The organism is Photorhabdus sp. RW14-46 (genome assembly GCF_963887965.1).
GTDB lineage: Bacteria > Pseudomonadota > Gammaproteobacteria > Enterobacterales > Enterobacteriaceae > Photorhabdus > Photorhabdus laumondii.
This window is the reverse complement of the sequence record NZ_CAWPHH010000005.1, coordinates 115,343-173,013: the sequence shown is the minus strand read 5'-3', so window position 1 is coordinate 173,013 and position 57,671 is coordinate 115,343. Positions and strand designations below refer to the sequence as shown.

52 protein-coding genes (2 of these 52 running past the window's edge) are annotated in these 57,671 nt (G+C 40.5%); 19 read left to right on the top strand and 33 right to left on the bottom strand.

What is annotated here, in order from left to right; genetic code table 11:
- The 3 genes from mnmA to rluE form a co-directional block, all read right to left on the bottom strand.
- Nucleotides 1–117 carry the start of a tRNA 2-thiouridine(34) synthase MnmA gene (gene mnmA, locus AACQ38_RS06565; RefSeq protein WP_165577714.1) on the bottom strand. Its footprint begins 987 nt before the window's first position, so 117 of the gene's 1,104 nt are visible here — the first part of the coding sequence; the start codon lies at nt 115–117; its stop codon lies beyond the left edge, outside the window.
- A gap of 84 nt (nt 118–201) precedes the next feature.
- Complete coding sequence (locus AACQ38_RS06560; protein WP_011147023.1) at nt 202–651, bottom strand: NUDIX domain-containing protein; 450 nt, start codon at nt 649–651, stop codon at nt 202–204.
- A complete protein-coding gene (gene rluE / locus AACQ38_RS06555; protein ID WP_165577713.1) occupies nt 644–1,273 on the bottom strand; it encodes a 23S rRNA pseudouridine(2457) synthase RluE in 630 nt (209 codons plus the stop codon). Before rluE ends, AACQ38_RS06560 begins: the two co-directional genes overlap by 8 nt.
- A 139-nt stretch (nt 1,274–1,412) precedes the next feature.
- Between rluE and icd the strand changes: the two genes are divergently transcribed.
- Nucleotides 1,413–2,666 carry an NADP-dependent isocitrate dehydrogenase gene (gene icd / locus AACQ38_RS06550; protein WP_011147021.1) on the top strand — a complete coding sequence of 418 codons (1,254 nt, stop codon included), beginning with the start codon at nt 1,413–1,415 and terminating at the stop codon, nt 2,664–2,666.
- 119 nt (nt 2,667–2,785) lie between these two features.
- Nucleotides 2,786–3,160: a hypothetical protein gene (locus tag AACQ38_RS06545; RefSeq protein WP_165577712.1), complete on the top strand. Its 375-nt coding sequence runs from the start codon at nt 2,786–2,788 to the stop codon at nt 3,158–3,160.
- Between the two features lie 239 nt (nt 3,161–3,399).
- On the opposite strand, the gene folK is transcribed toward AACQ38_RS06545, so the two are convergent.
- From folK to folE, 7 genes are all read right to left on the bottom strand, one after another.
- Nucleotides 3,400–3,942: a 2-amino-4-hydroxy-6-hydroxymethyldihydropteridine diphosphokinase gene (folK, locus tag AACQ38_RS06540; protein ID WP_011147019.1), complete on the bottom strand. Its 543-nt coding sequence runs from the start codon at nt 3,940–3,942 to the stop codon at nt 3,400–3,402.
- An 80-nt stretch (nt 3,943–4,022) separates the two neighbouring features.
- A complete protein-coding gene (locus AACQ38_RS06535; protein WP_207631796.1) occupies nt 4,023–4,787 on the bottom strand; it encodes a pteridine reductase in 765 nt (254 codons plus the stop codon).
- A gap of 44 nt (nt 4,788–4,831) precedes the next feature.
- Nucleotides 4,832–6,217 (bottom strand): tetratricopeptide repeat protein, encoded by a 1,386-nt coding sequence (locus AACQ38_RS06530; RefSeq protein ID WP_165577711.1) that lies wholly within the window; start codon nt 6,215–6,217, stop codon nt 4,832–4,834.
- On the bottom strand, nt 6,201–9,008 hold the full coding sequence (locus tag AACQ38_RS06525; RefSeq protein ID WP_165577710.1) for a condensation domain-containing protein: 2,808 nt from the start codon (nt 9,006–9,008) through the stop codon (nt 6,201–6,203). The genes AACQ38_RS06530 and AACQ38_RS06525 overlap by 17 nt, the downstream gene beginning before the upstream one ends.
- A gap of 41 nt (nt 9,009–9,049) precedes the next feature.
- Nucleotides 9,050–11,002, bottom strand: coding sequence for a dehydrogenase E1 component subunit alpha/beta (locus tag AACQ38_RS06520; protein ID WP_165577709.1), 1,953 nt, complete (start codon nt 11,000–11,002; stop codon nt 9,050–9,052).
- Between the two features lie 34 nt (nt 11,003–11,036).
- Complete coding sequence (locus AACQ38_RS06515; RefSeq protein WP_011147014.1) at nt 11,037–11,621, bottom strand: 6-carboxytetrahydropterin synthase; 585 nt, start codon at nt 11,619–11,621, stop codon at nt 11,037–11,039.
- Nucleotides 11,618–12,322, bottom strand: coding sequence for a GTP cyclohydrolase I (gene folE / locus AACQ38_RS06510; protein WP_011147013.1), 705 nt, complete (start codon nt 12,320–12,322; stop codon nt 11,618–11,620). Before folE ends, AACQ38_RS06515 begins: the two co-directional genes overlap by 4 nt.
- A gap of 684 nt (nt 12,323–13,006) precedes the next feature.
- Between folE and AACQ38_RS06505 the strand changes: the two genes are divergently transcribed.
- On the top strand, nt 13,007–13,900 hold the full coding sequence (locus tag AACQ38_RS06505) for a LysR family transcriptional regulator (RefSeq protein WP_113025642.1): 894 nt from the start codon (nt 13,007–13,009) through the stop codon (nt 13,898–13,900).
- A 980-nt stretch (nt 13,901–14,880) separates the two neighbouring features.
- Here AACQ38_RS06505 and AACQ38_RS06500 read toward each other — a convergent pair.
- The gene (locus tag AACQ38_RS06500; protein WP_165577708.1) at nt 14,881–15,036 is read right to left on the bottom strand and encodes a hypothetical protein; all 156 of its coding nucleotides are present in this window, start codon (nt 15,034–15,036) and stop codon (nt 14,881–14,883) included.
- Between the two features lie 1,264 nt (nt 15,037–16,300).
- Between AACQ38_RS06500 and AACQ38_RS06495 the strand changes: the two genes are divergently transcribed.
- Both AACQ38_RS06495 and AACQ38_RS06490 read left to right on the top strand, forming a co-directional pair.
- Entirely contained in the window at nt 16,301–17,764 is a 1,464-nt protein-coding gene (locus AACQ38_RS06495) for an alanine/glycine:cation symporter family protein (protein WP_041380917.1), read from the top strand.
- A 303-nt stretch (nt 17,765–18,067) separates the two neighbouring features.
- Nucleotides 18,068–18,886, top strand: coding sequence for an N-acetylmuramoyl-L-alanine amidase (locus AACQ38_RS06490; RefSeq protein WP_041380915.1), 819 nt, complete (start codon nt 18,068–18,070; stop codon nt 18,884–18,886).
- Between the two features lie 3 nt (nt 18,887–18,889).
- Here the strand turns inward: AACQ38_RS06490 and AACQ38_RS06485 are convergent, their stop codons facing one another.
- Together AACQ38_RS06485 and AACQ38_RS06480 are read right to left on the bottom strand one after the other, a co-directional pair.
- Nucleotides 18,890–19,024, bottom strand: a complete 135-nt coding sequence (locus AACQ38_RS06485; protein ID WP_278249227.1) for a hypothetical protein — start codon at nt 19,022–19,024, stop codon at nt 18,890–18,892.
- A 362-nt stretch (nt 19,025–19,386) separates the two neighbouring features.
- On the bottom strand, nt 19,387–19,815 hold the full coding sequence (locus AACQ38_RS06480; RefSeq protein ID WP_165577707.1) for a DUF805 domain-containing protein: 429 nt from the start codon (nt 19,813–19,815) through the stop codon (nt 19,387–19,389).
- A gap of 338 nt (nt 19,816–20,153) precedes the next feature.
- Here AACQ38_RS06480 and AACQ38_RS06475 point away from each other — a divergent pair, with 338 nt between their 5' ends.
- Nucleotides 20,154–20,648, top strand: a complete 495-nt coding sequence (locus tag AACQ38_RS06475) for a DUF2165 family protein (RefSeq protein ID WP_011147008.1) — start codon at nt 20,154–20,156, stop codon at nt 20,646–20,648.
- Nucleotides 20,649–20,939: 291 nt separating this feature from the next.
- On the opposite strand, the gene AACQ38_RS06470 is transcribed toward AACQ38_RS06475, so the two are convergent.
- Nucleotides 20,940–21,323, bottom strand: coding sequence for a helix-turn-helix domain-containing protein (locus AACQ38_RS06470; protein WP_041380116.1), 384 nt, complete (start codon nt 21,321–21,323; stop codon nt 20,940–20,942).
- Between the two features lie 316 nt (nt 21,324–21,639).
- Here AACQ38_RS06470 and AACQ38_RS06465 point away from each other — a divergent pair, with 316 nt between their 5' ends.
- The 3 genes from AACQ38_RS06465 (at nt 21,640) to AACQ38_RS06455 (ending at nt 23,668) form a co-directional block, all read left to right on the top strand.
- Nucleotides 21,640–21,783 (top strand): PhoP/PhoQ regulator MgrB, encoded by a 144-nt coding sequence (locus tag AACQ38_RS06465; protein WP_011147006.1) that lies wholly within the window; start codon nt 21,640–21,642, stop codon nt 21,781–21,783.
- 169 nt (nt 21,784–21,952) lie between these two features.
- Nucleotides 21,953–23,332, top strand: coding sequence for an amino acid permease (locus AACQ38_RS06460; protein ID WP_011147005.1), 1,380 nt, complete (start codon nt 21,953–21,955; stop codon nt 23,330–23,332).
- A 165-nt stretch (nt 23,333–23,497) separates the two neighbouring features.
- On the top strand, nt 23,498–23,668 hold the full coding sequence (locus AACQ38_RS06455) for a hypothetical protein (protein ID WP_165577706.1): 171 nt from the start codon (nt 23,498–23,500) through the stop codon (nt 23,666–23,668).
- On the opposite strand, the gene pagP is transcribed toward AACQ38_RS06455, so the two are convergent.
- The gene (pagP, locus tag AACQ38_RS06450; protein WP_165577705.1) at nt 23,651–24,274 is read right to left on the bottom strand and encodes a lipid IV(A) palmitoyltransferase PagP; all 624 of its coding nucleotides are present in this window, start codon (nt 24,272–24,274) and stop codon (nt 23,651–23,653) included. The two genes, AACQ38_RS06455 and pagP, sit on opposite strands and share 18 nt — an antisense overlap.
- Nucleotides 24,275–24,874: 600 nt before the next feature.
- Between pagP and cspE the strand changes: the two genes are divergently transcribed.
- The 4 genes from cspE to AACQ38_RS06430 all read left to right on the top strand — a co-directional run bounded on the left by cspE (nt 24,875) and on the right by AACQ38_RS06430 (nt 26,458).
- Nucleotides 24,875–25,084 (top strand): transcription antiterminator/RNA stability regulator CspE, encoded by a 210-nt coding sequence (gene cspE / locus AACQ38_RS06445; protein WP_011147003.1) that lies wholly within the window; start codon nt 24,875–24,877, stop codon nt 25,082–25,084.
- A gap of 205 nt (nt 25,085–25,289) precedes the next feature.
- Nucleotides 25,290–25,418, top strand: coding sequence for a hypothetical protein (locus AACQ38_RS06440; RefSeq protein WP_255562910.1), 129 nt, complete (start codon nt 25,290–25,292; stop codon nt 25,416–25,418).
- A complete protein-coding gene (thiD, locus tag AACQ38_RS06435; RefSeq protein WP_339367034.1) occupies nt 25,381–26,181 on the top strand; it encodes a bifunctional hydroxymethylpyrimidine kinase/phosphomethylpyrimidine kinase in 801 nt (266 codons plus the stop codon). The genes AACQ38_RS06440 and thiD overlap by 38 nt, the downstream gene beginning before the upstream one ends.
- A gap of 73 nt (nt 26,182–26,254) precedes the next feature.
- Entirely contained in the window at nt 26,255–26,458 is a 204-nt protein-coding gene (locus tag AACQ38_RS06430) for a hypothetical protein (protein ID WP_165577703.1), read from the top strand.
- A 17-nt stretch (nt 26,459–26,475) separates the two neighbouring features.
- Here the strand turns inward: AACQ38_RS06430 and fbaB are convergent, their stop codons facing one another.
- Complete coding sequence (fbaB, locus tag AACQ38_RS06425; RefSeq protein WP_011147001.1) at nt 26,476–27,525, bottom strand: class I fructose-bisphosphate aldolase; 1,050 nt, start codon at nt 27,523–27,525, stop codon at nt 26,476–26,478.
- Between the two features lie 544 nt (nt 27,526–28,069).
- Between fbaB and AACQ38_RS06420 the strand changes: the two genes are divergently transcribed.
- Entirely contained in the window at nt 28,070–28,225 is a 156-nt protein-coding gene (locus AACQ38_RS06420) for a hypothetical protein (RefSeq protein WP_158538092.1), read from the top strand.
- Between the two features lie 1,507 nt (nt 28,226–29,732).
- On the opposite strand, the gene trhP is transcribed toward AACQ38_RS06420, so the two are convergent.
- The 7 genes from trhP to AACQ38_RS06385 all read right to left on the bottom strand — a co-directional run bounded on the left by trhP (nt 29,733) and on the right by AACQ38_RS06385 (nt 41,270).
- The gene (gene trhP, locus AACQ38_RS06415; RefSeq protein ID WP_165577702.1) at nt 29,733–31,109 is read right to left on the bottom strand and encodes a prephenate-dependent tRNA uridine(34) hydroxylase TrhP; all 1,377 of its coding nucleotides are present in this window, start codon (nt 31,107–31,109) and stop codon (nt 29,733–29,735) included.
- Between the two features lie 198 nt (nt 31,110–31,307).
- Nucleotides 31,308–31,652 (bottom strand): YegP family protein, encoded by a 345-nt coding sequence (locus AACQ38_RS06410; protein ID WP_011146999.1) that lies wholly within the window; start codon nt 31,650–31,652, stop codon nt 31,308–31,310.
- A gap of 97 nt (nt 31,653–31,749) precedes the next feature.
- Nucleotides 31,750–32,454, bottom strand: coding sequence for a two-component system response regulator BaeR (gene baeR / locus AACQ38_RS06405; protein ID WP_011146998.1), 705 nt, complete (start codon nt 32,452–32,454; stop codon nt 31,750–31,752).
- The gene (gene baeS, locus AACQ38_RS06400) at nt 32,451–33,839 is read right to left on the bottom strand and encodes a two-component system sensor histidine kinase BaeS (RefSeq protein ID WP_165577701.1); all 1,389 of its coding nucleotides are present in this window, start codon (nt 33,837–33,839) and stop codon (nt 32,451–32,453) included. Before baeS ends, baeR begins: the two co-directional genes overlap by 4 nt.
- Complete coding sequence (gene mdtC, locus AACQ38_RS06395; protein ID WP_165577700.1) at nt 33,836–36,922, bottom strand: multidrug efflux RND transporter permease subunit MdtC; 3,087 nt, start codon at nt 36,920–36,922, stop codon at nt 33,836–33,838. Before mdtC ends, baeS begins: the two co-directional genes overlap by 4 nt.
- Nucleotides 36,919–40,065, bottom strand: coding sequence for an MdtB/MuxB family multidrug efflux RND transporter permease subunit (locus AACQ38_RS06390; RefSeq protein WP_165577699.1), 3,147 nt, complete (start codon nt 40,063–40,065; stop codon nt 36,919–36,921). The genes mdtC and AACQ38_RS06390 overlap by 4 nt, the downstream gene beginning before the upstream one ends.
- The gene (locus AACQ38_RS06385; RefSeq protein ID WP_011146994.1) at nt 40,065–41,270 is read right to left on the bottom strand and encodes an MdtA/MuxA family multidrug efflux RND transporter periplasmic adaptor subunit; all 1,206 of its coding nucleotides are present in this window, start codon (nt 41,268–41,270) and stop codon (nt 40,065–40,067) included. The genes AACQ38_RS06390 and AACQ38_RS06385 overlap by 1 nt, the downstream gene beginning before the upstream one ends.
- 490 nt (nt 41,271–41,760) lie before the next feature.
- On the opposite strand from AACQ38_RS06385, the gene AACQ38_RS06380 reads away from it, so the two are divergent.
- The 3 genes from AACQ38_RS06380 (at nt 41,761) to AACQ38_RS06370 (ending at nt 44,561) form a co-directional block, all read left to right on the top strand.
- The gene (locus AACQ38_RS06380; protein ID WP_165577698.1) at nt 41,761–42,690 is read left to right on the top strand and encodes a nucleoside hydrolase; all 930 of its coding nucleotides are present in this window, start codon (nt 41,761–41,763) and stop codon (nt 42,688–42,690) included.
- Between the two features lie 25 nt (nt 42,691–42,715).
- Nucleotides 42,716–43,705 (top strand): adenosine deaminase, encoded by a 990-nt coding sequence (gene add / locus AACQ38_RS06375; RefSeq protein ID WP_165577697.1) that lies wholly within the window; start codon nt 42,716–42,718, stop codon nt 43,703–43,705.
- A gap of 193 nt (nt 43,706–43,898) precedes the next feature.
- Nucleotides 43,899–44,561 carry a Crp/Fnr family transcriptional regulator gene (locus tag AACQ38_RS06370; protein WP_011146991.1) on the top strand — a complete coding sequence of 221 codons (663 nt, stop codon included), beginning with the start codon at nt 43,899–43,901 and terminating at the stop codon, nt 44,559–44,561.
- A gap of 187 nt (nt 44,562–44,748) precedes the next feature.
- Here AACQ38_RS06370 and asnB read toward each other — a convergent pair whose 3' ends face one another.
- Genes asnB through AACQ38_RS06350 form a run of 4 tightly spaced genes read right to left on the bottom strand, consistent with a single transcriptional unit; the run spans nt 44,749 to nt 49,453 of the window.
- Nucleotides 44,749–46,281 carry an asparagine synthase (glutamine-hydrolyzing) gene (asnB, locus tag AACQ38_RS06365; RefSeq protein ID WP_011146990.1) on the bottom strand — a complete coding sequence of 511 codons (1,533 nt, stop codon included), beginning with the start codon at nt 46,279–46,281 and terminating at the stop codon, nt 44,749–44,751.
- Between the two features lie 35 nt (nt 46,282–46,316).
- A complete protein-coding gene (gene aroA, locus AACQ38_RS06360; protein WP_165577696.1) occupies nt 46,317–47,672 on the bottom strand; it encodes a 3-phosphoshikimate 1-carboxyvinyltransferase in 1,356 nt (451 codons plus the stop codon).
- A 27-nt stretch (nt 47,673–47,699) separates the two neighbouring features.
- Entirely contained in the window at nt 47,700–49,004 is a 1,305-nt protein-coding gene (locus AACQ38_RS06355; RefSeq protein WP_058588374.1) for a 3-phosphoshikimate 1-carboxyvinyltransferase, read from the bottom strand.
- A gap of 50 nt (nt 49,005–49,054) precedes the next feature.
- Complete coding sequence (locus tag AACQ38_RS06350; protein ID WP_011146987.1) at nt 49,055–49,453, bottom strand: RidA family protein; 399 nt, start codon at nt 49,451–49,453, stop codon at nt 49,055–49,057.
- A 572-nt stretch (nt 49,454–50,025) separates the two neighbouring features.
- Between AACQ38_RS06350 and AACQ38_RS06345 the strand changes: the two genes are divergently transcribed.
- Nucleotides 50,026–51,264, top strand: a complete 1,239-nt coding sequence (locus tag AACQ38_RS06345; protein WP_165577695.1) for an ATP-grasp domain-containing protein — start codon at nt 50,026–50,028, stop codon at nt 51,262–51,264.
- Nucleotides 51,265–51,291: 27 nt separating this feature from the next.
- Nucleotides 51,292–52,125, top strand: coding sequence for a DMT family transporter (locus AACQ38_RS06340; protein ID WP_229008941.1), 834 nt, complete (start codon nt 51,292–51,294; stop codon nt 52,123–52,125).
- 209 nt (nt 52,126–52,334) lie between these two features.
- Here AACQ38_RS06340 and AACQ38_RS24020 read toward each other — a convergent pair whose 3' ends face one another.
- The 6 genes from AACQ38_RS24020 to purM form a co-directional block, all read right to left on the bottom strand.
- The gene (locus AACQ38_RS24020) at nt 52,335–52,457 is read right to left on the bottom strand and encodes a YfgG family protein (RefSeq protein WP_165577694.1); all 123 of its coding nucleotides are present in this window, start codon (nt 52,455–52,457) and stop codon (nt 52,335–52,337) included.
- Between the two features lie 2 nt (nt 52,458–52,459).
- Complete coding sequence (gene ppx / locus AACQ38_RS06335; protein WP_011146984.1) at nt 52,460–53,992, bottom strand: exopolyphosphatase; 1,533 nt, start codon at nt 53,990–53,992, stop codon at nt 52,460–52,462.
- 3 nt (nt 53,993–53,995) lie between these two features.
- Nucleotides 53,996–56,065 (bottom strand): polyphosphate kinase 1, encoded by a 2,070-nt coding sequence (ppk1, locus tag AACQ38_RS06330; protein ID WP_011146983.1) that lies wholly within the window; start codon nt 56,063–56,065, stop codon nt 53,996–53,998.
- A 63-nt stretch (nt 56,066–56,128) separates the two neighbouring features.
- Nucleotides 56,129–56,698, bottom strand: a complete 570-nt coding sequence (gene speG / locus AACQ38_RS06325; protein ID WP_058588425.1) for a spermidine N1-acetyltransferase — start codon at nt 56,696–56,698, stop codon at nt 56,129–56,131.
- Between the two features lie 181 nt (nt 56,699–56,879).
- Nucleotides 56,880–57,518 carry a phosphoribosylglycinamide formyltransferase gene (purN, locus tag AACQ38_RS06320; protein WP_165577693.1) on the bottom strand — a complete coding sequence of 213 codons (639 nt, stop codon included), beginning with the start codon at nt 57,516–57,518 and terminating at the stop codon, nt 56,880–56,882.
- On the bottom strand, nt 57,515–57,671 hold the end of the coding sequence (gene purM / locus AACQ38_RS06315) for a phosphoribosylformylglycinamidine cyclo-ligase (protein WP_011146980.1). It continues 884 nt past the right edge of the window; 157 of the gene's 1,041 nt are visible here — the last part of the coding sequence; the start codon falls outside the window, past its right edge; its stop codon occupies nt 57,515–57,517. Before purM ends, purN begins: the two co-directional genes overlap by 4 nt.

Here is a 57,671-nt window from a genome sequence, read left to right as displayed (position 1 = left end):
CTTCATGAACAAGCCAGCCACTTGATAACCTTGCTGTTGTAGCAAATAGGCGGAAACGGAGGAGTCTACACCGCCGGACATGCCGACAATGACTTTTTTCTGGCTGTTATCTGACATGGGAATCTCACTGGAGAAAAAAACAAGCGCCGTACTTTAACACGTTGCAAATCGGGGTGCATCAAACGTATCACTGTTTTGCCATTAAATAAACGGAGAAACATAACTATCCAGTAGAGTGAGAGGATGCTTTTCGTTTTGCAGGTAACAGCGAATACTTTCTGCGACGAGTGGAGAACGAAGATAATGGCTACTGAATATTTGTTCTGCTGTAACCCAATGGCAACAATCAATATCACGGTCTTGCGGATGGGGTACGGTTTGTTGTTCCATTTCAACCAGAAACAGAAAACGGATAAAGGGGGTGCCGTCTGGTGCAACCCATTGATGAACTTTCAGCAGTGCTTGCGGCTTAGCCTGAATCCCGGCTTCTTCCCATAATTCGCGTTCCGCCGCTTGTAACAATGTTTCACCAGCCTCAAGATGACCAGCGGGTTGATTCCATAATGCTTTGCCATTAATTGTCTCTTCAACGACCAGGAATTTATTTTGGGCATGGACAATACAGGCAACTGTGATGTGGGGGCTAAACAAAATTAATCTCCTTCCATTCACCGGGTTTCATCTTGCCTAATGGTAAGTTTCCCATACTAAAACGAATCAGCCGAAGTGTAGGAAAACCGATATGTGCTGTCATTCTGCGCACTTGACGATTTCGGCCTTCATAAAGTGTTATTTTTAACCAGCTTACCGGAATATTTTTACGTTCACGAATCGGTGGATGGCGACTCCAGAGCCATGTCGGTTCATGAACTAACTCGACACCTGCGGGTAGGGTAGGCCCATCTTTTAATATGATGCCATTGCGTAACTTATCGAGAGAGATTTCATCGGGAACGCCTTCAACTTGCACATAATAAACTTTGGCTGTTTTTTTATTCGGTTGGGTTAGCTGTGCTTGAAGTTTACCGTCATTCGTCAGAATTAGTAATCCTTCACTGTCACGATCTAAACGCCCGGCAGCATACACATGAGGGAACGGGATAAAATCTTTTAACGTTGTTCTGCCCATTTCATCAGTGAATTGGGGTAAAACATCATAAGGTTTGTTAAATATCAACACTCGACGAGGTTCTGTTGGTTTTTTGACAGAATGCGATATTTTTCTTTGGCTGAATCGGTTAAGTTTGTGTTTTTTAATAGCGATATTTGTCATCATAGATCACTGAATAAAATGGAAGGGGCATTATACATTAATCTGCTATCAATTGGCGTTCGCAGAATATTCAAGTAGTATTGACACGTCCCTTACAAAAAATTAACAAGGTATTACGCTTACTTGAAAGGAGAGGTTAATGGAAAGCAAAGTAGTTATTCCGGCGGAAGGTAAAAAAATAACAGTCGACGCTAAAGGTAAACTGGTTGTTCCGAATAACCCGGTCATCCCTTATATCGAAGGGGATGGGATTGGTGTCGATGTTACCCCTGCAATGTTGAAAGTTGTCGATGCAGCGGTTCAGAAAGCCTATCAGGGTGAGCGTAAAATTTCCTGGATGGAAATCTACACCGGTGAAAAATCGACTCATGTATACGGTAAAGATGTTTGGTTGCCGGATGAAACGTTGGATCTGATCCGTGAATATCGCGTCGCCATTAAAGGCCCTCTGACGACGCCAGTTGGTGGCGGTATTCGTTCTCTGAACGTAGCATTGCGCCAGCAATTAGATCTGTATGTTTGCCTGCGTCCTGTTCGTTATTACCAGGGAACGCCAAGCCCGGTCAAACAACCTGAATTGACCGATATGGTTATTTTCCGTGAAAACGCGGAAGATATTTACGCCGGTATTGAATGGAAAGCGGGGTCTGTTGAAGCGGATAAAGTGATCAAATTCCTGCAAGAAGAGATGGGCGTGAATAAAATCCGTTTCCCACAGCAATGTGGTATCGGTGTGAAACCCTGTTCTGAAGAGGGCACTAAACGCTTAGTTCGTGCTGCCATCGAATACGCAATTGATAATGACCGTGAATCTGTCACTCTGGTTCACAAAGGCAACATTATGAAGTTCACCGAAGGTGCTTTCAAAGATTGGGGTTATCAGCTTGCTCGTGAAGAGTTCGGCGGTGAACTGTTGGATGGTGGTCCTTGGGTAAAAATTAAGAATCCGAAAAACGGTAAAGAGATCATTGTCAAAGATGTCATCGCAGATGCGTTTTTACAACAGATTCTGCTGCGTCCTGCTGAATATGATGTTATTGCCTGTATGAACCTGAATGGTGACTATATTTCTGATGCACTAGCTGCTCAGGTTGGTGGTATCGGTATCGCTCCGGGAGCAAATATCGGTGATGAATGTGCTCTGTTTGAAGCGACTCATGGTACAGCACCTAAATATGCCGGTCAGGATAAGGTGAATCCAGGTTCTGTGATTCTTTCCGCTGAGATGATGTTACGCCATATGGGGTGGACAGAAGCCGCAGATCTGATTGTTAAAGGTATGGAAGGCGCGATTGCAGCGAAGACTGTGACTTATGATTTCGAACGTCTGATGGAAGGGGCTAAGCTGCTGAAATGCAGTGAATTTGGTGACGCGATTATTCAGCATATGTAATCTGTCATCTTGCGAAGACTTCACGGTAGCTAATGCTTCCGTGGGGTTTTCTAAATTTTGCCAGTGAGTGTATACTGAAAGTAATATTCGTTCTGTCTAATAGAGAGAGGGAGTAAAAAATGAGTGGCTCAGATGATAAAAAAATAGAGTTTAATACGAGCGATGTACTGAATGCTCTCTTACACCGAGGGCAGAATATGCAACATCTTGCAACTCAGGAAAGTGTTGATAATCTGCGCCGTGAGACCGAGGTTAACTTTGCATCACTTGATAAGCGTTTCGAATCTATTGATAAACGCTTTGAATCTGTTGAGAAGCGATTCGAATTAATAGATAAACGCCTTGAAGTTATGGATAAACGTTTTGAATCTATAGATAAACGTTTTGATAAACTTGAAGGTAAATTTGATCGACTTCAATGGTTTATTGTTGCTGCGGCGCTGGCGTTGCTATTCAAAGAATATATTTTTAAAGCGGCGGCTGTTATCCAGTAACTTGCAGTAAGGTTGCAAGTGCAAGTTACTGTCAGCTCATCCTTGCATTTGCTATTTTCTCCTCTTTTTCATTGCTTTTTGGCTACGGTATCTCCCAGCTCACACTGAAACGGTCTGAGCTGTGTTGAATTCCTTTGCTCTAATAACCCATTATTATGAAGCCATATTCATATTTATGAATCATTCATGTTAATACACAGAAATTTGATTGATAACAATGTGTCGTTTTTGGCCCTTTTCTAATGAATGTTAGTAGAAACAGATCGAAATGTTTGGTCGAAATGAGATATATATTTCTCTTTTTCATACAGTGTTTGCAATCTTTGCTCAAGTTCATTAATCGATGCTTTAAGGAGTGGATGTTGTGTTTCAGGTAATAAGTCATTGAGTGGTGTCAAAACAAAGAAGCGCTTATGAAACCTCGGATGAGGAACAATCAGGTTCTCCGTAGATATAACCTTGTCTCCGTATAAGAGTAAATCAAGATCCAGCGTTCGAGGAGCATTGACAAACGAGCGTTTCCTGCCGTTGAGAGTTTCAATACTTAGCAATTCGGTGAGCAAAACGACCGGTGTTAGCGATGTTTCAAAGACAACAACGGCATTCAAGTAGTCTGGTGCTCCTGTACTGTCAATCGGTGCTGTTTTATATATCGGACTAAATCGGAAGTTTGTACTTTCCTTCAATGCCAGCAAATGATTTTCTGCTGTTAACAAGTTGTAATAAGGCTGACTAAGATTACTTCCAATTGCTACTGCTGCTATGACTTTTTCGTGCTTCATATCATATTTACTCGCAAAAAATTAAATCACCTGACACTTATTATTCCATCATGAAACCGTATGTTGCTAGCGTGGAACTTTTATCTGGAAAGTATTGCACCGCCATCGATCCTGATGATGTGACCTGTAATATACTCTGAAATTGCAAGAAATCGTACCGCCTCAGCGATGTCTTTGCCATCACCAATTCGGCCAAGGGGGATTTTTTTCAAAGTGGTGAATTTTTCGTTATCGTCCAATTTATTACTTTTTTCAGGCCACATGATCGTTCCCGGAGCAACGCCATTCACCCGGATATTGGGTGCTAACTCTAAAGCGAGGGCTTCTGTGAGTAGTGCGAGGCCCGCTTTTGCAGCACAATAGACAGGATATCCTTTTAGAGGACGCTTAGCATTGATATCTACAATATTGACTATGTTCCCACGAACCTGATGCAGCCAAGGCATGGCAGTTTGGATCAGAAAAAACGGTATTTTTAGATTAATATCGACCAAATCATGCCATTGGCTATGGGAAACAGATCCAATTTCTGTTGGGTAATAGGTTGAGGCATTATTGACTAATATATCCAATTGTCCCCATTCGCTTATTGCTGCATTTATGATGGGTTCACAATTGTATAAATCACTCAGATCGGCTTGCACGGATATTGTAGATTGGGCTCGTATCGAATTTAATTCCTGAACGAGTTGGTTGGCCTCTAATTGGGATGTATTACAGTGTACCACTATATTGAATCCCTCAGCATGCAATGTTTTTGCGATAACCGCGCCTAATCTTCTGGCAGCACCCGTGATCAGTGCAACTCGTCGCTTTCGCATTGATGTAGAATGTTCATTTTTCATATTGATTTTCCGTCATTAAAGTAGATCTCACGAATACAGATAAATTAAGTTTCCATATATTTGTGAACAATCATTTCATTGATTTTTACCCGATTTAAAAATGAAAGGCGTCTGGTATCATCAAGAATACGACGAGCTATACTCATTACCACATTATAAGCTTCCGATAACCAGTATTTTTCCTGCTCCATATCTCCACAGCTGATTGCTACGGTATAGTGGTTCATGTAGATCTCCTGTGCGCGGAGAGCGGGTAGCCATCCCATGTGAATGAGCATATCAATAGCAGATTGGCTATATTTTTTGGCGGCGTCAAAGTCATTTCGGCTGAGGGAAATTTGTCCCATAAGCGATAAAGAAAGGATTTCGCTACGGTATATTCCCGCTTGGTGTGCTTCAGAGATATTTTCCTGCAAGATTTCTTCGGCCAAGGAGATATTTTGTTTGGACGGACTACTTTCTCGTTGTAAAAGAAATTCTGCATAGTAATTTCTGACAAGCGTTATCAACGGTAAGCTGCGAGCTAATCTGCTCTCTTTCCACCCTGTTATGAGGTGTTCACGTGCCTTGTCATATTTTCCCCATTCCATATAGACCTTGCCAAGGAGTGCACGATTATTTGCATTCCATGCGTGTGGCGTTTTCTCAGGGATGAAATATTCAAGGCAGCTGAGTAGAAGCGACTCAGCGGTTTCATAATCTCCTAGACTGATATGGACTTGTGCCAGGTAGTTGCAGAAGATGGAAATGTCGAATTTGATGCCGAGGTGCAGGCTTGACTCGTAAACTTTGGACAGATGTTTCATTGCTGCTTCGTAGTTTCCAAAATCGAATTCGCAAACTCCATGTATCGAAGAAATAAAATGGATATGCCTTTGGTTTTCCAATGACAGTTCATGACTTACTGGACTCTGATGCAGGATATCGTGGGCTTGCTGGATCAATTCTCTCCCATGCTTAAGGCTGATTTTCATAGTCTTGTGGCCTAATTCAGCTAATGCAAGGGCTTTGATATAGGGAGTACAACTGTTTTCAGCTAAAATGACTGCATCTTGTATTGCCAAGATGGCTGCTTCCGATGATTGTGTATTGGCGAGGTACTTTCCTTTGAGAACTTTCAGTTTAATATGCGTATCAAGTGATATTTTCTTAGTATAATAAGTTTCTGCCAAGGAGAATAGATCATGCCTTGTCCATTTCTCAGTGAAAGGGAGATGGCATTGTTGATTATAAATGTCATGTATAAACAGTAGCATATAAATACAATCTAGAGTGATCTCATCTTGCAGACAATACGGTTCATTTGCAGCCCTGAGCTGTGTGTAACAATATTTGGCGCAGTGTTCGAAATCTTGACGATTTAATGCTTCGTGTGCTAATCGGTGTAATTCTTGTGCTGGTATCATGCTTGATTTACTCAATGGTTTCACAAGTATCTTTAAGTTTAAGCAGCGGAATGCTGCTCTCCGAACATGCTTTCCGAAGGACTGCTGTGAATGATCGAACTATGGATTTCACGGTTTTCTGTTGAAAGAGATCAACGTTATATACTAGCTTTGCACATATATTTTCATGCTCTACAGATATCCATAGCGTCATATCTAAAACTGTACCGTCAAAAGGTTCTCTGCCACGCCCTATATCTAAGTTCATGGGTATGGTCTCGATGTTTCGTAAGGTCAATTTTGCGTTGGGAAGCATGATTAACATGACCTGAAAGATGCGTGATCGTACTTTGTGTTTTTCATAAGGAGCGAGTGCATCGGCAATTGTGCCGAAAGACCAATCAATATTATCCTTTGCATCCAGAGTGATTCGGCGTATCGATTTAGTCAGTGATGTGAATGCTTGTGTATCTTCAACGAATATGCGTGCAGCCCAATTGTTTGCAAAGAAACCGAGATTATTTCCATATTCCGGTTGTCTGTTGTCCGCCGCAGTGCCAATAACGACTTCTTGTTGGGATGAATAATGGGAAAGAACAATTGCCCAAGCTGACATAAGAACCGTATAGGGTGTGGCTCCTATATGGCGGCTGAATTCAAGGACACCAATCTCTTGTGGGATCTGAAACACTTCTGATGCGGAACATCTTGTTTGATAGATTTCTGATTGATTGCATATAGGGAGAGCGAGTAGGGAAGGTGCACCTTCCATTTTATGTTTCCAGTAACTTATTTGACGTTTTACAGATACATCACGGATATATTGTTGTTGCCAGTTAGCATAGTGGCGATATTGTCGTTGTAGATCTTTTGGCAAAGCGACTGATTTGTCACCGCATGCATGGGCATAGAAAGTTGATAATTCGGCAGCGAGAATTCGAATAGACTCACCATCTGCAATCAAGTGATGTAGACAGAGTGTTAAAACCTGCTCGTCTGTTTTGAGAAGAATCAGGCTTACGTGAAACAGCCAGTCGCCTGCATGCCAGATACATTGTGAATTACGTTGTAAGGCGGACATTAATTGTTCGTCTTGACCTTCTTTGGTTATTGCAGAAAGGTCAATTATCTCAATTGGCAGATCGGCATCTTCTTCAAAGTACCCAATAAATGAAGCGGTGGTCCAATCGAATCGGCTACGAAGGATTTCGTGTCGTTTTGTTAGGTGATGCAGTGCTTGCCTTAATGCCTCTCTATCGAGATGACCAATGAGCCGATAAGCGCGGAAAAGGTTATAGTCAGAGGGATCTCCATCAGCGCATAATTTGAGTAATCTCTCTTGTTGAAGAGAGAGAGTGGCGTAGTTATCCGGCGACGCAGGTAAAAGATCGTCAATGTTTCGTGGTGTTTCATTAATCAGCTGTGTAATTTTCTGGGTGAATTTTTGAAGGGTGGGGTTTTCGAAAAGCAATCGCAGAGGTACAGCAACGGCAATATGAGCCGCGACTTGCGATATCGTGTGGGCAGCCTTCATCGAGTCACCGCCGAGTTTGAAGAAATTGTCCGATGGATTCACTCCTTGGCATTCAAGCTGCGATTGCCAAATATTGCTGATATCGTCAGCTAATTTTAAATTTGTCGGGGAAAAGCGATTGTGAACCGGGGTCGGTTGCTGAGCTTCTGTATCGGATAAGTGTAATTTAGTGGCATTGCTGGTGAGTAGTCTTCGTTTAAAGTCATTTAAAAATTGTGCTGCAATGGCACCAGTGATGACTCTATGATCAAATACTAAGGTGAGTGACATGGGGTATCCCTCAAGATCTTTATCACCTCCGATTCCTAGAATGGCGCATTGCTGCTTATTTAACATGGGCTGAAAATGAAGAACATTCTGACCAGACAGGTCGGAAACGGTAAAGGTCGCTCCCGTAACATCTTCAAGGCTTAATTTGTTTTCATGGTATCGGCAGACATAATCGGCGACAGCGGCTTCCACATTTGGCAATGCTAATTGATTTATTTGCCGAATCACGGGTACTCGCAGGCCATGATTCATGTCAATTGCAACGCCAATATTCACTGTGCTGTAGCGATGAATCCGTTGTTTCTCATAATAAGAGCGTAATTGTGGCCAGTCTTGCAGTGTAATACCGAGTATCCACAAAAGATAAGGGAAAATTTGTCCACTGGAATTTGTATCATTTCGCAATTTTTCCCGTAGATTGATGGAATTGAACTGCACGGTGATAGAACTGGGTAATGAGCCATTCTGAGCGTCAGAGAGAATGCGTATTTCAGCTTGTTTCGAAACTTCGATCGGTTCCGTAGTCGTGATATTTTCGACTAATGATAAAATCTTATCCGATTCGTGGGGGTCAGCTAATAGTGTAGTTGTGAATGGCTTTTGAATGTGTTCTTCCACAGCGAAATGTTGTCTGAGGTAATCCAAAGTTATGAGGCCGCTGAATCCCAGTTTTGAAGGATCAATTCTGTGGTGTTCGAGATATGCGGTAGCGGCCTTAGAGAATCTGGCCGTTGCGTTGCTTCTATCCACTTGGAACATGGATGCGTCGGGATCTTCTTTGGTTGGGGTGGAAGTAGGTTCTTGGACGATTTCAGCGATAACATTTCCTACAGCAACCTCATCTCCTGCTTGATACCTCTTAAGCAGATATCCTGACATAGGGCTATGGATTTCCACTATGGCTTTGGAAGCTTCTACCCTCGCGATCATTTGCCCGACAGTGACATAATCTCCCTCTTCGACCAACCATTCTGAGATTAACATTGTCTCGTCGTTGGCGCTTAGCTTCTCAAGAATAATGGTATTTTTCATAATATACCTATTGTGGTCGTATTAATTTCAATTAAAGACATTTATTGTTGAGGCTCAGCCTCTGATATGTATGCCTTAAGAATACGTTCAATCAGCATGTCTTTTCCTGGAATCATAAGGTTTTCAAGGGCTTTACTTGAGGGTATCGCCATACTGGAAGGATATATGCGTATTGTACGAGGTAATAACTTACCCAAAATTTCAGTTAATTGAGCAACGACTTCTGAACCGAAACCCGCAAATCCCTGACCTTCTTCAACGATAATGGCGATTTTGCATTTCGATACGAGTTTGATATATGGGATTACACTAAACGGATATATCTGGAGTGGGCAGATAACTTGAGCAATCACATCGTGTTCTACGAAAAGTTCTTCTGCTACATCTACCAGTAGATCGCTCAGCCCACCATAACCGAAGATTACAACGTCGACGTTTGTTGACAGAGGGCTTACAACGACCGCTGGGAATGGATCGTCAGAGGCATAGCTTGTGAACCCCAATGGAGCATTTCGAATGCTCTTGGTATAGAGGATTTTATTTTCAATAAGAAGAACAGGACCTTCCTCCTGTTTTGCAAGTGTTTTATAGACTATTGCCGGATCGATAAGATTGTTAATTGCCAGTATCGTCAGACCTGGTATTCCCATGAAATGCTTTTCCAGAGTTTGACTATGGGTAGGCCCGTAACCGCGGCCAGCGCCCATTGGTGTCCGGATCACTAATGGAACTTTCACCTGATCGTTGTACATGTCCCTGAACTTGGCTGCGTGATTCAATATTTGGTCAAACGCTAAAGTCAAGAAGTCGCCGAACATGATTTCCACAAAAGGACAATATCCATGCATGGCGAGCCCACATCCGATGCCGACAATAGCGCTTTCGGAGATGGGAGTATTTATGACTTGTTCGGGAAAGCTATCGGACAGGCCATCGGATATCTTAAATGCGCCGCCATAAGGCGCTTTCACGTCTTCTCCTATGAACAGGATATTTTTATCCAGCTCCATGATTTCCAAAAATGCCTTATTGATTGCACGGGATAGCCGAATCTTAGACCCCTGGCTGGGTAGCGGATGAAATGTGGAAGATCGCGATTGCAATTGTGTTTCAGCGCCGTAAAACGGTGATGAGCGAGCCTGTTTTGCCTTTCTTATTGCGTCATTTACTCTTTCTTGAACTCCGGCGACTTCTGTCTCCAATTCAGCAGCATGCTCACGCAGAATGACATTGATGGGATCGATAGTATTAAAGTGTTCGATTTCATCGATGTTTCTTAGATCGTCTCCTTTGGAGTGAGCTTTGAGACGGTAAGTATCGATTTGTAGAAAAGCGGGGTGCCTTTGGTTTCTAGTATAATTTATCAGCTCTTCTGTCTCAGCTATCAGATGTTCCCAATTCCAAACATCAGATTTCGTATATCTCATGCCAAAAGCCTGTGCGCGTTTGCTTATGCTGCCTGATAATGTTTCTGAGATATGAGTAGATTGTGCGTATTGATTGTTTTCTAACACGATCAATAGCGGTAGATCCCACTTTGCTGCGATATTTAATACTTCATATACGACACCCTCTCCGAGAGTGCCATCTCCGATAAACGCTATTGAGATAGAATTATCATGGCGTAACTTCTTGGCGAAAGCTGCCCCGGTTGCTACCGGTAAGATCCCGCCTTGAATCCCGTTAGAAAAAAATCCCTCTTTGCATAGATGTTGACTTCCTCCACGGCCTCCACACACGCCGGTCTCTTTTCCCATCACCTCTGCGATCAGTCCTGTAACATCGCCTGTCCGCGAAAGAAAGTGGCCGTGACATCTATGATTGGAGAATACCCAGTCATTTTTTTTCAGAAACTTGCATACTATTGCGCCTGTTAACTCTTGCCCAATGCATGTATGCACTGTTCCATGGAGCTCTCCAGTGGAATAAAGACGTAACAATGCTTCTTCCGTTTCTCGTATTAGTAGAGATGTCCGTAAGATATCGCTGTCCATATTCGTCAACCCTCATTCATCGTGATTCGTTACTTTATAAGCGCTCATGAGTAGAATCGGATGTCACAACATTTCTTGAGTCATATTCAAACCGGCCCATTGCCTGTGAATAAGCCTTGAGTTCCTCAAACCGTTGACTGAGAAATGCGCTGCGTTCTTCTTCATGAATTGACTCGGCATTGCAATCTGTAAAACAATTGGGTGTTTCATAGAGTCTGATGTGATGAATTTTTAGGTTATCCCATTCATTAAAAAGAACCTCCATAGTGAGGAATATTTCTTTGGCAATATTCTCAACTGTTGGATTACAGTACTCCCCATGACGATTTAAGCTCATCAGTCGGAATTTACTGCGTGTAGCATGCACAGCGGATATGAAGTCTGCATCCTTGGGATTAAGAATTGAGGCGTGATCCAGAAACTCATCAATCCATGCGGCACCTATGCGCTTTATCTCTTTGAAATCTATCGCGTATCCAATTGGTTGCATCTGTTCAAATGAGAAAGTGAGTTCATACAGATAAGTGTGTCCGTGGATATTGAAGCATTTGACCCTTTCATTCATTACGCGATGAGCGGAATCAAAAGAGCCTTTGCGAGTAATATATTGAATTGTCATGCAATACCTCTAATCAATTCATAGAACTCTTGTTTTGCCGGTGAATCAGCTTCAGCGAATGCACCTGAAAACATTTGTGTCTTCATACGGCTTCTCTGGTGGCGTACACCTCTGCAACGTACACAATTGTGCGATGCATCGACTAATACTGCGACGCCTTGGTTTCTTTCACATACTTGGTTTACTGCATTGTGGATTGCTGCTGTTAACCGTTCTTGTATGAGCCCACGTCTGCCGAAATGTTCGACTATTCGGTTTAACTTTGACAAGCCAAGAACACGCCCGTATTGACTTGGCATATAGGCAACGTGGACATAGCCACTGATTGCTTGATGATGGTGAGAGCACATGGAATCGAGCGCTATCCAGCCGTCGAATACAATGCCATCGTAGTTATCTGCCGGAAATGTAGTGATGGGTCCCATTGGTTTGTATCGGCCTTTCCATAGGTCAAGAACATAAGCCTTTGCAACACGTCTCGGCGTGTCTTTTGAGTTAGGATCATTTTTCCAGTCAACGCCAAGAGCAGTCAGGAATTCTCCGAATGATATAGCAGCTTCATCTATAATAAGGTTAAGTTCTGTTTTGGTTAGAACCTCATTGGGTCCGTGTAATGCGCGCTTTTTTGCTAATTGCATGGATATTCCATCGGCAAATCCATGTGTGGCAACTTCCAAGTCTCCTGGCTCCACCGTCGGCATAGGCACCTCGTTATTGTAACTAGATGGTTCATTATGATCCGTTTGGAGAAACGCATATTTCCATTTAACGGATCGGTATTTAACTTCTTACTATCTGAATCCTAAATAAAATAATGGTGGGTATCATGTCCTTTGCAGTCATATTTAAGACCTTTTAGGTCTTAATCAGGTAAGCTGATATTGGTATCCTTGTTTTCTGGTCCCACCACTTAGTTATTGGTGAAATCATGCATTCAGTCGGATCTGTTTGGCCGTTTTTTCGGTTTTTTATATAAATATTTAATAATTAGCTTTCTAGGGAATAGTTATAGTTAAGGAAAGAGTGAGCTTTATTTATTGTTATTGTAAATGTATTGACGTACAGTTTGATAAATATTGATTAAATAAATTAATGAATTTGGGGGTATCTAGATAGCTAACTATTTTAAGATCATCAAATGCTATTTTCTTCTAAAACTAGGCAGATCTTGCCTGGTGATCGGTTATTTCATGTTTACTCAAAGGAGGTTTTTATGTAACTCGGCATTTATAATATGGGAGATGTCACCCCTGATCTAACCTACGGGACAATACCAACTAAAGCTGAACGTATTTAGATGATCTGAAAGAACAAATTCAAATTAAAGAAGCGTTTAGAAAGAATAGGCATAAGTCTGTTTAGTGAAAGATTGAGGTTACATATATATGAAGTTACGACATTTACGGTGTTTTGTAGTAGTAGCAGAAGAATTACATTTTGCTAGAGCTGCGGAACGCCTGCATATAGAACAATCACCGTTGTCAAGAATAATCAAAAAATTGGAAGACGATCTTGGTACGATGTTATTCGTACGTACTACAAGGAATACCCGGCTCACACGTGCAGGGGAAATTTTACTGGAGCAAACTCCTCGCATCTTTTCAGTACTCGGCCAGGTACGTGATAGTGTGAAAGCGGTTGCGGCCGGATTCCATAGTCAGCTTCGTATTGCGTTATCTGATGGCGTTACACCATCCAAATTAGCTGAGCTGTTAGCAAAATGTCGTGAGGACGAGCCGGAGACGGATATTCGTTTACACGAGGTACCTTTAGCTCAACATATGAATGGATTACGTGATAACCTTTTTGATGTGGGATTCGCTCAATCTACGATAGTGCGAGATGGCATCATTGCAATACCGGCTTGGTATGATTCGTTGGTGGCGGTTATTCCCGCCAGGCATCCGCTTTTGGCATATAAAGAATTACCGCTGAATGAATTTTTGCGCTATTCACTGATTGTCTGTGGTCAGGAAACTCACGGGGGATTTTTGAAACAAGTTCTGTCTATATTCCAAAATGCAAAGTTAGCTCCATGTATCTCCGAAAAGGTTGCCAGTTTTGATCTCTTGTTAACTTTAGTGGCTGCCGGGTATGGGATTGGTGTGGCGGGAGAGTCACAGATCAATTTGGCTCGGCATGGCGACGTTGCTATAAGACCATTTGCTGGTGGTATTCCTAAACTGGTGACGTATATGCTTAGGCTTGACTCCCCGTTAACAGAAGAACTTGTACGGTTCAAAGAACGGGTTGGAAATTTGTACCACAATGTTTATTGATCCTGGTAGGGGGAAAAGGGCTTTAAAACTCTGCTAGGACTTAAAAGTGCAATTCGCAATCTTCTAAATTTGTAGAGAATTGCGAATTTTTGACAAATATTTGGCTATTCTTTTCCAATAATCCGATGAGCGTTTTCATGCCAACCAAAGTAGGGGACTTAAGATTCCTATCTTGAGAAGGAATTTGATGATCAGCTTGGTTTGATAAACGATAAGTAGGTATACCCTTTATCTTTCAAGTTGCCTCTTTGTTGGCTGCACTCACTCACCCCGGTCACATCGTTATCTATGCTCCCGGGGATTCGTTCCCTTGCCGTCGCGATCCATCTTGAAATCTATAGGGTATATGAGAAGTTAAAACTGGATAGTTAATTTAATGTCGTGTAAAAATCTTTATTGTTGGTGTATTTAGATAAAAACGCTAACGGGAGTTTGTTCTCCCGCTGGTTTTATAACTGTAAATAAAGTACTTACTGTATAATATTTGAAATGTTATTATTTAGTTATTGTTTTTCCTTATTAAGAATTTTTTCATATTCCTCCCAAACGACAGATAATGGTGAACTTAAACAACAAATGGATATTGAACCTCCTGATGGAGGGTGATATTCATATTTAGATCTCCCACGATAGACTCTTATAGGTAAATTGTTATCAGTGGGATTCTTCCTTTTTCTTCTTAACATCATTCATAACCTCAACGTATATTGTTTAAATTATGCATTTAGAATAAAAGTGAGATATTTATACAATATTAACTTCATAAACATATTTTTTTTGTAAAAGATAACAAATGAAAATATTAGCAGTAGATAATAAAAGATCCAGTTTTATGTTGCATATGAGAGAAGTTTTTTCATATTTTTTACAATATTGTTTTTACATGAAATAATATTTTAATGAAATTAAAACATAGTGTTAATGTAATGTAAAGTAAAAGTTGGTTTTAATTATGTGTAGTTGGGTTAAGCCTGTTGTTTTTATCGTCTAATGCGATGGCGATTAATCATGTAACTGTGTTGAGAGAATATATACCCGTTATCTTTCAAGTTGCCTCTTTGTTGGCTGCACTCACTCACCCCGGTCACATAGTTTGCTATGTGACCGGGGATTCCTCCCTTGCCGTCGCGATCCATTTTGAAATCCAGAGGGTATAGGTGTGATTTGAGTTAAACTGTCTTTAGCTGACCATCACGGTAAATTGTCAAAGTTAAGTCTTGCGTTTTTTGATTTATCTAAGACATCTGTGCTCGTCGTATCCGGTCTTAGGGAAATTTAAAGTGGTAATATTATTGTAATGATTTTGGTTTGCAGTGTACCCGATTTTGCTTAGAACTCAGTTGCTCATTCAGCAAATTTTCTACAAATGTTGTTAAAAGTTTGGTCTATCTGGCAGGTAATCAAAGTACTGCTCGAACTTTTATAAAAAAGGATCTTATTATCTCGGCTTTATTGTTATTTCATTTTAATCCGCTTGTGGAAATATTAGACAATCATCTTATAGAGAATAGAATAATGGGAACGGTTAGATATATATTTGAATATATTCAGAGAATAGATAAATAGGCAAAAATGTATTCGTTATAATTAATTAAAGAAGTAGGTAACAGTCGTTAAAAACTTTTTAATGTTAATGATAACTTAACACAAATAGTTGAGGGGAAATATCATTTGCTCTTGTGATTGAGGAAGTCTACAGATAAATGTCAGATATAGGTTGAGATGTTTATTAGTTTTTTGCATGTTATGTTATTTATTGGGATGATATTTTCTACATTGAGCATATGTGTTGGTATTTCATTGTGATCCGATAAGTGAGTTTTTTATCTTTTTGATTTCTAAAGTCTTATGTGATAAATGTCACTATGCGAAATTTTCTAAATTAATGAGGATTTTTTTGTTAAAGCTGATAATCTGCTCACAAAATTAATCACAATATCTTATTTTTGAATTTTTTTCTTGATATTAATGGGTTGTTGATTTAATTAACAATCGGCTCATTGGTAGAACTTCTTTTACTTGTGTGGGGGCTAAAGTAACGGGTTTCATATATGTAGCTTGTTGTGAATCACTGATAGGAGGCATAGCTAAAAGTGTATGAAGTGACTGGCGGGCAATAGTCGATTGAATGACATATCTATTAACTATCAGTCAAAAACAGTACACCAAACATTCATTTAATCTGATGGATAATGTAAAAAGGTCAGTAAACATTACACATTAATTTCAAACTTGTGTTACATTTATAGCGTTTTTCTGACCAGTATCTCTGTGTTTCTTAATACAGCATTGCGTTACTTGTTAATTATAAAGGCATATTAAACGCAATGAATTCTGCCGGATACGATTTTATGGTCAGATTGGGTTTACTAATTTAAGGGGAAAAATATCTTGACTAACTTGACGGAACTAATTAGCTTTTTTAACAGTATCCTTTGGGGCTCCGTGTTGATTTATCTTCTTCTTGGGGCGGGTATTTACTTCACTATACGCACGGGTTTTATACAGATTCGCCATTTTGGGCACATGTTTTCAGTATTGAAAAACAGTAAAAAATCTGACAGTGCAGGTATTTCATCATTCCAGGCTCTGTGTACCAGTTTAGCTGCACGGGTTGGTACCGGCAACCTTACTGGTGTGGCAATCGCCTTAACGGCGGGTGGGCCTGGTGCCATTTTTTGGATGTGGGTGGTTGCTCTGATTGGAATGGCAACCTCTTTTATTGAGAGTACACTTGCCCAGCTGTACAAGACAAAAGACGATAAGGGGAATTACCGCGGTGGTCCGGCCTACTATATGGAAAAGGGGCTTGGAGTACGCTGGATGGGCGTGATGTTCTCCATATTTCTTATTATTGCTTTTGGTCTGGTATTTAATGCTGTTCAGGCAAATTCTATTGTTCAGGCTGCTGCTTTCGCATTTGATTTCGATCCTTTATATGTCGGCATTGGTTTGGTGATTCTTAGCGGATTCATTATTTTTGGTGGCTTGCGCTCTATTGCTCGGGTTGCAGAATTAGTTGTCCCTTTTATGGCGATAGCTTATCTGATCTTGGCGTTCTGGGTCGTCGGGCATAACTTTGAACGAATGCCGGAAGTGTTTGCATTGATTTTCAAAAGCGCATTCGGTTTGCAGGAAGCCGTTTCAGGGACCGTTGGTTATGGTGTTGCACAGGCGATGACACAAGGTGTTCAACGCGGGTTGTTTTCAAATGAAGCCGGGATGGGGTCAGCGCCCAATGCTGCTGCTTCTGCTTCTCCATATCCTCCTCATCCAGCATCTCAGGGTTATGTGCAAATGCTAGGTGTTTTTATGGATACGCTGGTTATCTGTAGCGCGACTGCTGTTATCATCCTGTCATCGGGTGTACTTGATGGCAATATTTCAGGAATAAGTGGAATAGAATTGACTCAGCGGGCATTGTCTTCCGCTGTTGGTGATTGGGGATCTGAATTTATTGCACTGGCTATCTTCTTTTTCGCATTCACATCAATCATTGCGAATTATGCTTATGCTGAAAGCAATATTGTATTCCTTGAACGTAATCATACCGCGGGCTTGATGATCTTACGTCTGGCGGCGTTGGGTATGGTGATGTTTGGTGCGTTGGCTGAATTGCCTTTAGTTTGGAAAATGGCTGATTTGTCTATGGCATTGATGGCAATTACCAATCTGACCGCTATCTTGTTGCTTTCTGGCGTCGCATTTAAACTCGCAAAAGATTACAACCAACAGAGACGTGTCGGTAAGTTACCGACATTTGATATTAATCAGTATCCTGAAATTCAGAAAAAGGTCGAAGTTGGTATTTGGGAAGAAACGGCAAGTCTTGCCAAATCGAACCAAGTGGCTGGCCACAAGTGAAATGCTAGAACAAAGTACATACCCTATAGATTTCAAGATGCATCGCGACGGCAAGGGAGTGAATCCCCGGGAGCATGGATAACGATGTGACCGGGGGTGAGCGAGTGCAGCCAACAAAGAGGCAACTTGAAGGATAACGGGTATAAATTATGGGAATAAGGCATCTTCATTTGTGCTTTATGTCAAGAACAAAACCGATAATTTTATAAAAAAATCATGTAAAACATAAATTTTATTTTGTATTCATTTGATTTCTTTGTGTTATTATATTGCTATTCAATTAATAGGTGGGACAGGGAAATGATGAAGAAGATCATATTGGTTGGCTTATTTATGCTATTGGCGGGGTGTTCCAGTCTGGAAGATCGGGGTGCTTATAAAGTTGATAGCTCTTTTCCTTCACAAGGTCAAAATGACAGAGTAAGGTTTTTGGTGTTCCACTATACCGCTGTCGATGATAAAGATTCTTTACGTATACTCACTCAGGGCGGTGTTAGTGCTCATTATTTAATCCCATCGTTACCGAATTATGTGAGAGGAAAGCCTGTTATTCTACAACTGGTTCCTGAAGAGAAGAGGGCATGGCATGCTGGTGTTAGTGGATGGAATGGTCGGAAAGACTTGAATGACACTTCGATTGGCATTGAAATTGTTAATAAAGGATTTACGGAAATGCTACTTGAGAAAGAGTGGTATCCGTTTAATGAGCAGCAGATCGATCTATTAACGCGTTTGGCGAAAGATATTATTCAACGTTATGGCATTGAACCTATTAATGTCGTTGGTCACAGTGATATTGCACCTTTGAGAAAGTATGATCCAGGCAAACTTTTCCCTTGGAAGAATTTGGCTGAGCAAGGTATCGGTGCATGGCCTGAAGATGCAACCGTTGAAAAATATATGGCTGGCAGAAAATGGCATGATAAGGCTTCTGTTGAGTTAATTCAGAAGACATTGGCTAAATATGGCTACACCATTCCACAAACGGGTGTACTTGATGAAGATACCCGTAAGACCATCAGTGCATTCCAGATGCATTTCAGGCCAGATGACATCAGCGGTAACCCTGATGCACAAACTGAATCAATAGCTCTGGCTTTGGTTGAGAAATATAAAAAATAGTTTTTAGTATCTTATGAGATCGTGCCATAGAAAGAACTTTATTGGAGTGACTTTATATGGCATGGTTTTTCTTATTAACCTATACCCGTCATCTTTCAAGTTGCCTCTTTGTTGGCTGCACTCACTCACCCCGGTCACATAGTTTGCTATGCTCCCAGGGACTCGTTCCCTTGCCGCCGCGATCCATCTTGAAATCCATAGGGTATATACCCGTCATCTTTCAAGTTGCCTCTTTGTTGGCTGCACTCACTCACCCCGGTCACATAGTTTGCTATGCTCCCAGGGATTCGTTCCCTTGCCGTCGCGATGCATCTTGTATATACCCGTTATCTTTCAAATTGCCTCTTTGTTGGCTGCATTCTCTCACCCGGTCACAACGTTATCCATGCTCCCGGGGATTCGCTCCCTTGTCGTCGCGATGCATCTTGAAATCCATAAGGTATATTACTAGTTTAAGTAATAGTCAGATTGAATGAAATTTTTGCAATATGGCGAGAATATTACTCTTTATTATGATTTTTTCCTCCAGGCAGAATAAATGCAAGAATAATCCCAATTAGGCTAATAAGAGGTGAATACATTATTATTTTTTCGGAAAAATAGTTTGGTAAGACGCTGCTCAGATAGATAAAAATAGAGATTAACCAGCCATATAACCCCACGTCATTAAATCTGTAAGCTGTTTTCATGATTAAATAGTAAATCGTAGCGAAGGAGCACATTGCCCATAAACCAATAGAGATCATGTACAGCCACACTGATAACTCATATTGCATATGGGCGGCATAATTATTTTCTGCTAGGTAACCAGAGAGAAAGATTAATATTCCGAAAATAACCGCTATTTTAATAAAACTAATAATATAATCTTTTCTACTCAATTTTTGACTGAAATAGCTTTTCATTGCACTAACTGGAGAATCGTCCATAAATAATGGTCAGGTAAATAAAAATGGAGCAGATAATAACTGATCTAGTGATGGTATGAACAGAAAAATATCAGTCAGATATTATATGAGAATATTTTAAACGTAATTTTAAGATAAATATGTATAAATAAGGTGATGATTGTTAAATTATATGATATACCCGTTATCTTTCAAGTTGCCTCTTTGTTGGCTGCACTCGTTCACCCCGGTCACATCGTTATCCATGCTCCCGGGGATTCGCTCCCTTGCCGCCGCGATCCATCTTGAAATCCATAGGGTATAGTTTGTGTTGTTTATGATCTTTTTGGTGTTTAACCCATTCTTTGAGGACTTGACAAATGATTATTCGCTTATCTAAGACTTTGATGATTTTTGCAATAGCTTTGTTTGCGACATTAGCGGCTTTTGGCAATATTACAGACTATGCGACTAATTTCGCATTTGTACAGCATGTATTAATGATGGATACTATTTTCCCAGATACAACTATTACCTATCGTGCAATTCATTCACCGTTGCTACACCACATTGGTTATATTGTCATTATTTCTTTAGAAACTTTAACGGCAGTGTTATGTTGGATTGGCGGTATTCATTTATTGGTAAATTTAAAATCTAATGCCGCTGTCTTTAATAAAAAGAAATCTATTGCGATAGTTGGTTTGACCTTGGGATTCTTGACTTGGCAAGTGGCATTTATGTCAATTGGTGGAGAATGGTTTGGGATGTGGATGTCCAAACAATGGGACGGTGTGTCTAGTGCTTTCCGTTTTTTTATCACTATCATTCTGGTATTGATTTACTTAATTCAGTATGACAAAGAACAAGAATAAGAATATACCCTATGGATATCAGGGATGAAATATCAAAGGTACTGACATCAGGGTTGTCCGTTTTTCAAATTCATGTTAACGGAAACCAAGTGCCGTTAAAAAATTCGACAGAGCTCTCTGTCCATCTAATCATGAAACCCAGAGAGCCTTGTTAAGTTAAGGGAAGTATGATGTCTGGCATCAAATAAAAGGTCAGAACACAAAGGTTGAAGCTCTTTGTCTTTCGCCGGAAAGCACAGTTGCATTGGTTGGGTAATTGCCCGTTTCAATGTTGTTCTCTAGGTTATTGTGTCATGAACAGTGAGTAGTGAAATGCAGCGGTAATTTAACTTCGAGCTCAATCTCTGGATTCTGCCGGAAATCATAGGGAGTTATGCCATACTCTTTGCGGAACATATAAGTGAAATGAGATTGAGAGCCAAAGCCGAAATCTAAGGCGATATCAAAAATAGGCAACGCGCTGTTTCTTAAAAGATGAACAGCGCCAGCCAGGCGTCGTTGGCGGATATATTTACCAAGAGAAATTCCGGTGACTTCCTTGAATATTTTCTGCATGTGCCAAAGCGAGTAACCGGAGTAAGTTGCCAGTTCTTCCAGGTGGATTACCCGGCCAAGGTGATTCTCAATCCATTTGCTGAGAGCACATACAAGTGCTAAGTGATTATCCTGTGGCATTAACAATTTTGTTCTGGTTGAAAGTGGAAGGAAGTATACACAACTTTTTCTAAAGATGACAAAGCCTTGACATAACGATTTAAATTGTAACTGAATGTGACAATTGATTTTTTTGTTATAGTGAATAGAATCCACATGGTTAGTATTTGTTTAAATGCGTTCTGATTACATTGTTAGCATGCATACTGTTGCTGGTTCGATTTTTTCACAATGAAAGCACAGGATGAATATTTTTCTTGTTTCATTGCTGTAAAATATCATTTCCCAACTTTATTCTTAACGTATTGCGTTCTGACCGAACTTGAAGGAAATAGAATTGGACATAAAAAAAACCATTGCAATCTTAGCATTACTTGGAATATGTCTGTTCTTGTACCTGCTAGCTTTGGATAGCTATTGTGATCAGGGGGAACAGTTTGATTCAGGTATTTGTTCTGTGACTCGATATCTGCCTTTCTGATTAGTTGCTGATACTCATCAGCCATTTTCCCGTCATATATCTGTGCTAACATATATCTTCAATATCCACCCTTTAAAGCTAGTGTTTTGTTTGCTTTGAATAAAGCAGATAAGGGGAAGCGGTTGTTTTCCCACTAATAACAAGATAGAAGTTGTATCAAGAGGACAAGATGGCAGGACAATCGCAGCGCTCAACACTTAAACGCGGTTTAAAAAACCGGCATATTCAACTTATTGCTTTGGGGGGGTCGGTCGGGACTGGGTTGTTTCTCGGTATTGCACAAACTATAAAAATGGCAGGTCCCTCCGTAATTTTAGGCTACGCTATCGCAGGCTTTATTGCATTTCTGATTATGCGTCAGCTAGGTGAGATGGTAGTCGAGGAGCCTGTAGCGGGGTCGTTTAGCCATTTTGCATATAAATATTGGGGCGATTTTCCCGGGTTTTTATCAGGCTGGAATTATTGGGCGATGTTTACTCTGGTCGGAATGGCTGAACTAACGGCTGTGGGCATGTATATCCACTATTGGTGGCCTGATATTCCAACCTGGGTTTCTGCAACCATCTTCTTTGTTTTAATCAATACGGTAAATTTAATTAATGTCCGGTTATATGGTGAAACAGAATTTTGGTTTTCCATCATTAAAGTGACCGCAATTATCTGTATGATTGTTTTTGGCTCTTACCTGTTAGTCAGCGGAAATGGCGGGCCTCAGGCCAGCATTACTAACCTTTGGCAGCATGGTGGCTTTATGCCTAATGGGATCTCCAGCCTTATTATGGCAATGGCTGTCATCATGTTCTCTTTTGGTGGATTGGAACTGGTGGGTATTACCGCAGCAGAAGCGGAAAATCCACGTATCAGCATTCCTAAGGCCACCAATCAGGTGGTATACAGAATATTGATTTTCTATATTGGTTCTCTGACGGTGTTATTGTCGCTTTATCCGTGGGGCAATGTCGTTGAAGGTGAAAGCCCATTTGTGATGATTTTTCATAACCTGGATAGTTTCTGGGTGGCTAACATTCTGAATATTGTTGTCCTAACAGCGGCATTGTCCGTTTATAACAGCGGTGTGTATTGCAACAGTCGGATGCTGTACGGTTTAGCAAAACAAGGTAATGCTCCTGAAATGCTGACAAAAGTTAATGAAAGTGGTGTGCCTATCAGAGCTATTGTCATGTCTGCTTTAGCAACGTCCATTGGCGTATTGATTAATTATGTGATGCCGGGCAAAGCATTTGAGTTATTAATGGCGTTGGTGGTAACAACGTTGGTGATTAATTGGGTCATGATCTGTATGGCGCATTTAAAATTCCGGGCAGAAAAAGTTAAACAGGGGATAGCGCCGTCATTTAAGGCATTTTGGTATCCGTTCGGTAATTATCTGTGTCTGGTTTTCCTTGCTTTTATACTTGTCATTATTTTAATGATGGATAGCATCCGTATTTCAGTCATCCTGATGCCATTCTGGGTGGGGGTGTTATGGCTCGGGTTTTTAATGTCCCATTCTCGCCGTGATAAAATGAAAACAGAGGAGCTGGGATAATATCTATACCCTATGGATTTCAAGATGGATCGCGACGGCAAGGGAGCGAATCCCCGGGAGCATGGATAATGATGTGACCGGGGTGAGTGAGCGCAGCCAACAAAGAGGCAACTTGAAGGATAACGGGTATACCTGGATTATCTCTATTAAAGATACCAGGCTGATATGATATATACCCTATGGATTTCAAGATGGATCGCGGCGGCAAGGGAGCGAATCCCCGGGAGCATAGATAACTATGTGACCGGGGTGAGTGAGTGCAGCCAACAAAGAAGCAACTTGAAAGATAACGGGTATAGCCTGGTATTTTTTATCCGATTACCATTGCCAGCGTAACCAAGCGAAGAATACATTACCGTTGTTATATGTGCCGGGAATGTACGTTCCTTGAAACGATAACCGATCATATTCTATGGAGAATAACGGTAATGGGAGTGGAATAGGGACATAATAATAATCATGACGAGCTGTAACGCTCAGAGTGAAACCAATTCCCATTCGGAAACCCTCTAAATCACCGGGTATCCACATCTTCTGAAAGCCATAGCCAACGATGGGTTCCAAACGGTTATGAGAATCCATAAAAACCATTGCATAAAGGGAATGCCAATCGTTGTCTTCGTCGTAACGATATTTACCATAGCCGAAACCCCAAGGCCGCTCATTATATCTATCGGTTTTCTCTTTATCGTAGGTATGTCTGTTATGCCAAGTAATTACCGGCAGATAAAGTTCATTGTTGGGTGCATCCCAAGTAAGAGCGACATTATTATTGAATTTTTCCCATAAACTGCTCGAATTGTTGCCATAACTGATCGGTGTGTGAGATTCAGTGGTTGTTAATGATTTGTTAGCAGTATTTGCTGTTGTTGCAAATACTGTCCCAGATGAGACTAAAAGCGTGGCTGATAGGGTACAGGCTGCGGTTAAATCAAACTTCATTATTTATTGCTCCAATTTCCCGACGGCATAAATTGGGGAGATCCTTTGTATCACGTAAAATATGACAAACATCTAAATTCAGGAATTCTACTCTTGCTATTTTCAATAAAAGTTAAACGAAAAATTAATATTAAGATGTGATAGGTATTAACTGGGTATATAAAATACTGATATTTTAGTTGACTAATATGGGGAATGTGTTGATTTTTTCTTTCACTCAAACAGTAGAGATGGGTCTCTATGACCATACTATAGATATAGAAAATCTAATAATAAGACAGGCAAAATAAATTAGAGTTATTTATGTTATCTGGGGTTTTGTTGAGTGGATAAACTGTAAGCTAATTAGGATAACCTTGGGTTTTCAAATTTTTGCAGCTATGTTAAACAATAATTGTTGTTAAGAATTTTAAATATGTGCGTTAGCTCCATAGCTGATAAAAAATGGCTTGCCATCATATTAAGAATATGTGATAAATCGTTCGGGTAAACGAGGTATGGTTCTGTTATACAACTCTGTTAATAGCAGCAACTTGCTCTAGTTTTTATGTTGCGCCGAACGGCGAATTAGAATTAAGTGATCCAAAGGAAATTCTTAAAATGGCAAAAATCACTGGTACTGTAAAGTGGTTCAACGAATCTAAAGGTTTTGGTTTTATTACTCCAGCTGATGGTAGCAAAGATGTGTTTGTACATTTTAGCGCTATTCAGAGCGAGGGTTTTAAAACTTTGGCCGAAGGTCAAAAAGTTGAGTTTGAAATTCAGGACGGTCAGAAAGGTCCTTCAGCAGCAAACGTTACAGCAGCATAACTTCTTTTTGTCAATCATTTTGGATTGACGAAGTAAATTTGTTGTCTGTTTGATTTTTTATTGGCAACAATGACATACCGATATCACCCTGTTAGTTATCTGATAGGGTGTTTTTGTTTTGACTTGGGGTGCTTTTCACAGAGTATGGATTTCAAGATGGATCGCGACGGCAAGGGAGTGAGTCCCCGGGAGCATAGGTAACGATGTGGCCGGGGTGAGCGAGTGCAGCCAACAAAGAGGCAACTTGAAAGATAACGGATATACTTGCTTTTCTTTTGCTGGTTGGAAGGGTAGCTATAATGAGAATCAATTCACTGACAATTGCCGGTACTGATCCTAGTGGCGGTGCTGGCATTCAAGCCGACCTAAAAACTTTCTCCGCACTTGGTGCTTATGGCACAACAGTAATGACCGCGCTTGTGGCGCAAAACACCTGTGGTGTGCAATCTGTTTATGATATTGATCCTACTTTTGTTGCGGCACAGCTTGAATCTGTGCTGTCAGATATCAGAATTGATAGCGCTAAGATAGGCATGTTATCCAATGCGGCCAATGTTGTTGTCGTTGCCGATGCAATAAGCCGTTATGCCGTTCCTTATGTTGTATTGGATACGGTAATGATTGCGAAGAGTGGCGATCCGTTGTTGACACCGGAAGCGGTTTCCGAGGTTGTTGAACGATTATTACCGAAGGTTTCGTTGATTACCCCAAATTTGCCGGAAGCCGCCGTGATATTGCAATGCTCTGTAGCAGAAACTGAAACGGACATGCAAAAACAAGGGCGTGAACTATTATCGCTAGGATGCGAAGCCGTTTTACTGAAAGGCGGGCACCTTACAGAACATGAGAGCCCTGATTGGCTATTTACTGCTGAGGGAGAATGGCGTTTTACTGCGCCGAGAATCAATACTCGTCATACTCATGGTACAGGATGTACGCTCTCCGCTGCACTGGCTGCTCTGCGTCCGCGTTATTCGAATTGGCAAACAACCCTGCCTGTTGCCAAATCATACCTCCAGGCGGCGTTAGAACAGGCGGACTCGTTAGAGGTAGGAAAAGGAATCGGGCCTGTGCACCATTTTCATCAGTGGTGGTGAGAGTAGCTGATTGGCGTTTTTGGGATTTGATGAGAAAGTGATAATGAATTAAGAAGAGTAAGGTGTTTATGCTGTGAGAGTAGTATATACCCTATGGATTTCAAGATGGATCGCGGCGGCAAGGGAGCGAATCCCCGGGAGCATAGATAACTATGTGGCCGGGGTGAGTGAGTGCAGCCAACAAAGAAGCAACTTGAAAGATAACGGGTATAACTCAACATTGGTAGCGACTTACTATCTATTCATTATCACCGGCGACAAGTTTGATTTACGCTGACAAGCTTGGTGCTTGGTTTACGCGATAGTCACTTGCTTATCCAGATAGACATCTTGAACCGCATTAATCAGTTCAATACCCTCTTTCATGGATTTTTTGAAAGCCTTACGGCCGAGGATTAACCCCATACCGCCTGCGCGTTTATTAATGACGGCGGTACGAACGGAGTCACTTAAATCATTATTACCGGATGCACCACCTGAGTTAATCATACCGGCGCGACCCATGTAGCAGTTAGCTATCTGATAACGGACCAGATCGATAGGATGATCGGTAGTCAAATCAGTGTAAACACGTTTATCGGTATGACCAAAGCCAATCGCCGTATAGCCGCCGTTATTTTCGGCCATTTTTTGTTTAACGATATCGGCACCGATAGTGGCTGCTAAATGGTTAGCCTGGCCTGTGAGGTCTGCACTGGCGTGATAATCTACCCCCTCTTTCTTGAAGGCAGAATTACGCAGGTAGGCCCACAATACTGTTACCATGCCCAATTCATGCGCCCGTTTAAAGGCGGCTGAAATTTCCTCAATTTGACGCCGTGATTCAATAGAGCCAAAGTAAATTGTTGCTCCAACGGCGACAGCACCCATCTCGAATGCTTGTTCAACACTAGCATATAAAGTTTGATCATATTGAGCGGGATAGCTCAGTGCTTCATTGTGGTTCAGTTTAACCAGAAATGGGATCTTATGAGCATAACGACGAGAAACCGCGGATAACACGCCATAAGTAGAGGCAACACAGTTACAGCCGGCTTCAATAGCCAGTTCAACGATATTTTTTGGATCGAAATAGAGTGGGTTTGCTGCAAAAGAAGCGGCAGCAGAATGTTCTACACCTTGATCCACCGGCAAAATAGACAAATAACCCGTACCTGCAAGGCGACCATGATTTAACAATGTTTGCATGGAGCGCAGAACTGTATTAGGTCGGTTATTGTCGATCATTACGCGGTCAACAAAATCGGCACCGGGCAGATAAAGATTTTCACTTAGAATGGTATTACAACGATGTTGCAATAAACTGTCCGCATCTTTGCCTAACAACTTAGCGATATCAGTCATGTTTTACTCCAGTTATGAAAAGATACTATCGATTGTCATTTATCCTTTTTAGGATAACAAGTTATATTGGGGGGGAAGTGGTAGTGGATCGCTTCAGGTCGGACTTTAAAGAGTATTTTATTATCTGGAAAGTGGCTATTTAGCGAAAAAGTGACATTACCATTCCTTTAAGGAGTATGGAGGCGAAAGCGTAAGATCTTTATGTGCTGGATTATATGTTCTCATCATTCTTATCGTTTGCTAACAAACAATTTTCTAGGATAAGATAAATAGGTGTATGAGATTTAATACTGATAAAGAATAAATTATTCACTGTATTTATAATATCGATATTAATTTGGCATTGATAAATTGAAATATCAATATAGTTAAATATAGTTAAATATAGTTAAATATAGTTAAATATAGTTAAATATGGTTAAACTGCTCGTCTTTATTGAACTTGTTAATATTTTATTGGCTTTTATTATTCAACAATTAAATGTTTTTATCATATATTTGAGATATGTTATTGTTTCTATGGAATTTTTTCATTGTTATTTTTTTGTTAATTTATACCTTATGGATTTCAAGATGGATCGCGACGGCAAGGGAGCGAATCCCCGGGAGCATAGATAACGATGTGACCGGGGTGAGCGAGTACAGCCAACAAAGAAACAACTTGAAAGATGACGGGTATATAGCATTACAATGTTGTTAGGTGGAATTGATAATAATACTGAGTGTTTTTAGAGTAAAAACTAATATGGATTTATCATTTTAATAAATAACTCATTGATTAATATTGAATTATTTTCCTAGTTCAATTAACCGGATAATAAAGTCAGTCTTTATATTTTTCTCTTTTTATAGCTAAACTGATTATTTATTATATGGATTTTCCACAAAGACATAATGTGTTTTTCTATTATTTTTATGAATTTTATAAAATTATTTTTCATATTTCTTTCTCTCTATTGATATGAATTTAATTGATTTTAATTATTCATATGAATGATTTTTTATTTTGTCAATTTATTGATAACCAAGTTGCGGTATTATATATGATAAATAACCATTTTTGACGTCAATGTTTTTTAATCTACATAATCCTGTAAGCAACAGTCAATATGGTTATTTATTCTTTCGTAAAAATGATAATAGTATAAAATAATAATTATACTAAATTTTTAGTTTTGCCTTGTATTCATCAATTAATTAATTGATTAGAAAATATATCAATATAATTTGATGTTATCACAGATGGAAAATTTCTCATGTTTTTATTGTTAATAGTGACATTTCGGTTTCTTCCATTTACCAAGAGTAATTTCTTATTACATTTCTTCTGTAGTAACTTGTTTGCAAACGATATTTTATAAAGTTATTGGATCTATTGATACAGGGTGAGAGCTTGATAGATGAAGGTTGAATGCTTATCGCGGTTACTTGCTAGTCTGATTTTTCCTGATGTTATTGTTAGATGGTATTTTTCATGCTTGCTCCGGTGTAAAAATGCGTTTCTATTGTTTTTAGGTTTAGCTTTTAGGTTTAGTTTTTTGGTTTACTGAGTGGCTCCTATTGTGGGATTAAATTTCATCTTTATGGAAGGGTAACATGTACTGCATTGTTGTTTATCAGCTCTGGGGTGGTTTGGCTATTTTTCCCTTTCTCATATTGTGGGTATATAAAACAGAATCCATTTTGGGTTGTTAAGTGGGTATAGTCAGGTAAATGTTGAACTAATAGTTTTAACAATAAGTAAATTGTAATTATCTGTTTTCATAATCTTCACCTGATTAATTCTATCAAATTGTATAATATTTGGTCTAAATATGATGGATTTCCTGAATGATTAAACAGTGGAAAATTTTAATTACATTTCTTTAGATAGTGTGATATTTCAATAGGTAGAAATATTTTCTTATTAATATGTAGGGTATCAGAAACACATGAATATAAGTATTCATTGATTTAATAGTTAAATTTCTCTATGTAATTAATCATGTAAATGAATTCTGTAACTTGTTGATTTTATTTCCCAGAGCAAAAAAGAAAAGGCCAGCTCAAGGGAGATTGAGCCGGCCAAGGAGGTGGTTCCTAGTCTTACTGTAAAACTTTTTTAATTTTTTATTTTTCACCAACAATACTACGGTAAATAAAATAGTATTGATGTGATCTGTTTCTAAAAAAAGAAATATATCATCGTCAGGAGGGGATATTGATGATTATTTGTCTGAGTTTCGGTTCGTTTGAGGATATTGAGAATTAATACCATTTAGATTACGTATTAATAAGGCGTAATTAATATCAATTTGTTTAGGAATTGGTAAATAGACAATATACCCATCCCCAGGCGCAACTTCCATTGGTTGGCCTTTTTTATCCTGCATTGTTTCCAGTGTAAACTGGATATTGCCTGATGGTGTCATTAATTCGAGACGGTCTCCGATCATGAATTTATTCTTGACAGCCACTTCAGCCAATCCGTTGACTCGCTCACCCGTAAATTCACCAACAAATTGTTGGGTATCGGATATCGAGTAACCGTATTCATAAGTCTGATAGGCATCATGGGTATGACGGCGCAAAAATCCTTCGGTATAGCCGCGATGAGCAAGTCCTTCTAATGTTGTTAGCAGCGTTGGATCAAAAGGTTTCCCTGCAACGGCATCATCAATGGCTCGGCGGTAAACTTGTGCTGTGCGAGCGCAGTAATAGAAGGATTTTGTTCGTCCTTCGATTTTCAGAGAGTGAACGCCCATTTTAGTTAATCGCTCAACATGCTCAACTGCACGTAAGTCTTTGGAATTCATGATGTAAGTACCATGTTCATCTTCGAAAGCTGACATATATTCACCAGGGCGTTTTGCTTCTTCGAAGGTAAATACTTTATCTGTTGGTGTGCCTTTTCCCAATGTTGGCTCGATACTTTTTGTCGGTATCGGTTCATGCATATGCACAATATTACCGATATCATCTTCTTTGCCTTCTTGGACATGATATTCCCAACGGCAGGCATTAGTGCAGGTTCCCTGATTGGGATCGCGTTTATTAATATAGCCGGATAATAGGCAACGACCGGAATAGGCCATACACAATGCCCCATGTACGAAAATTTCCAGTTCCATATCGGGAACCTGCTGGCGAATCTCGTTAATTTCATCCAGAGAAAGTTCACGGGAAAGAATAACCCGCGTTAGTCCCATTTGTTGCCAGAATTTTACTGTCGCCCAGTTAACCGCGTTAGCTTGAACGGAAAGATGAATTTCCATTTCAGGAAAAGCTTCACGAACCATCATAATCAGCCCGGGATCAGACATAATGAGGGCATCAGGTCCCATATCAATGACAGGCTTTAGATCACGGATAAAAGTTTTCAATTTGGCATTGTGAGGAGCAATATTGACCACGACGTAAAAGCGTTTACCAAGCTCATGAGCCTCTTTAATGCCGAGTGCCAGATTTTCGTGATTAAATTCATTATTGCGAACACGCAGGCTGTAACGTGGTTGACCAGCATATACGGCATCTGCGCCATAGGCAAAAGCATAGCGCATATTTTTTAGCGAACCGGCCGGGGAAAGTAATTCTGGAGTAAACATGGTTAAAAAATTCTCGGTTTGAGTTGAGATGAGTTTTCACTATAAAAAGTAAGGATAAGGCCGGGGATTCTAACGCGTATTTTGTTGCGGATACAAATTTATTAGTATGAAACGTTCGGTTCTCTTGATCGATGAAGAGCGCCTTATCAATTGACAATGACTTTCAACTGATAAGGTGCGGTTTATCATGAAAAAATATTATTCTGACTTTGTTAGATCTCGAACATTGACGCTAGAGCCATGTTTAATCGCAGATTGAATGCCTTTTTTGACCGCGACTTCATTATCGTAAGACTCGCTGATGCCGATAACTTGATAGTTTCTCGCTTTCAGCACGAAATAGGACTTGCCAGATTTGTTTTCTCTGATTTCGAAGTTTTTTTCTGCCGGTGAATTTGCTTGGACAGAACGAATTCCTTTATTCGCTGCTGCCTTGGTCGTATACATTTCACTGGTAAGGATAACTTCACCGTTCGATGCTTTTAAATTGAAGTAATACTGCTTGTTTTTTGTTCTCTTAAGATCATAATGACCTACAGCCATAAGAAATTCCTCCAATTACAGGTAAGTATTTTTAATATAGCTGAATTTCTGACCGGTGAAAGGTTGAGAGAAATTTAATTCAGTTAAAGTGTGACAGTTATAACAAACGGCATATATCTGCTTCCCATCGGTAACCAAGTCCATAAATAGAACGAATGAATGTTTTACTGTTATCCAATTGTTCCAGTTTACGGCGTAAATTTTTAATGTGGCTATCAATGGTACGGTCTGTCACGATTCGGTGATCATCATATAGATTATTCAATAACTTATCGCGGGAAAATACTTGCCCAGGGCGACTTGCCATCGTTTTTAATAACCGGAATTCAACCGGGGTCAAATCCAGTATTTTATCGCGGTAACGCGCCTGGAAACAGGCTTCATCAATGTGTAAATCGCTTTGTTTGACAATATCTTGTGGTCGGTAACAGCGACGAAGAATCGTTTTAACTCGCGCGACAATTTCACGTGGGCTGTAAGGTTTACAAATATAATCATCTGCCCCGATTTCCAATCCAAGTAAACGGTCAATTTCTTCCGTTTTGGCGGTGACCATAATAATCGGTACATCAGAGAAGCGGCGAATTTCCCGACAAATAGTGATGCCATCACAGCCTGGAAGCATCAAATCCAGCAAAATAATATCTGGATTATGTTGCTGTACATGGGAGACAGCTTCATCACCTCGCAGTAGCCACTGGGTTTCGTAATCAGCCGCCTGCAAGTAATCAACCAGCAATTGCCCAAGTTTTGGCTCATCTTCAACAATCAAAACAGTATAATGCTCAAATTCTGTACTCATAACGTTTCGCCGTCGAGGGATTCAGTGAGCGACAATTCTACGATAATTCTCAGGCCACCTAAAGGTGAGGGTTCGGCATGGATCGTACCGTTATGGGCTTCAACGATGTTATAGCAAATGGCTAACCCAAGTCCTGAGCCACCACTGGCGCGGTTTCGTGAGGATTCACTGCGGTAGAATCGTTCAAAAACCCGTTGGCATTGCTCTGGTGACAAACCGGGCTTGCTGTCCTCCCAATTCAGAATGAAGTGGTTATCGTCAGAACAACCTTTAATGATCAATTTTCCATTATCAGCGGTATAGCGAAGACTATTTTCCAGTAAATTATGAAATAGCTGAGTCAATCTGCTTGGGTCAGCAAACAGCGTAATCGTTTCAGGAAGTTTAACATCCACTTGGATTTGTTTATCAAGGAAACGGCCATGATAAGATGCGATAGCAACCTGAATTAACTCACTGATGTTGATAAATTCTTTCCGGTATGCCAGCGCCCCGCGATCGGATAGAGATAGTTGATGTAAATCATCAACCAGTTTGGTCAATGTGGTAATTTCAGCCAATAACGAATTGAGAGTTTCTGGCGTTGGTTTGTGAACACCATCCTGTAACGCTTCCAATTCACCACGCAATATGGAAAGGGGAGTGCGCAGTTCATGAGAAATATCGGCCATATAATCGCGACGCATCTGCTCGTTTTTTTCCAGGGTACTGGCGAGTTGGTTAAAATTGTGGGCAAGCTGACCAATTTCATCTTTACTTGATGGTGTGACGCGGACACTAAAATCACCGGCTGCCAGTTTATGTGTTCCTTCAACCAAACGTTTAACGGGTTTTAACATACCGCGGGATAATAATAGCGTGGCTATCATTGCCAGCAAGGTAGATAAACCGGCAATTATCCAGCTTGTCAGTTGTTGCTGGCGATCAAAACTGATATCAGCTTGACGGGTAATTTTATCTGATGTGCTAACAATGACCCAACCAACGACTTGATGATGATAGATAATCGGTTTGCGATAAGTCTCTGACGGGATTTTACCTTCATGACCGACCAGCAGTTTCATGTCACTGTCCACCACCCAAAATTGAGTTCGCCAACCGCGAGGTGGTGGACCTTGACGGCTTTCACTGGTTTGTTCAATGGAGCGGATGATTTGAAAAATTGCCCGGTCATTCCTCTTTAAGAATTTCCAGTTGCCATGTTGTTGATATTGTTCAGCCAGTGCTTCGGCTAACATGGCAGTACGTAGCTGGATATTTTGTTTTATATAACCAATAAAACCATGCTGGAAGCTGCTTCTTACGCCCCAGTGCATGGTGATGAGTACTAGCATGCAAGTGGCGAAAATGGCCATAAACAGTTTACCACTGATGCCGAGTTTCATGATGGCTCCATAATTTGCTTGGCGGTACGCCGTTGCTGCCATTTTTCCCTTAGTCGATCAAAACAGAGATAGACAACCGGTGTGGTATATAGTGTTAAAAGCTGGCTCATAACCAAACCACCCACAATGGTGATTCCTAAAGGTTGGCGTAATTCCGTACCGTCGCCACTACTCAAAACCAGTGGCAGGGAACCAAACAAGGCGGCCAGTGTGGTCATCAGAATCGGACGGAAACGTAATAGGCTGGCTTGGAATATCGCATCACGGGCGCAGATATTACCGTTACGTTGAGCTTCAATCGCAAAGTCCACCATAATAATGGCATTCTTTTTCACGATACCAATCAATAACATGATGCCGATTAATGCTATCAGGCTGAATGGTGTGTCAAACAGTTCTAATGCCAGCAGGGCACCAATACCGGCGGAAGGCAGGGTAGAGAGAATAGTCAATGGATGGATATAACTTTCATACAGTATCCCTAGCACCAGATAGACGGTAATAATGGCCGCCAGAATCAAGAATAATTGTGATTTCAGGGTTTCCTGAAAAATCTGGGCGGTGCCTGCAAAAGTGCCACGAACCGTTGAAGGTACCCCAAGTTCGGTTGTGGTTCTTTCAATCGCATTGATAGCATCAGAGAGGGTATAGCCTTCCGGTACATTGAAAGCAATGGTTGAAGCAGCAGAAAGCCCTTGATGATTGACACTTAGCGGCGCGTTAGCCGGTTGCCAGTGAGCAAAATAGGAGAGCGGAATGGCTTTTCCTTGATTATTAATCACAAACATTTTTTCCAGTGCGCTGACATCCTGTGTATATTCTGGTGCAACTTCCATCACCACCTTGTACTGATTAAGTGGTTGATAAATGGTGGATATTTGTCGCTGACCAAAAGCATTATTCAGCAAATTATTGGCTTCACTGACATTAATGCCCAGACGAGACATGGTATCGCGGTCATAGATTATTGCCATTTCAGCGCCTTTATCCTCCTTATCTGAATTCACGTCAGTCAGTTGCGGCAATTGCCCTAATGCTTTACGGATAACAGGCTCCCATTTGCGAAGATCATTCAGATCATCTGCCAGCAATGTGAATTGATAGCTGGCATTAGCCTGGCGACCGCCAGCCCTGATATCTTGTACCGGAATGAGAAATAGATTTGCTCCCGGTTCATTGGCAAGTTTAATTCTCAGGCGCGAGATAATCTGTTCAGCGTTTTCTGAACGCTCTTTCAATGGCTTTAGAGAGATAAACATAAAGCCATTATTTACCCGCCCACCACCGGTAAAACCGATAACGCTGTCTACCGTAGGATCTGCATTGATTGTCTGCATGAAATTTTTCATTTTTTCACGCATAGACTGGAAAGAGATACTTTGATCTGCCCGAACAAACCCTAGCAACCGACCGGTATCCTGCTCTGGGAAGAAAGTTTTGGGGATATTGATATAGAGCCAAACATTTAGGGCAATGATGCCGGCCAAAATTAACAATACCCAACGGCTATGATTAAGAACCCACATCAGGGAGCGCCCGTAAACTTGCTGAATTTTCAGTAGAACTTTACCGAATCCTCGTATTTTCTTCTGTGCTTTGGAATGCTGAGATTTTAGTAAATGAGCGCACATCATTGGCGTTAGTGTTAGAGAAACCAATAATGAGATGCTGATTGATGTGGTTAGGGTAATGGCAAATTCACGGAACAGCCGACCAACCAATCCATCCATGAGCAGAAGCGGGATAAAGACGGCTACCAGTGAAATACTCATTGAGAGGACCGTAAAACCCACTTCCCGGACACCCTGTAGGGCCGCTTGCATGGGTTTTATGCCAGCTTCAAGGTGGCGGGAAATATTCTCCAGTACCACAATCGCATCATCTACCACAAATCCTGTGGCAACCGTCAGCGCCATTAAGGAAAGATTGTTCAAACTGAAACCGCACAGATACATAGCGGTAAAGGTGCCAATGAGTGAAACCGGTACAGCAATGGCAGGGATCAATGTTGCGCGACCAGAACGCAAGAACAGGAATACCACCAGAATGACCAGCCCGATAGCAATCACCAATGCTCGTTCTACTTCCACTATTGAAGCACGAATAGTGGGTGTGCGGTCTTGAGCAACTTTAAGTTGAATACTGGCAGGAATAGATTCACGTAATGCAGGTAATTGTTCACGGATACGGTTTACTGTGGCGATAATATTCGCGCCAGCCTCACGGCGAATGATCAACAAAATAGCCGGCTCACCGCCAGACATTCCGGCTGCTCTGACATTCTGAACAGAATCTTTTACATTTGCTACATCCTGCAATCGCACCGGTGAATTGTTGTTGTAGTGAACGATGATCGGGCGATAGTTTTCGGCTGTTTTTAACTCATCATTCGTTTGAATTTGCCAGTGTTGCTGATCGGAATCCACATATCCTTGTGGGCGGCGAACATTGGCATTGCTGATAGCTTTGCGTACCGCATCTAGCGAAACCCCCTGATGAAACAGGGCGCCAGGATTCAATTCAACTCTGACTGCGGGTAATGAACTGCCGCCAACAGAGACTTCACTGACGCCTTCAACTTGGGCGATTTTCTGAGCCAGTTGAGTAGAGGCAAAATCATAAAGTTGCCCTTGATTATAGGTATCAGAAGTCAATGTGAGGATCATAATTGGGGCGTCAGTCGGGTTGACTTTGTAATATTGCGGTCGGCTAGGCATACCGGAAGGCAACAGGCTTTGAGCGGCATTCAGCGCTGCCTGTACATCCCGTGCTGCACTGTTAATATCACGATTGAGATCAAATTCAAGCGTGATATTGGTACTACCAAGGGAGCTACTGGAGGTCATTTCATTGACTCCGGCAATTCGGCCTAGGGCGTGCTCCAGCGGAGTCGCGACAGATGAGGCCATTGTTTCCGGTGAAGCGCCCGGTAATGAGGCATAAACCGAGATCACCGGGAAATCCACTTGTGGTAAAGGAGAAACCGGCAACAGGGTAAATCCCAATACCCCACATAGGGTTATGGCTAAACTCAATAGCGTGGTGGCAACAGGGCGTTGGATAAATAAGGCAAAAAATTTCACCGCGGCTCCTGATGATCAATAGATGACGAGTTTGAAACTGAGAGCTGGCGATTGCGGCGATAGTGGGCCAGACGATCAAACAGCAAATAGATCACTGGTGTAGTAAACAGTGTCAGGATCTGGCTCATAATCAATCCACCTACCATACAGATACCCAAAGGACGACGTAATTCAGCACCGACACCGGTGCTGAGCATCAAGGGGAGTGCCCCAAGCAACGCCGCCATTGTGGTCATCAGAATCGGACGGAAGCGCAATAAGCACGCTTGATAAATGGCTTCGTAAGGCGATAATCCTTGTTCACGCTCCGCTGCCAACGCAAAATCGATCATCATGATGGCGTTTTTCTTCACAATACCTATCAACAAGATAATGCCGATGATCGCAATGACATCCAGTTCATGACCTGCCATCATCAGCGCTAATAGTGCACCTACTCCTGCTGTCGGCAATGTGGAGAGAATGGTCACCGGATGGATGAAGCTTTCATACAGTATGCCTAGCACGATATACATGGCGATAATGGCAGCCGCGATTAGCCACAATGTATTACCCAGTGCGCTTTCAAATGCCAGTGTTGTTCCTTGGAATTGGGTGGAAATGTCTTTGGGCATGTTGATCAATTGCGCGGCATCACGAACAGCATTGACCGCCTGTTCGAGAGAAGCATCCTCGGCAACGTTGAAAGAAAATGTTGCTGAGGGAAATTGAGCTAGGTGATTGATTGCCAGTGGGCCAAATTTTTGTTCAATAGTTGCAATAGTTCTGAGAGGTACGACATGGCCATCAGTTCCGTTAAGGCGGATGTTATCAAATGCTGCCAGCCCCGGAGTCGATGTCACATCATGTTCCAAGATGATCCGATACTGATTAGCTTGCGTATAAATGGTTGAAATTAGCCGCTGGCCGAATGCGTTATAGAGTGCGTTATCTATAGCAGCCATTGAGATGCCCAATCGGCTGGCAATGTCTCGGTCTACTTTAACGTAGGCGATCAGCCCCTGATCTTGCCAGTCACTGCTGATATCAACTAGCTCTGCTCTCTGCTTTAGTTCAGCCAGCAATTTTGGCACCCAGATACTCAGTTCATCCAGAGAGGTTGCCTGCAAAGTGAATTGGTATTGGGTACGGGTAACCTGAGTGTCAATCGTCAAATCCTGCATCGGTTGCAGATAGAGCTTTATGCCGGGTATAGCGGCAACTTTTTCCTGCAAACGCGGAATAATGTCAACGATTCTGTCATCACGCTGATTGAGTGGTTTTAGTGTGATTTGCAGTCGCCCGTTATTCAATGTTGGGTTACTGCCATCAACGCCCACAAAAGTGGTGATATTTTCTACTGCCGGGTCTTGCAGCAATAAGGATGAAACCTGTTGTTGTTTATTCACCATTGCGGTGAAGGAAATGGATTGTGGCGCTTCCAGTGTTCCCTGAATCAGCCCATTATCCTGTGATGGAAAAAATCCTTTTGGAATCATCAGATAGAGCAGGGCAGTTAGCGCCAATGTACTTAGGGCGATGCCAAAGGTGATCCACGGGTGATTCAGTGCTCTTTTTAGCCATACAGCATAACCGGCAATCATTTGTTCAAAAAATCGTCCACTGGCTTGTTCAAAACGATTGTGTTTTATCTGTGATTCCGGTTTCAGGATTCGAGCGCACATCATGGGGGTTAATGTCAGTGAGACAACGGCTGAAATCAGAATTGCCACGGCCAGGGTAATTGCAAACTCACGAAACAGGCGGCCAACGATATCGCCCATAAAAAGCAGCGGGATCAGCACCGCAATCAAAGAGAAAGTCAGGGAGATAATGGTAAAACCGATTTCACCCGCGCCTTTCAATGCGGCTGTCATCGGTTTCTCGCCTTGTTCTATATAACGAGAGATATTTTCAATGACCACAATGGCATCGTCTACGACAAAACCGGTAGCAATGGTGAGCGCCATTAGCGTCAGATTATTGACGGAGAAACCGCAGAAATACATCACTGCGAATGTGCCGATCAGTGAAAGGGGAACGGCGATACTGGGGATAAGTGTTGCGATACCGTTACGTAAAAACAGATAAATCACCATAACAACCAGTGCAATTGCCAGTAATAGCTCAAACTGAACATCTTTCACTGAGGCGCGAATGGTTGTTGTGCGGTCAGTCAGGATTTTCATATCGACGGATTTTGGCAAGCTGCTGATGAGTTCCGGCAACATCTGGCGAATATTATCTGTAGTTTCAATCACATTGGCACCTGGCTGGCGCTGAACATTAATCACAATCGCTTGTGTGTTATTGGACCATGCACCTAGTTTGGTATTTTCAGCGCCTTGTTCAATGGTTGCGACATCTTGTAACCGTACCGGTGAGCCATTTTTATAGGCGATGATCAAGTTGCGGTAATCATTTACTGACTTCATTTGATCGTTGGCCGAAAGCGTGACAGAGCGAGTCGGACCATCAAGGCTACCTTTGGCGGAATTAACGTTAGCATTGTTGATAGCGGTGCGGATGGTTTCGCTATCCAATCCCTGTGCAGCGACCGCTTGGGCATTTAGCTTCACTCTGACGGCTGGTCGCTGGCCGCCGGCGAGTGTCACCAATCCTACACCGTTGACCTGTGAAATTTTCTGCGCAATACGGGTTTCCACCATATCTTGAATCTGTGTCATTGGCATTGCATCGGAGGTGACTGCTAGCATTAGAATCGGTGGATCAGCGGGATTAACTTTGCTGTAGATAGGGGGATAAGGCAGGTCATTCGGCAATAAATTACTGGCTGCATTGATAGCCGCCTGCACTTCCTGCTCGGCGACATCTAGCGGCAAAGTTAGCTGGAATTGTAATGTGATAACGGAAGCCCCGCCGGAACTTTGAGAGGCCATCTGTTTAAGGCCAGACATCTGTCCGAGTTGGCGCTCAAGTGGTGCGGTGACTGCCGAAGTCATCACATCGGGGCTTGCACCGGGGTAGAGTGTGACAACCTGAATGGTGGGATAGTCCACTTCCGGTAATGCAGACACGGGCAACATGCGATAGCCGATAATACCTGCTAGCAGGATTGCTGCCATAAACAGCGTGGTGGCAACAGGTCGCAAGATGAACAGGCGTGATGGTCCGCCACCTGGGATTGGGGAGCCTGCCTGCATCAGGAATTCTCCGTTTGATCGTGTTTTTGTGGTTGAGGCTTATTTACCATCGGTGTGACAATATCCACCTTAGCGCCATCTGTCAGGCGATCGATACCATCAGTGACCACTTTATCACCTGCTGCTAAGCCGGCACTGATAACAACACGTTTTGTATCCTGCAATTTGACCGTGACCAGATGCTTGCTGACTTTATTCTCTTTACCTAACATCCAGACAAAATTCCCTTCATTACCCATTTGCAGGGCAGCATTTGGGATCACCACTGCATTTTCCAGTGTATCGACTTTAATACGGACATTAACAAACTGATTTGGGAATAAGATGCTTTCTTGATTGGAAAAACGGGCTTTTAGCTTAATTGTGCCGGTAGTGGCATCAATTTGATTATCAATGCTCAACAGCTTGCCTGCGGCAAGTTGTTGCTGGTTATTGCGATCCCAGGCACTAACAACGACGTCATGATTCGTTTTCTGAGCTTGTAAAACAGCATTGATATCGTTTTCAGGGAGTGAAAACAGCACATCTACCGGATCGGTTTGGGTAATAACCACGATAGAGGAGCTGTTACCACTGGAAATAAAATTTCCTACATCGATCTGTTTCAAGCCCACTTTACCGGAAATGGGAGCTGTAATACGGCTGTAAGTGAGTTGAAGTTTTGCACTATCAATTGCGGCTTGATCAACTTTCAGACTGGCTTCGTGTTGGCGGACAAGTGCACGTTGATTATCCATTTCTTGTTGGGAAATCAGGTGAGTGTTTGCCAATTTCTGGTAGCGATTGAGATCCTGACGAGCATTCGCCAATATTGCTTCATCTTTAGCAAGCTGGCCTTTGGCTTGCGCTAGTTGAACCTGAAAAGGGCGTGGATCAATTTCTGCCAGTAAATCCCCTTGTTTAATTTGTTGGCCTTCTTGAAAGTGCAAAGCGATAAGCTGACCTTCAACCCGGCTGGTTACCGTGGCGGTATTGGCGGCCTGAATGGTGCCAAGCCCGGCCAGAAAGCGAGGGACTGCCTGCTCTTTTGCTGTGGCAACCTGTACAGGGGGTAAAGGGGAATGTCTTAAACCAGAGGATTGATCCGATGGGCTCGATTGTTGAGGGGTTTTAAGTTGGTACCAGAAAAATATAGCGGCAGCAATGGCAATAGCGGCCAGTGCTGCACGAAAAAGGAGGGTACGGTGTTTATTATTTTGATTCATTTCTTCGACATTCTCTCAAACGCAAGGCTAAGATGTTGCTTGATTATGTCCGACTGAAATATCGGTTTAATCTCATGCTATTAGTTTAGACAGTGAGGATAGGCTAAAAAATGGAGAAAATGTGGAAAATATGTCAAGGAAGCGCTTTTTAAGGCAAATTAAGGCGTTTTTTGTCAGTTTTTTCGAGTCGGCTCCAGAAATTATGCAAATGAGGCTGCTTCTGTTACCTTCGTTTTCTTTACGGTTGTGAGATTATATCGCTTAATTTTCAAGAGAATTTAAACGGGTGATAAAATGCAAAAAAATATAGTCCATAGGGTATAGAACATATTCCTGCGAATTGTTTATTGATGGTAAATTGTGAAATAGATCACATATTGGTTATCTATCTCTGCGCACATTATTTCTTAATTCTGGAAAAAGGTCATGTGACTTTTTTTGGGCGGAATTTATAGATTAATGTAAGGAATATGATAAAGGGAAATAGTCTATGAGACATTTCATTATTGATACAGATACGGCTTCCGATGATGCAGTTGCATTATTGATGGCGCTCCGTGAACCCTCAGTTTTTATTGAAGGTATTACTATTGTTGCTGGTAATTGTGCTGTTGCGCAGTGCAGGAAAAATGCATTAGTTAGTATTGAAAAAGCAGGGACATATATTCCTCCGGTATATGAAGGGATGAGTAAACCATTATTTAGAGAGCATTATGCTTCATATCATATTCATGGAAAAGATGGTATGGGTAATATGAATTTACCAGAGTCTTCGTTAATAGTAGAAGATAAACATGCAGTAGATGCCATTATTGATATCGTGAAAAAATTCCCTGGTGAGATAGAGATAATCACTTTGGGACCATTGACAAATATAGCAATGGCTGTCTTAAAAGAGCCGGATTTATATAAATCTGTCAAAGTGATATATATTATGGGTGGCTCTGGGTTGAAATCAGGTAATATTACGCCATTGGCTGAATTCAATCTCTATTCTGATGCTGAAGCAGCACATATAGTATTGAATTCTGGATTACCTCTTATATTTTGTGGATGGGAGTTAGGTATGGAGGAGGCTTTTATTAATGAATTCGATATGGATAAATTAAATTCTTTAGGTGATCTTGGTCAGTTTACAGTGAGCTGTAATAGAACATTGATTGAATTCAATGCGGGAAGAACGAATAGAAAAGGATTTGATCTGCCTGATCCTATAACAATGGCTATTGCTTTATATCCGAATGAAATGATAGAGGATAAATTAGCGGTGTATGGTTATGTTGAATATCAAAGCGCACGTTCATATGGGCATTTAGTGATTGATTCAACCGATCTTCTCAATCATCCCCATAATATGAGTGTGGTGACTAAAATCAAGGGTGAGGTATTTAAGAATAAACTATTTACATTATTATCGTAATTTTAGTCATATAGGAGAATAAAAGATGAATTTTAATCCTGATTTACTGAGAAAGGTAGAATTACATACACATCTTGATTGTGGGTTGAGTTATCATTTCGTTAAAAAATTCATTCCTGATATTACCCATAAGTCATTTTGTGAAAAATATATTGCCGCTGAAAAATGTCATGATTTAGGTGATTTTTTAAATAAGATCATTCCTTCACTGGATTTACTACAAAAAAGGGACGTAATCGCTGATGCTGTAGAAGATCTTTTCATACAATTAAAAAGCGATAATGTAGTTTATGCTGAAATTAGATTTGCACCTTTACTTCATCTTCGCTTAGGATTAAATGAACGCGATATTGTAGAAATTGTTTTGGAAGCAATGAAAAATTATTCAATCAAATATGGTATAGCAGCAGGTTTAATATTATGTACATTGCGGCATTTTTCAGAAGATCAAAGTTTGAGAACCGCATATCTTGTCAATGAATATTCTAATTACGGCGTTGTTGCTCTCGATCTTGCTGCCGATGAGGCAAGATATCCACTTAGTGCACATTTGAATGCGTTTAGAATGGTGTTGGAAAATGGTGGAAATATTATTGCGCATGCAGGAGAAGCGAAAGGGGCTGAAAGTGTGCGCGAGACTATTAATAAATTAAATATTTCTCGTATAGGTCATGGTGTTAGAAGTATTGAAGATCGAGATGTTATTGATCTCCTTATAGAGAGAAATATACATTTAGAAGTATGCCCGACGTGTAATATTATTTGTGATATTTATGATATCTATGAAAATCATCCAGTTAATTTTTTAAAAGAGGTTGGTGTAAATATTGGGATTAATACGGATGCCCGGACAGTTGCAAATATCACCTTATGTGAAGAATATCTGAGGATTAATCGATATTTTGGTTGGCAATATAGTGATTTTATTGAAACAAATTTGAATGCATTACATGCTTCATTTTCCAGTAATGAACTGAAAAGTCGATTGGAAAAGGAAATAATGAGATTTTCGTAGTGAAAAATTGCATTTTATTCATCTTTATGTATAATCGTAAAAAATTTATATTAAATCTGTAATCTGTAATCTGTAATCTGTAATCTGTAATCTGTAATCTGTAATCTGTAATCTGTAATCTGTAATCTGTAATCTGTAATCTGTAATCTGTAATCTGTAATCTGTAATCTGTAATCTGTATAAAGAGAATAAATTGAAAGATTATATTGATAAATATCATCTTGATAGTATTTTTCCAGCAGAATTTATGCCAAAGTTAGATGTGGTTGAAATTAAGAAAAATACCTATCTTACACATCAGTCATCAATTTTTACTCATCTCTATATTTTAGTTGAGGGTAAACTAAAGGTTGAGTTTTATAATGTTAATGGAAAATTTTCTGTTTTTGCCTTTGCTACGCCTCTTTTTCTTATTGGAGATTTAGAACTTTTTCATGCCCAAGGCGATAACATAATTAATACTGTCTTTGCTCAGGAGCGATCAGTTCTGCTATCAATTCCGTTAGAAACGGTAAGAATATTTGGATTAACAGATGTTGGATTTCTTCAATTTGTTTGTAAGCAACTCAGTAATAAGCTTTTTGAGTCTTCTTTGTTTCGAACGGGGATATTTTTAACTGTTGAGGATAAGCTAAAGCGATTTCTTTACTATCATTCGAAAAGAAATGGAACTGTGTTGGTATTAGAGAAAAGGGAAGATTTAGCATCTGTTTTAGGTGTTTCAGTCAGGCAATTAAATAGAGCTATTAAGAGTTTGAATGAAAAAGGAATAATTGTATCGAAGAATAAGAGAGTTGACATTATTGATTATGATTTCTTAAAAAAGGATATTGAGTTTCAATTTGACGCTAAGTGATGAAAATAAAAAATCCTATTTTTATCGCTAAATAGCTGCATTGTTAACAGAATATACCCTATGGATTTCGAGATGCTTCGCGGCGGCAAAGGAGCGAATCCCCGGGCGCATAGTAACTATGTGACCGGGGTGAGAGAGTGCAGCCAACAAAGAGGCAACTTGAAAGATGACGGGTATAATGGTTAAATTACGATATGAAATTAAAGTAACCCGATTCTGAAAAATCTTTGCCAGATTCTTTAAAACGTTCTTTCGGGAGTGGATAACCCAAAGAGAGATACTTTTCAGCGAAATATAATGAACTTTGATGGGTTAATCCGATAGAATTAAGGCTGTCAACCATGTTTCTCGGTAGATTGCATTTAATATCTTTAACGTAATCAATGATAGTATTTTTTACACCACTGCCATCTGGCATTCTTATTTTTGGTCTGTCAATGATATATTCGGGTATTTTTCCTCTGAATGCTTCGCGTAAAATATATTTTTCTATCCCATTATTGAGTTTGTAAGAAAAATCCAAGCTTAAAACATAAGGCACTAGTGCTGAATCCATAAAGGGAACTCTTGCTTCAACAGTATTTCTCATGCTTGCCCGATCAACTCTTTGTAAATCAGTCCTATGAAGATTATTTAATCGATATAGGGAGAGGTGATGGGGATCGGGGTATGTTTTAAATAGATCGTAACCAGCAAAAATTTCATCACTACCTTCTCCACATAAAGCAATTTTAAAGCCAAGACGGTTAGCAATATAATAGCCAAAGTGAGCAATAGTTGAATCAATCGCATCGATTTGTTCGAAAAATTCACCATAATAGATAGCATCTTGGATATTATTGATTAATTCTTCCTGAGTAAATGTATATATAATATGCTTTATATTATTCTCAGTACAATATCTTTGGGCAATTTCAATGTCTTTTGAACCCGGTAATCCAAATGAAATCGCCGTAATATCGTGGTGATATTTTTTTGCAAGATAAAGCACGATAGTACTGTCTATGCCGCCGCTAAACATAATTGACACTGGCAGGTCTGTGTCAACCCGCTTTCTGACGGCATTATCTAACAGTGAATAGATTTTTTCTTTTGCCTGTTCGACGTTATCGCTGCTTGCTGGGATAGTTGTGTCGTAGCTAATATATTTCTCACTAGTCAATCCGTCGAAAATTGAACCGGGTTCAACAGGTTTAATTTCTGAGTTAAATTCGATTAATGATTTTATTTCTGAGGCTACATACCAGTTACCCTCTTTTTGGGTGTAATAGAGCGGTTTTATACCGACGTGATCTCTGCCTAATAAGAATTTATTATTCTTATTATCAAATAGAATAAAACTAAACATGCCATCTAATTTTTTAATAAATGACTTGCCATAGCAAATGTAGGCAATTAGGGCAACTTCTGCATCGCCCCCATTTTTAAATTGATAACCTTGTTTAATTAATTCATTTCGAAGAGACTTGTAATTATAAATTTGACCATTCAGAACAAGATGAAGATCATGTTCCTGATTTGATATGGGTTGATAGGCTGAATCGCGTTCGACAATAGCAAGTCTGTTGGTTGCAATTGAAAAGTTATTTCTGACAACCTTCTCATTAAATCGAGATGGATCGCCACGATGTGCTATTTTTGACATTATAGTCTGTAGCTTATTTTCAATATCATCAATAAGCCTATTTTCTGTATTAAAAACACCACCAATTCCACACATAGGTAATTCCTTTGGTTAAGAGCTATCAATGATATTTAAACGTCTTCTAGTATAGGGGCAGAATATTTTAATTCGTTCACATTGGCACCTAATGTAGATATTTCGGCAAAATATTCTGGATAGGTTTGACCAACATGATATGGCTCACTGATAATCAGGGGCTCATCACAATGTAAACCTATTGTTGTAAGTGCCATGATTAATCCATGATCGTAATGACCATCAACAATAACACCGCCTTTATATCCATATGGATTGCCATAAATAATTAATTGGTCTAGTCTCTCTTCTGATCTAATTCCTATTTTGTCTAATTCCCGCCGAAAATCAGAAATTCTGTCTGATTCTTTATAGCGGATATGTTCAATGTTATAGAAAACGCTTTTACCGTTGGCAAACGCAGCTAATGCAGCCAGTGCAGGCACCGCATCTGGTGCCAGTGAACCATCGAAATCTTGCGCTTTTAGGGTGCCGCTAGATCGAATATTGAGACAATCATCCCTGATGAAGCTGATTTTCGTTCCACTGTTAATTAAATAGTTCACCACCGCGCCATTACCTAATTCTTCCTCAAAGAAACCGTTTAGGGTGACATCAGAATTCAGTGAGGCGCAAAGTGCAAGGATTGCCGCCGTGCTGGCTGGATCAGCGCCGACGCTAAATTCTGATGGAATAAATCGACTCTTTCCTGTCGTAAAGAAATTGCGGAATTTATCATCATATTCGATATTAATGCCCGCTTTGCGTAAATTATTAATTGTCGTGTGAACCATTGATGGTGCGGTAATTGTATCGATGACTTTTATTTGCAGATCTCGTTCACTAATGGCACCTAAGTAAAGTAGCCCACTTAGGAATTGAGAGCTCTTTCTGCATGAAATTTCAGTGTAATTACCAATGTTTTTATCTGATTTCATGCTTATCGGTAAAAGTGAATCAGGCCCAACTGCGGTGCACTGAATATTGAGTGATTTTAGTGCATTGACCATTTCCAATTGTGATCGTGTACCCAGGGAGTAACTGTATTCTGTAATAAATTCAGTATCCGGTAAATAACCGGCTACTCCCATTAATAGCCGTAATACAACGCCAGAATTACCTGGGTTAAAGATGATTTTTTTATCAATTTGTCTGATATCTATGCCTTCTACGATTGTCCCTGTAATATCACTATTAAATGATGCCCCTAAACGGGAACAGTTTAATTTCATTGCTGTTGTATTGTTCCCTGATGCCATGTTATTTATTTTACTTGTACCTTCCGTTAATGATGCAGTCAGAATGGCGCGAGTTGAAGAACTTTTGGAGGCAGGTAAAGTTATTGAGCCATTTAATGATTTGGTTTTGTTTATTTCGATAAATGGCGGATGATTATTACCATAATAATTCATATTTTTTTCTCGCTTTTATACTGTTAGCTAACTTATTCTAGCGCCGAGAGAGTTTAAGGATTGGATAAATCCAGGAAAACCATCATCTAATTTATGTATATGATTAACTGTTGTTCGTTCTCTTGCCCCTAGTGATGCAATAATATTGGATGCGCAAATCCGATGATCATAGTAACTGAATATTTCGACGCCTCCATTTAATGGTCCGTTACTGTTGATCCTTATTTTGTTGAAAGCCCCAGTATCATTAAAAATTAAATAACTTTTTCCGCCCATCATGCGTATATTTTCGTTGATAATAAATGCGCGTTGACATTTATGATTATTTATAGCATTAAGACCGGAAAATGTGATATCTCCATTGCCATTAATCGCTGCCGCGATAATGTTAGTGGCAACGGAAGGAAGTTCATGTAAATAGATTTCATCGGTAATGGTGTTATGCTCCTCTTCCAGGCTGATATTAAGTTCATTCTTAATTGGGTTATAGTTTAAATTCATACCAAATTTTTTATATATGTCAAATAATACTCTTTCGTTAATGGTATTACCAAAATAATAATTTCTGATAGTGACTTTGCTTGGTCGATTAATACTTAATATTGACGAAGCAATATAGCTTAGTGATGTGAAATCAGAAGGGATGTTAATAGTAATATCCCTTGGTTGATATTCAGTTGAAATAAATGTGCTACCTGTTCGAGAGATTTTACTCCCCAATAATGCCATCATGGTAATTGTTATATCGACATATCCATTCTTAGTTTCACCGTTGTTGTTAATGATAATACTTTTCCCTTTCATAAATGGTGAAACAAGAAGAGAGAATGATAGGAATTGAGTACTCTTATTGAAGTTTAATGGTGATTGTGATGGATATATTCTTCTGGAAATAATGACAATATTTTCTTTTCGCTTTTCTGCAAATACATTCAGGTATGAAAAAAATGATTCATCATACAGACTTTCTCTGTTAAACAGTGAATCATTGCATTTTATATAAACTTCCTTTTCTGTTAGTGATGCTAAAGCGACACTGATTCTAAATAACATGCCAGAACCGTTAGCATTAATGATCCCATTACAATGATATATTGGATGTGCCCCTTTCAATATGATGTGGTTTTCACTTCTATCCAGAATTTGCAGACCAAATTGTTGTAAAGCAATAAGGAGATCTTCGGTTTCGGTACACCACGATATATTATTTACGGTTGTTGTTTCTTGATTCAATAGTGCTAATAGTAGCGCTCTTTGGATATGAGGCTTAGATGATGGTATGACTATTTCCCCGTTAAGAGTGGAACCGGGGAGCACGCTAATTTTATTCATGCCAAGCCTCCAGGTAGATCAATTACCATTGGTATTATTCTTTAATTTAACTATTTACTATCGATAGCAATAGTTGTAATTTCAACGTAATGTTCTGGCTTTACCATTGATTTAACGGCAATAGTCGTATTGACCGGGCGTATATCGCCAAATTTCTCATTAAAGGCTCGACAATAATCATCAAAATGTTGGAAATCTGTTAAATGTGTTACTGTGCTGACAACATCAGTCAGTTCTGCATCAAGCTCTTTTAAATATTTCTCAATTTTTTCTATGATAAATAGAGTTTGCTCGTAAGCATTTTCCCCCATAACATTTCCATCACCATCCGAAGCGACACATCCTGCAATAAAGATCTGATTACCAACTCTTTTCCCTCTTGAGTATCCCATTTTATTTTCCCACGGAGAGGGGCTAAATACTGTTTTTTTAATTTCATGAGATGGCATAAATACTCCTATAAATGAAAATATATATACCTGTTATCTTTCAAGTTGCCTCTTTGTTGGCTGCACTCACTCACCCCGGTCACATAGTTCTCTATGCTCCCGGGGATTGGTTCCCTTGCCGTCGCGATGCATCTCGAAATCCATAGGGTATAAGAAGATTTTGGAACAATAAATTAATTTAAACAGTTTATTCCGTTAACTAAAAAATATCCGTAAATCAATGTAGTATTAATAAAAGTATATAAAGCCTGATATGTCAAATAAAATTGATTATTAAAATAGAATAATTGGTTGTTTTTTTATTTTAAAAATGAATAAATATTTTTTCTTGGCGGAAAAATTATTTTTATGAAAAAATTCCTGTGATTATTTAATTGGTTATGTATTAAAGCGCTGAGTCTGGTTGTATTCTGACGGTTTTTTTATTTGAAAGTCATCTTAGTTGGAACTATACATGATGATTAGGTTGTCTTAATTTTAATGAAATTTTTTATTATTAAGTAAAGTTAGATAATTTCAGGAATGAAGAAAGCATCATAAATTAATAAATATCAACTAACGATGGGGTAGATATGAGTGTTTTTATTTTTATTGAAGCAAGACCGGTTGAATGCTCGGCAATTGATTATATTAGAGATTTGGGGTTTTCTCCCGTGTTATTGACTTCAATGGAATCAATGAATAAAGGATTATATGATGATTTAAGAAAGGAATTATTTGATAATATTTATTATGTTGATACGAGAAATAGTACCGATATTATTAATTTAATTAAAGATACCCGTATTCCTGTTGCTGCAATCCTAGGTTGCTATGATGATTTTATGATTGTGGCGTCTGAAGTAGCAGTAGAATTCGGTTTACCTCACCCGGATATAAATGGTTTGAGGAATGCATTTAGTAAGAAGAATGTCAGGGATATTCTGGCACAACATGGTTATGAGCAACCTGCTTACGCGGTTTTTTCTTATAATAATATTCCAGAAAATCCTAAGGTTCCTTTTCCGTTTGTGATTAAGCCACTTCGTGATGCGGGGGCTTATGGGGTATCACTTTGTAAATCTCAAGATGATTACCACCATGTGGTTTCAGAAATTTCATCTCATGGCACAATGTCAATGCTCGGTAAAGTCAATGAAGAGTTCTTGATAGAAGAGTTCTTGCAGGGAAATTTTTATGGGGCAGAATTAATTTATAGTCATGATGAATGGCATTTAATTGGTATCAATAGAATTTTCGTTTCTCCTGACGATGACCTGTGTATGATCGGTTTATCTCATCCTGCTGAACTGCCTGAATTTGAGTTTGCAATGGCTTGTAAGCTTGTTAAGGAGTGGCTAGCTGCTTTGGGATTACGGGGTGGTGCAATAAATGTAGAATTTATTTATACCTCTCGTGGGCCAATATTAGTTGAAATCAATTTGCGCATAGCAGGTGCCAGAGCGGCTCAACAGATATTCATGACCTCTGGGATTAATATGGTCAAATACTTGGTCGATTTTGTTTGTGGTATCGAAAGTTCTATATTACCAGCGTCGGAAATAGTTTATCCATTTGTCGCTGATGCATTTGTTTTTTATCGTGGTGAGGGGGTTGTCAATGATATCAGAATAGATGCTGATATCCCTTATTTCATCTCCGCAGGGTTTAAAAAAACGCCTTTTGCTATTTCATTAAAAAGTAAAAGTTCATCGAAAAATAAAAACTTTGGTTCTATTGTCGGTTATGTTCTGGCTTATGGTGATAGCTGTGAGGAAGCGATGGAAAATGCGACACGTATTGCTAATAGCGTTCAGTTAATAACGAATTAATGAGAGATTATCACTATGGCGATTCTGATGGGGTTGATTTCAGCATTATGTTGGGGAAGTACGGATTTTTTGGCAGGGCAAGTCGCAAGAAAAGTCGGCGTTGCTAAATCTTTATTCTATAGTCAGCTATTTGGTTTTTTTGTTTTATCGTTGTTGCTGTTTTTTTATTTTGAGATGTCGTTTGTTAATGCAAGCTTTTTTCAATTGACCCTCTGTGTTGTTGCTTCGGTTTGTAATTTAATGGCAATGGTGTTTCTGCTTAAAGCATTATCAATCGGTAAAGCTTCGATTGTCGCGCCGATTGTTTCGCTTTATGGTGCGGTTACCACGATTTTGTCACTGATAAATGGGAAACCAATGACCGTTTTGGTTTTGTTTAGTCTATTTATTTGTGTTGCTGGTGCCTGTCTAACCAGTATTCCGAAATCAAAAGATGGACAACGAGAATCATCTGGTTCAATTTTCTTTGCACTTTTGTCTTCACTGATGTTTGGGTTAGGCTTCTGGCTGCAAGGAGAATTTGCTGTTAGAGATCTGGGGGTTATCAATGCATTATGGGTTTACTATTTAACCGCTGTGGTGGTTTTATTTCTCACGCTATTAAAAAAAGGAAATTTATCATTACCGCCGATTTCAATTATTGCTCTGGTTTTTTCAATTAGTTTCTTTAGTCTGATTGGGTTTGCTTCATTAGCTTACGGTTCTGCCACGGGACATGTTGCCGTTGTTACCGTTCTGAGTTCATTGGCAAGTGGCGTCACCGCGTTATTAGGTTTTTTTATTCGTGGAGAGCGGTTGAGCCGCATTCAGTGGATGGGTATTGTGATAATTATAGCCGGTGTCATTCTTTTGAAATTATGACATTTATACCCGTCATCTTTCAAGTTGCTTCTTTGTTGGCTGCACTCACTCACCCCGGTCACATAGTTATCTATGCTCCCGGGGATTCGCTCCCTTGCCGCCGCGATGCATCTTGAAATCCATAGGGTATATAATAGCTTGTTTCCCCGAAGAATTCGGGGGAACAGTGAGGTAATGACATTGATTAATGATAATCTGCATTAAGTTGATTATTTCATTTGATGATTTTCACCTTTCTCTATTATGACCTTTTTATTTTGCTGATGATGCTCTAATGCCGCTATGGATGAGTAAATGAAACGGCCAAATAAAATCAGAAAATGGTTTGGCATCTTTATATTGATTCCTCGGCTATTTCTAATTGCCAACCCGTAACGTTATGCCAGTAACCTTGCTCTTTTTCCAGATCAAGCTGCATCAGGGTGTTTGCTGATAAATAGTTGTAAGGCAGGTAGAGCGCCCAATGACTATCATCAGTAACTAGTCTGAGTGATTCAGGGATGGTTGTGGATTGGCGTTGATTATTGAGTAAAGTTGCCAGACGTAGGATTTGAATTAATGGCAGATACTGTTTTTTCTTGAATAAATTGAATCTTGGCAAATCATCCAGTTTTATGGTTTTACGATGACAGCGAACTAAGGTTGCCAGCAGTAATTGCTGTTCCTGATTAAAGCCGGGTAAGTTGGTGTTTTGCAGAATATAGGCAGAGTGTCGCTGTAATCCGCTTAAGTTAATACTTAATCCAACTTCGTGTAACATTGCCGCCCAGTGTAAAATCGCTTCGAGTTGTGGTTGCACTAGTTTAGGGTTCTGGATTGCCCACTGTTGGTAAAGTGTTTCAGTCGTATTAAGTACACGCTTTGCCTGTTCTCGGTCGATATTATAGTGCTCAGCCAGGCTTCTTGCGGTTCTCTGGCGGATATCTTGATGACGGAAACGGCCTTCCATTTCATATAAAACGCCTTCACGTAGCGCACCATCTGAGAGTTGTAATGCTTTTATATGCAGGGTATCGAATATACCGCATAAGATAGCCAAACCAGGAATAAAAAAGTGTTTACGATCATCCGCTAGTCCGGGTAAGTCGAGGGTTTTTAATTTCTTGAATTTGAGTATTTCTTTGACCAACATCTCCAGCCGTTCAGGGGTGATTAATCCGTCCTTTTCCCCCATGGCGACCAGCACTTCATACACCGCTTTAATGGTCCCGGATGCCCCAAGCGCTGAATTCCAGCCAGTGATGCGGTACTGCCATGAGAGATTTTCCAGTTTTTGTGCAGCTTCAAGCCGCGCTCGGCGGAATTTTTCTGCGCTAATTTCGTCATCAGGAAAGAATTGGTGGGCGAAACTAATGCATCCCATTCGGCGGCTTTCTACCAATAATGGTTCAAAATTTTCACCAATGACCAGTTCAGTGGAGCCGCCGCCAATATCAATCACCAGTTTACGGTTTTTTTCTGGTTGTGTATGTTCTACCCCCATATAGATCAGACGAGCTTCTTCATGGCCGGAAATAATTTCAATCGGGTAGGGGATAACCTCTTTAGCGCGTTTAATAAATTCTTTGGCATTGCTGGCTTCACGTAAGCTGTGAGTGCCCACCAGACAAACGTTATCAGCAGGAAAGCCTTGTAACCGTTCAGCAAATAAAGCCAGACAGGCAAGACCGCGTGTTATTGCTTCTTCGCTTAATTGATTGTTGTTATCAAGACCGTCGGCCAGATGGACCCGTTGTTTTAAGCGACCTAAAATCTGAAATGCATCGTTGACAATTCGTGCGATAATCATATGAAAACTATTTGAACCTAGATCAATAGCCGCAATTTCTATTGGTCTGGGCGTCGGCTTGTCATGTGTTAGCGGCATAAATTAAGCTCTTGGTTCAGGTTGTTCGAGGGCTTTTAGATAGTCATAAATAGCCAGTTGTGCCCGGATTTTCCGCTTATTGCCCCGTAGCACATAACTATTGCTCAGCTCTTTATCGACGTAACGGGCTTTTACTGTATCGTTGAATTGTAATTCGAGAATATCCAGTACCCGTTGTTTCAATTGTGGATCAAGCAGGCAAACCGCAACTTCAATTCGGTAGTCGATATTACGGGTCATCCAATCAGCAGACGAGAGAAAGACTTTTTCGTCTCCGTCATTAGTGAATACGTAAACCCGATCATGTTCGAGGAAACGGTCAACGATACTGGTGATCTGAATATTTTCGCTAAATCCTGGCTGGCTGGGCACCAGTGAACACATACCACGTATCAGTAGGCGTATTTTTACCCCTGCTTCCGAAGCGTCGTATAGGCGGTCCACCAGCTCTTTATCAACCAGATTATTAATCTTTAACATAATACCTGCGGGCTTATTCGCGCTGGCGTTGGCGATTTCCTGTGAAATAAGCTGGTTGAGCATTGCGCGGGAATTTTGCGGCGAAACCATCAGGTTTTCAAATTTGACCGGGCGGTAGGGATTTTCAATAAAGTTGAATACCCGGCGCACTTCGTTAGTAATTTTGGGATTTGCGGTCAACAAGGAGTAGTCGGTGTAGAGGCGAGCGGTTTTTTCATTAAAATTACCGGTACCAATATGGGCATAGCGAACAATTTCTTCACCTTCCAGACGGGAAATAACAAACAGTTTTGCGTGAATTTTTAGTCCCGGTGCTGAGAAAATAACATGTACACCCGCTTCGGTGAGCCGTTTGGCCCAATGAATATTGGCTTCTTCATCAAATCGAGCCTGTAATTCAACCACGACGGTCACTTTTTTACCGTTATGGGCAGCATGGATCATGGAATCAATAATGCGGGAGTCTTTTGCTACTCGATAAATATTAATTTTGATGGAGAGTACACTCGGGTCGAAAGACGCCTGACGTAATAATTCCAATACGTGTTCAAAGGTGTGATAGGGATAATAGAGCAGCACATCTTGTTCACGAATCGCATCAAAACCATTGCGGAAATTATCAAACCAAGTGTGTCGTAATCTTGGCAAAGGTTTATTGAGTAGGTTTCTCTTCCCCTCATTGGGGAATTTAATGAAATCTTTAAAATTGTGATAGCGTCCGCCAGCAATCACCGAGTCATTGTTTGACAAGCCAAGTTTGCTACGCAGTAATTCTACCATTTCATCTGGCATTTCTCGTTGATAAACGAATCTTACGGGTTCCGCTGTCAGCCGCTGTTTCAGCGTGGATGACATGAGTTCGAGCAAGCTTGATTCCATCTCTGTTGCTAAATCATATTCAGAATCACGGGTCATTTTCATTGAATAGGCGTTCAGTGAATCATAATCGAAAAAGCCTTTGAAAATTTCATCAAGGCAATAACGCATAATATTGTCTAACAGGATCATTGATTTGCGGCGGTGTGGCATTTCGGGCGGCAAGTTAACAAAACGTGGCACCTTATCTGACGGAATTTCCAATAGTGCATATTGAATATTCTGGCTGTGGACAATTTCAACTGCCAGATAAGTGTAGTCATCTTTTAGAAATTCAACCAGGTTGGTTTCTGGATTGATCAGAATTGGTGTAATGTGTGGCCGCAGATGTTGACGAAAATATTGGCGTAACCAGATTTGTTGATTGGGGGAAATTTGTCGTTCATTGATGAGAAAAATTTGATTGCGAGCAATTTCTAATAACAGTTCATTATAGAGCACATCAAATTCTTGATCGGTTTTAGCCACTTTAGCTTGAATTTTTTTCAATACATTTCGGGCGCTGGTGGCTGATCCTCGTTCTTCATTAATTAATATTCGTCGTTTTACATCAGCAAAACGGACTTTGTAAAATTCATCCAGATTATTGGAGTAAATACCAAGGAACCGCATCCGTTCTATTAGTGGATTGCTCTTATCCGCCGCTTCTTGAAGCACACGTTCGTTGAATGATAACCAACTAAGTTCTTTATCGGTATAGAGCCTGTCTTGGGACATTGTTACTCCAGGTGTTGAGGTAAAAGTATTGAAACTTTGAATACGACGGGGCGTCGTTTATCGCTATCTTCTCGTCAGTAGTTGCTGACTCATTTTTTCATCTTCCTTGGAGGCAAAATATTGATGTTGGAAAACGCACATGCGAATGGCGGTGCGGTAACTGCCATTAATAAAGAATTCGTCTATTAATTCGCCCTCAGTATAGAAACCTAGCTTATTATAGATGTGAATGGCCTTGACATTCTCTTTATCAACAATCAGGTAGAGTTTATACAGATTAAGTACGGAAAATGCATATTCCATTGCCAGTTTTGCCGCTTTGGTTGCATGGCCTTGGCCCTGATAGGTGGGATCGATAATAATCTGAAATTCTGACCGGCGATGGATATAGTCGATTTCGACTAATTCAACCAAACCCACTTTGGCGTCAGAACTGGCGATAATAAACCGGCGCTCGCTTTGGTCGTGAATATGTTTGTCATAGAGATCGCACAGTTCAACGAAAGCTTCATAAGGTTCTTCGAACCAGTAACGCATGACGCTAGCATTGTTATCTAATTGATGGACAAAAGGGAGATCTTCCCGCTCAAGGGGACGTAACCTAACAGGTGAGGTATGAGAACCACCAGACATTTGACACCTCAGTGTTTTTAATAAAAAAGGAACATAATTAATCATAGTTCGCAGTGCCGGGTATGTTACCACAGCACTGTAATTAGCCGTTAATATACCCGTTATCTTTCAAGTTGCCTCTTTGTTGGCTGCACTCCCTTGCCGCCGCGATCCATCTTGAAATCCATAGGGTATAAATAGATTATTCTGCGGCATAGCCTTCTGGAGGGAGGATCTTTCCATCCAGATACGCTTTGCCATTAACCATACTTAGGCGCCCTTCGATAAACCAGTTGATAACTAATGGATAAATGTTGTGTTCCTGAGTCTGAACCCGTTTAACAACCTCATTCTCCTGATCCCCGGCAAAAATAGGAACTTTAGCTTGTAAGATTACCGGGCCGCCATCCAACTCTTCTGTTACAAAATGGACGGAAGTGCCGTGTTCTGTATCTCCATTTGTTATTGCTTTGCGGTGAGTATGCAGACCAGGATATTTGGGTAACAGAGAAGGATGAATGTTTAACAGGCGGCCAAGATAATGTTGCACAAAATCTGGCGTCAGAATACGCATATAACCCGCGAGGACCAGCAAATCTGGTTGATACTGATCAATCGTGTGTTTTAGCGCTTCATCATAAGTCTGACGATCTGTATAGTTTTTCGGGCTAATAACATGGGTGGGAATATCCGCCTGTTTAGCGCGTAACAGACCGTAAGCATTTGCTGTATTACTCAATACCGCGCAAACCTGCCCATTGATTCTGTTCTGCTGGCAGGCATCAATCACCGCTTGGAGATTGCTGCCGCTGCCAGAGATGAGTACAACGATATTTTTCATTGAATGACAACCTGTTGTTCACCCTCTTTCAGTGTCGCGATAGTGCCGATTTGCCAGGCTTTCTCACCGGCAGCAGTGAGTAATTCAATCGCCTGTTCAACGGCTGTTGGTGGTAAGGCAATCACCATTCCAACACCACAGTTGAATGTACGG

Excerpts from the sequence above, each read along its gene's own strand:
- cspE (WP_011147003.1), top strand. The coding sequence starts at position 24,875 with ATGGCAAAAATCACTGGTACTGTAAAGTGGTTCAACGAATCTAAAGGT.
- ppk1 (WP_011146983.1), bottom strand. The coding sequence starts at position 56,065 with ATGTCCCAAGACAGGCTCTATACCGATAAAGAACTTAGTTGGTTATCA.
- AACQ38_RS06340 (WP_229008941.1), top strand. The coding sequence starts at position 51,292 with ATGGGGTTGATTTCAGCATTATGTTGGGGAAGTACGGATTTTTTGGCA.
- AACQ38_RS06545 (WP_165577712.1), top strand. The coding sequence starts at position 2,786 with ATGAGTGGCTCAGATGATAAAAAAATAGAGTTTAATACGAGCGATGTA.
- pagP (WP_165577705.1), bottom strand. The coding sequence starts at position 24,274 with ATGAAGTTTGATTTAACCGCAGCCTGTACCCTATCAGCCACGCTTTTA.
- AACQ38_RS06520 (WP_165577709.1), bottom strand. The coding sequence starts at position 11,002 with ATGGACAGCGATATCTTACGGACATCTCTACTAATACGAGAAACGGAA.
- speG (WP_058588425.1), bottom strand. The coding sequence starts at position 56,698 with ATGTCTGGTGGTTCTCATACCTCACCTGTTAGGTTACGTCCCCTTGAG.
- AACQ38_RS06475 (WP_011147008.1), top strand. The coding sequence starts at position 20,154 with ATGATTATTCGCTTATCTAAGACTTTGATGATTTTTGCAATAGCTTTG.
- AACQ38_RS06470 (WP_041380116.1), bottom strand. The coding sequence starts at position 21,323 with ATGCCACAGGATAATCACTTAGCACTTGTATGTGCTCTCAGCAAATGG.
- folE (WP_011147013.1), bottom strand. The coding sequence starts at position 12,322 with ATGCCGACGGTGGAGCCAGGAGACTTGGAAGTTGCCACACATGGATTT.
- AACQ38_RS06355 (WP_058588374.1), bottom strand. The coding sequence starts at position 49,004 with ATGAATAAAATTAGCGTGCTCCCCGGTTCCACTCTTAACGGGGAAATA.
- AACQ38_RS06345 (WP_165577695.1), top strand. The coding sequence starts at position 50,026 with ATGAGTGTTTTTATTTTTATTGAAGCAAGACCGGTTGAATGCTCGGCA.
- baeS (WP_165577701.1), bottom strand. The coding sequence starts at position 33,839 with ATGAAACTCGGCATCAGTGGTAAACTGTTTATGGCCATTTTCGCCACT.
- icd (WP_011147021.1), top strand. The coding sequence starts at position 1,413 with ATGGAAAGCAAAGTAGTTATTCCGGCGGAAGGTAAAAAAATAACAGTC.
- asnB (WP_011146990.1), bottom strand. The coding sequence starts at position 46,281 with ATGTGTGGAATTGGTGGTGTTTTTAATACAGAAAATAGGCTTATTGAT.
- AACQ38_RS06515 (WP_011147014.1), bottom strand. The coding sequence starts at position 11,621 with ATGACAATTCAATATATTACTCGCAAAGGCTCTTTTGATTCCGCTCAT.
- AACQ38_RS06460 (WP_011147005.1), top strand. The coding sequence starts at position 21,953 with ATGGCAGGACAATCGCAGCGCTCAACACTTAAACGCGGTTTAAAAAAC.
- AACQ38_RS06500 (WP_165577708.1), bottom strand. The coding sequence starts at position 15,036 with ATGGATCGCGACGGCAAGGGAGGAATCCCCGGTCACATAGCAAACTAT.
- AACQ38_RS06385 (WP_011146994.1), bottom strand. The coding sequence starts at position 41,270 with ATGAATCAAAATAATAAACACCGTACCCTCCTTTTTCGTGCAGCACTG.
- AACQ38_RS06350 (WP_011146987.1), bottom strand. The coding sequence starts at position 49,453 with ATGCCATCTCATGAAATTAAAAAAACAGTATTTAGCCCCTCTCCGTGG.
- AACQ38_RS06525 (WP_165577710.1), bottom strand. The coding sequence starts at position 9,008 with ATGAAAAATACCATTATTCTTGAGAAGCTAAGCGCCAACGACGAGACA.
- AACQ38_RS06380 (WP_165577698.1), top strand. The coding sequence starts at position 41,761 with ATGAGACATTTCATTATTGATACAGATACGGCTTCCGATGATGCAGTT.
- aroA (WP_165577696.1), bottom strand. The coding sequence starts at position 47,672 with ATGAATTATTATGGTAATAATCATCCGCCATTTATCGAAATAAACAAA.
- AACQ38_RS06390 (WP_165577699.1), bottom strand. The coding sequence starts at position 40,065 with ATGCAGGCAGGCTCCCCAATCCCAGGTGGCGGACCATCACGCCTGTTC.
- rluE (WP_165577713.1), bottom strand. The coding sequence starts at position 1,273 with ATGACAAATATCGCTATTAAAAAACACAAACTTAACCGATTCAGCCAA.
- purN (WP_165577693.1), bottom strand. The coding sequence starts at position 57,518 with ATGAAAAATATCGTTGTACTCATCTCTGGCAGCGGCAGCAATCTCCAA.
- folK (WP_011147019.1), bottom strand. The coding sequence starts at position 3,942 with ATGAAGCACGAAAAAGTCATAGCAGCAGTAGCAATTGGAAGTAATCTT.
- AACQ38_RS06490 (WP_041380915.1), top strand. The coding sequence starts at position 18,068 with ATGAAGAAGATCATATTGGTTGGCTTATTTATGCTATTGGCGGGGTGT.
- baeR (WP_011146998.1), bottom strand. The coding sequence starts at position 32,454 with ATGAGTACAGAATTTGAGCATTATACTGTTTTGATTGTTGAAGATGAG.
- AACQ38_RS06480 (WP_165577707.1), bottom strand. The coding sequence starts at position 19,815 with ATGGACGATTCTCCAGTTAGTGCAATGAAAAGCTATTTCAGTCAAAAA.
- AACQ38_RS06455 (WP_165577706.1), top strand. The coding sequence starts at position 23,498 with ATGATATATACCCTATGGATTTCAAGATGGATCGCGGCGGCAAGGGAG.
- AACQ38_RS06505 (WP_113025642.1), top strand. The coding sequence starts at position 13,007 with ATGAAGTTACGACATTTACGGTGTTTTGTAGTAGTAGCAGAAGAATTA.
- AACQ38_RS24020 (WP_165577694.1), bottom strand. The coding sequence starts at position 52,457 with ATGCCAAACCATTTTCTGATTTTATTTGGCCGTTTCATTTACTCATCC.
- trhP (WP_165577702.1), bottom strand. The coding sequence starts at position 31,109 with ATGTTTACTCCAGAATTACTTTCCCCGGCCGGTTCGCTAAAAAATATG.
- ppx (WP_011146984.1), bottom strand. The coding sequence starts at position 53,992 with ATGCCGCTAACACATGACAAGCCGACGCCCAGACCAATAGAAATTGCG.
- AACQ38_RS06410 (WP_011146999.1), bottom strand. The coding sequence starts at position 31,652 with ATGGCTGTAGGTCATTATGATCTTAAGAGAACAAAAAACAAGCAGTAT.
- add (WP_165577697.1), top strand. The coding sequence starts at position 42,716 with ATGAATTTTAATCCTGATTTACTGAGAAAGGTAGAATTACATACACAT.
- AACQ38_RS06535 (WP_207631796.1), bottom strand. The coding sequence starts at position 4,787 with ATGAAAAATGAACATTCTACATCAATGCGAAAGCGACGAGTTGCACTG.
- fbaB (WP_011147001.1), bottom strand. The coding sequence starts at position 27,525 with ATGACTGATATCGCTAAGTTGTTAGGCAAAGATGCGGACAGTTTATTG.